Origin of the sequence: Acutalibacter muris, from assembly GCF_002201475.1 — a bacterium.
GTDB lineage: Bacteria > Bacillota > Clostridia > Oscillospirales > Acutalibacteraceae > Acutalibacter > Acutalibacter muris.
This window is the reverse complement of record NZ_CP021422.1, coordinates 2,721,499-2,777,259: the sequence shown is the minus strand read 5'-3', so window position 1 is coordinate 2,777,259 and position 55,761 is coordinate 2,721,499. Positions and strand designations below refer to the sequence as shown.

The 55,761-nt window shown below is 59.3% G+C and carries 59 protein-coding genes (2 of these 59 cut by a window edge); 47 read left to right on the top strand and 12 right to left on the bottom strand.

The window, feature by feature from the left end; genetic code table 11:
- Together ADH66_RS14050 and ADH66_RS14045 are read left to right on the top strand one after the other, a co-directional pair.
- Positions 1 to 343, top strand: partial view of a DHHW family protein gene (locus tag ADH66_RS14050; protein ID WP_066539454.1) — the end only. 818 nt of this gene lie to the left of the window's left edge; 343 of the gene's 1,161 nt are visible here — the last part of the coding sequence; the start codon falls outside the window, past its left edge; its stop codon occupies positions 341 to 343.
- A gap of 148 nt (positions 344 to 491) precedes the next feature.
- A complete protein-coding gene (locus tag ADH66_RS14045) occupies positions 492 to 821 on the top strand; it encodes a DUF1540 domain-containing protein (protein ID WP_066539456.1) in 330 nt (109 codons plus the stop codon).
- A gap of 59 nt (positions 822 to 880) precedes the next feature.
- On the opposite strand, the gene ADH66_RS14040 is transcribed toward ADH66_RS14045, so the two are convergent.
- Positions 881 to 1,912, bottom strand: a complete 1,032-nt coding sequence (locus ADH66_RS14040; RefSeq protein ID WP_066541925.1) for a PTS transporter subunit IIC — start codon at positions 1,910 to 1,912, stop codon at positions 881 to 883.
- Positions 1,913 to 2,295: 383 nt separating this feature from the next.
- Here ADH66_RS14040 and ADH66_RS14035 point away from each other — a divergent pair, with 383 nt between their 5' ends.
- A complete protein-coding gene (locus ADH66_RS14035) occupies positions 2,296 to 2,463 on the top strand; it encodes a DUF6440 family protein (RefSeq protein WP_201448079.1) in 168 nt (55 codons plus the stop codon).
- Between the two features lie 77 nt (positions 2,464 to 2,540).
- Here ADH66_RS14035 and gdhA read toward each other — a convergent pair whose 3' ends face one another.
- A complete protein-coding gene (gene gdhA, locus ADH66_RS14030) occupies positions 2,541 to 3,872 on the bottom strand; it encodes an NADP-specific glutamate dehydrogenase (RefSeq protein ID WP_066539459.1) in 1,332 nt (443 codons plus the stop codon).
- 242 nt (positions 3,873 to 4,114) lie between these two features.
- Here gdhA and purB point away from each other — a divergent pair, with 242 nt between their 5' ends.
- The 6 genes from purB (at position 4,115) to spoVAE (ending at position 10,477) form a co-directional block, all read left to right on the top strand.
- Positions 4,115 to 5,551, top strand: a complete 1,437-nt coding sequence (gene purB / locus ADH66_RS14025) for an adenylosuccinate lyase (RefSeq protein WP_066539460.1) — start codon at positions 4,115 to 4,117, stop codon at positions 5,549 to 5,551.
- Entirely contained in the window at positions 5,551 to 6,054 is a 504-nt protein-coding gene (locus ADH66_RS14020) for a GNAT family N-acetyltransferase (RefSeq protein WP_066539461.1), read from the top strand. Before purB ends, ADH66_RS14020 begins: the two co-directional genes overlap by 1 nt.
- 37 nt (positions 6,055 to 6,091) lie before the next feature.
- Complete coding sequence (locus ADH66_RS14015; protein WP_066539462.1) at positions 6,092 to 7,372, top strand: adenylosuccinate synthase; 1,281 nt, start codon at positions 6,092 to 6,094, stop codon at positions 7,370 to 7,372.
- Positions 7,373 to 7,437: 65 nt separating this feature from the next.
- Positions 7,438 to 9,267 carry a glutamine--fructose-6-phosphate transaminase (isomerizing) gene (gene glmS, locus ADH66_RS14010; protein ID WP_066539464.1) on the top strand — a complete coding sequence of 610 codons (1,830 nt, stop codon included), beginning with the start codon at positions 7,438 to 7,440 and terminating at the stop codon, positions 9,265 to 9,267.
- Positions 9,268 to 9,290: 23 nt separating this feature from the next.
- Positions 9,291 to 10,094, top strand: coding sequence for an HAD-IIA family hydrolase (locus ADH66_RS14005; protein ID WP_066539466.1), 804 nt, complete (start codon positions 9,291 to 9,293; stop codon positions 10,092 to 10,094).
- Between the two features lie 26 nt (positions 10,095 to 10,120).
- Positions 10,121 to 10,477, top strand: a complete 357-nt coding sequence (gene spoVAE / locus ADH66_RS14000) for a stage V sporulation protein AE (protein ID WP_066539468.1) — start codon at positions 10,121 to 10,123, stop codon at positions 10,475 to 10,477.
- A 55-nt stretch (positions 10,478 to 10,532) separates the two neighbouring features.
- On the opposite strand, the gene ADH66_RS13995 is transcribed toward spoVAE, so the two are convergent.
- From ADH66_RS13995 to rpsT, 3 genes are all read right to left on the bottom strand, one after another.
- Positions 10,533 to 11,450, bottom strand: coding sequence for an aldo/keto reductase (locus tag ADH66_RS13995; RefSeq protein WP_066539469.1), 918 nt, complete (start codon positions 11,448 to 11,450; stop codon positions 10,533 to 10,535).
- Between the two features lie 14 nt (positions 11,451 to 11,464).
- Positions 11,465 to 11,614, bottom strand: a complete 150-nt coding sequence (locus ADH66_RS20445; protein WP_169714851.1) for a hypothetical protein — start codon at positions 11,612 to 11,614, stop codon at positions 11,465 to 11,467.
- A 144-nt stretch (positions 11,615 to 11,758) separates the two neighbouring features.
- Positions 11,759 to 12,019: a 30S ribosomal protein S20 gene (gene rpsT / locus ADH66_RS13990; protein ID WP_066539470.1), complete on the bottom strand. Its 261-nt coding sequence runs from the start codon at positions 12,017 to 12,019 to the stop codon at positions 11,759 to 11,761.
- A gap of 300 nt (positions 12,020 to 12,319) precedes the next feature.
- Here rpsT and ADH66_RS13985 point away from each other — a divergent pair, with 300 nt between their 5' ends.
- The 4 genes from ADH66_RS13985 (at position 12,320) to yicI (ending at position 17,631) form a co-directional block, all read left to right on the top strand.
- Positions 12,320 to 12,604: a co-chaperone GroES gene (locus tag ADH66_RS13985; RefSeq protein WP_066541927.1), complete on the top strand. Its 285-nt coding sequence runs from the start codon at positions 12,320 to 12,322 to the stop codon at positions 12,602 to 12,604.
- 140 nt (positions 12,605 to 12,744) lie between these two features.
- Complete coding sequence (groL, locus tag ADH66_RS13980; protein WP_066539472.1) at positions 12,745 to 14,370, top strand: chaperonin GroEL; 1,626 nt, start codon at positions 12,745 to 12,747, stop codon at positions 14,368 to 14,370.
- Positions 14,371 to 14,514: 144 nt separating this feature from the next.
- Complete coding sequence (locus ADH66_RS13975) at positions 14,515 to 15,351, top strand: MBL fold metallo-hydrolase (protein ID WP_066539474.1); 837 nt, start codon at positions 14,515 to 14,517, stop codon at positions 15,349 to 15,351.
- Positions 15,352 to 15,378: 27 nt separating this feature from the next.
- Positions 15,379 to 17,631, top strand: a complete 2,253-nt coding sequence (gene yicI, locus ADH66_RS13970; RefSeq protein ID WP_066539476.1) for an alpha-xylosidase — start codon at positions 15,379 to 15,381, stop codon at positions 17,629 to 17,631.
- Between the two features lie 55 nt (positions 17,632 to 17,686).
- Here yicI and ADH66_RS13965 read toward each other — a convergent pair whose 3' ends face one another.
- The 5 genes from ADH66_RS13965 to ADH66_RS13945 all read right to left on the bottom strand — a co-directional run bounded on the left by ADH66_RS13965 (position 17,687) and on the right by ADH66_RS13945 (position 24,513).
- Positions 17,687 to 19,021, bottom strand: a complete 1,335-nt coding sequence (locus ADH66_RS13965; RefSeq protein WP_066539481.1) for an aminotransferase class I/II-fold pyridoxal phosphate-dependent enzyme — start codon at positions 19,019 to 19,021, stop codon at positions 17,687 to 17,689.
- Complete coding sequence (gene scfB / locus ADH66_RS13960; RefSeq protein WP_066539482.1) at positions 19,018 to 20,397, bottom strand: thioether cross-link-forming SCIFF peptide maturase; 1,380 nt, start codon at positions 20,395 to 20,397, stop codon at positions 19,018 to 19,020. The genes ADH66_RS13965 and scfB overlap by 4 nt, the downstream gene beginning before the upstream one ends.
- Before the next feature lie 76 nt (positions 20,398 to 20,473).
- The gene (gene scfA, locus ADH66_RS13955) at positions 20,474 to 20,623 is read right to left on the bottom strand and encodes a six-cysteine ranthipeptide SCIFF (protein WP_066539483.1); all 150 of its coding nucleotides are present in this window, start codon (positions 20,621 to 20,623) and stop codon (positions 20,474 to 20,476) included.
- Positions 20,624 to 20,683: 60 nt separating this feature from the next.
- Positions 20,684 to 21,619 (bottom strand): stalk domain-containing protein, encoded by a 936-nt coding sequence (locus ADH66_RS13950; RefSeq protein ID WP_066539485.1) that lies wholly within the window; start codon positions 21,617 to 21,619, stop codon positions 20,684 to 20,686.
- Positions 21,620 to 21,720: 101 nt separating this feature from the next.
- Positions 21,721 to 24,513 carry a glycoside hydrolase family 3 protein gene (locus tag ADH66_RS13945; protein WP_066539486.1) on the bottom strand — a complete coding sequence of 931 codons (2,793 nt, stop codon included), beginning with the start codon at positions 24,511 to 24,513 and terminating at the stop codon, positions 21,721 to 21,723.
- Between the two features lie 212 nt (positions 24,514 to 24,725).
- On the opposite strand from ADH66_RS13945, the gene ADH66_RS13940 reads away from it, so the two are divergent.
- From ADH66_RS13940 to ADH66_RS13895, 10 genes are all read left to right on the top strand, one after another.
- Positions 24,726 to 25,619 (top strand): transporter substrate-binding domain-containing protein, encoded by an 894-nt coding sequence (locus tag ADH66_RS13940; protein WP_066539488.1) that lies wholly within the window; start codon positions 24,726 to 24,728, stop codon positions 25,617 to 25,619.
- A 109-nt stretch (positions 25,620 to 25,728) separates the two neighbouring features.
- Positions 25,729 to 26,418 (top strand): amino acid ABC transporter permease, encoded by a 690-nt coding sequence (locus ADH66_RS13935; protein WP_066539494.1) that lies wholly within the window; start codon positions 25,729 to 25,731, stop codon positions 26,416 to 26,418.
- Positions 26,402 to 27,142, top strand: a complete 741-nt coding sequence (locus ADH66_RS13930) for an amino acid ABC transporter ATP-binding protein (RefSeq protein ID WP_066539496.1) — start codon at positions 26,402 to 26,404, stop codon at positions 27,140 to 27,142. The genes ADH66_RS13935 and ADH66_RS13930 overlap by 17 nt, the downstream gene beginning before the upstream one ends.
- Before the next feature lie 11 nt (positions 27,143 to 27,153).
- Positions 27,154 to 28,623: an amidohydrolase gene (locus ADH66_RS13925; protein ID WP_066539501.1), complete on the top strand. Its 1,470-nt coding sequence runs from the start codon at positions 27,154 to 27,156 to the stop codon at positions 28,621 to 28,623.
- The gene (locus tag ADH66_RS13920) at positions 28,620 to 29,522 is read left to right on the top strand and encodes a helix-turn-helix transcriptional regulator (protein ID WP_066539503.1); all 903 of its coding nucleotides are present in this window, start codon (positions 28,620 to 28,622) and stop codon (positions 29,520 to 29,522) included. The genes ADH66_RS13925 and ADH66_RS13920 overlap by 4 nt, the downstream gene beginning before the upstream one ends.
- Before the next feature lie 59 nt (positions 29,523 to 29,581).
- Complete coding sequence (locus ADH66_RS13915; RefSeq protein WP_066539505.1) at positions 29,582 to 30,487, top strand: hypothetical protein; 906 nt, start codon at positions 29,582 to 29,584, stop codon at positions 30,485 to 30,487.
- Positions 30,484 to 30,906: a VOC family protein gene (locus ADH66_RS13910; protein WP_066539506.1), complete on the top strand. Its 423-nt coding sequence runs from the start codon at positions 30,484 to 30,486 to the stop codon at positions 30,904 to 30,906. Before ADH66_RS13915 ends, ADH66_RS13910 begins: the two co-directional genes overlap by 4 nt.
- A 351-nt stretch (positions 30,907 to 31,257) precedes the next feature.
- Positions 31,258 to 32,022, top strand: a complete 765-nt coding sequence (locus ADH66_RS13905) for a dihydroorotate dehydrogenase electron transfer subunit (RefSeq protein WP_066539507.1) — start codon at positions 31,258 to 31,260, stop codon at positions 32,020 to 32,022.
- A gap of 2 nt (positions 32,023 to 32,024) precedes the next feature.
- A complete protein-coding gene (locus ADH66_RS13900) occupies positions 32,025 to 32,936 on the top strand; it encodes a dihydroorotate dehydrogenase (RefSeq protein ID WP_066539508.1) in 912 nt (303 codons plus the stop codon).
- Entirely contained in the window at positions 32,930 to 33,622 is a 693-nt protein-coding gene (locus ADH66_RS13895) for a histidine phosphatase family protein (RefSeq protein WP_066539509.1), read from the top strand. The genes ADH66_RS13900 and ADH66_RS13895 overlap by 7 nt, the downstream gene beginning before the upstream one ends.
- Positions 33,623 to 33,746: 124 nt before the next feature.
- Here ADH66_RS13895 and ADH66_RS13890 read toward each other — a convergent pair whose 3' ends face one another.
- The gene (locus tag ADH66_RS13890) at positions 33,747 to 34,970 is read right to left on the bottom strand and encodes an IS110 family RNA-guided transposase (protein ID WP_066539510.1); all 1,224 of its coding nucleotides are present in this window, start codon (positions 34,968 to 34,970) and stop codon (positions 33,747 to 33,749) included.
- A gap of 389 nt (positions 34,971 to 35,359) precedes the next feature.
- Here ADH66_RS13890 and ruvX point away from each other — a divergent pair, with 389 nt between their 5' ends.
- The gene (gene ruvX / locus ADH66_RS13885) at positions 35,360 to 35,908 is read left to right on the top strand and encodes a Holliday junction resolvase RuvX (protein WP_066539512.1); all 549 of its coding nucleotides are present in this window, start codon (positions 35,360 to 35,362) and stop codon (positions 35,906 to 35,908) included.
- Between the two features lie 62 nt (positions 35,909 to 35,970).
- Positions 35,971 to 36,921 carry an L-lactate dehydrogenase gene (locus tag ADH66_RS13880; protein ID WP_066539514.1) on the top strand — a complete coding sequence of 317 codons (951 nt, stop codon included), beginning with the start codon at positions 35,971 to 35,973 and terminating at the stop codon, positions 36,919 to 36,921.
- Here ADH66_RS13880 and ADH66_RS13875 read toward each other — a convergent pair.
- Positions 36,910 to 37,329, bottom strand: coding sequence for an ASCH domain-containing protein (locus ADH66_RS13875; protein ID WP_084384462.1), 420 nt, complete (start codon positions 37,327 to 37,329; stop codon positions 36,910 to 36,912). The two genes, ADH66_RS13880 and ADH66_RS13875, sit on opposite strands and share 12 nt — an antisense overlap.
- Positions 37,330 to 37,521: 192 nt before the next feature.
- Between ADH66_RS13875 and ylxM the strand changes: the two genes are divergently transcribed.
- From ylxM to ADH66_RS13770, 22 genes are all read left to right on the top strand, one after another.
- Positions 37,522 to 37,890 carry a YlxM family DNA-binding protein gene (gene ylxM, locus ADH66_RS13870; protein ID WP_066539520.1) on the top strand — a complete coding sequence of 123 codons (369 nt, stop codon included), beginning with the start codon at positions 37,522 to 37,524 and terminating at the stop codon, positions 37,888 to 37,890.
- A 122-nt stretch (positions 37,891 to 38,012) separates the two neighbouring features.
- A complete protein-coding gene (ffh, locus tag ADH66_RS13865; RefSeq protein WP_066539522.1) occupies positions 38,013 to 39,356 on the top strand; it encodes a signal recognition particle protein in 1,344 nt (447 codons plus the stop codon).
- 16 nt (positions 39,357 to 39,372) lie between these two features.
- Positions 39,373 to 39,516 (top strand): hypothetical protein, encoded by a 144-nt coding sequence (locus ADH66_RS20690; RefSeq protein WP_201448078.1) that lies wholly within the window; start codon positions 39,373 to 39,375, stop codon positions 39,514 to 39,516.
- A gap of 54 nt (positions 39,517 to 39,570) precedes the next feature.
- Positions 39,571 to 39,813 (top strand): 30S ribosomal protein S16, encoded by a 243-nt coding sequence (gene rpsP, locus ADH66_RS13860; protein WP_066539524.1) that lies wholly within the window; start codon positions 39,571 to 39,573, stop codon positions 39,811 to 39,813.
- Between the two features lie 44 nt (positions 39,814 to 39,857).
- Positions 39,858 to 40,088 (top strand): KH domain-containing protein, encoded by a 231-nt coding sequence (locus ADH66_RS13855; RefSeq protein ID WP_066541931.1) that lies wholly within the window; start codon positions 39,858 to 39,860, stop codon positions 40,086 to 40,088.
- Between the two features lie 144 nt (positions 40,089 to 40,232).
- Entirely contained in the window at positions 40,233 to 40,757 is a 525-nt protein-coding gene (rimM, locus tag ADH66_RS13850) for a ribosome maturation factor RimM (RefSeq protein WP_066539526.1), read from the top strand.
- Positions 40,757 to 41,455: a tRNA (guanosine(37)-N1)-methyltransferase TrmD gene (gene trmD / locus ADH66_RS13845; protein WP_066539528.1), complete on the top strand. Its 699-nt coding sequence runs from the start codon at positions 40,757 to 40,759 to the stop codon at positions 41,453 to 41,455. Before rimM ends, trmD begins: the two co-directional genes overlap by 1 nt.
- 270 nt (positions 41,456 to 41,725) lie before the next feature.
- Positions 41,726 to 41,989 (top strand): HPr family phosphocarrier protein, encoded by a 264-nt coding sequence (locus tag ADH66_RS13840; RefSeq protein ID WP_066539533.1) that lies wholly within the window; start codon positions 41,726 to 41,728, stop codon positions 41,987 to 41,989.
- A 62-nt stretch (positions 41,990 to 42,051) separates the two neighbouring features.
- Positions 42,052 to 43,920, top strand: a complete 1,869-nt coding sequence (gene uvrC, locus ADH66_RS13835) for an excinuclease ABC subunit UvrC (protein ID WP_066539535.1) — start codon at positions 42,052 to 42,054, stop codon at positions 43,918 to 43,920.
- Positions 43,921 to 44,028: 108 nt separating this feature from the next.
- Positions 44,029 to 44,634: a 16S rRNA (guanine(966)-N(2))-methyltransferase RsmD gene (rsmD, locus tag ADH66_RS13830; protein WP_066539539.1), complete on the top strand. Its 606-nt coding sequence runs from the start codon at positions 44,029 to 44,031 to the stop codon at positions 44,632 to 44,634.
- 4 nt (positions 44,635 to 44,638) lie between these two features.
- The gene (gene coaD, locus ADH66_RS13825; RefSeq protein ID WP_066541936.1) at positions 44,639 to 45,127 is read left to right on the top strand and encodes a pantetheine-phosphate adenylyltransferase; all 489 of its coding nucleotides are present in this window, start codon (positions 44,639 to 44,641) and stop codon (positions 45,125 to 45,127) included.
- A gap of 26 nt (positions 45,128 to 45,153) precedes the next feature.
- Positions 45,154 to 45,633: an ATPase gene (locus tag ADH66_RS13820; protein ID WP_066539540.1), complete on the top strand. Its 480-nt coding sequence runs from the start codon at positions 45,154 to 45,156 to the stop codon at positions 45,631 to 45,633.
- A 290-nt stretch (positions 45,634 to 45,923) separates the two neighbouring features.
- Complete coding sequence (gene mraZ, locus ADH66_RS13815) at positions 45,924 to 46,343, top strand: division/cell wall cluster transcriptional repressor MraZ (protein WP_066539541.1); 420 nt, start codon at positions 45,924 to 45,926, stop codon at positions 46,341 to 46,343.
- Between the two features lie 39 nt (positions 46,344 to 46,382).
- Positions 46,383 to 47,312, top strand: coding sequence for a 16S rRNA (cytosine(1402)-N(4))-methyltransferase RsmH (rsmH, locus tag ADH66_RS13810; RefSeq protein WP_066539543.1), 930 nt, complete (start codon positions 46,383 to 46,385; stop codon positions 47,310 to 47,312).
- A 107-nt stretch (positions 47,313 to 47,419) separates the two neighbouring features.
- Positions 47,420 to 47,968: a hypothetical protein gene (locus tag ADH66_RS13805; RefSeq protein WP_066539545.1), complete on the top strand. Its 549-nt coding sequence runs from the start codon at positions 47,420 to 47,422 to the stop codon at positions 47,966 to 47,968.
- Between the two features lie 126 nt (positions 47,969 to 48,094).
- Positions 48,095 to 50,383, top strand: coding sequence for a penicillin-binding transpeptidase domain-containing protein (locus ADH66_RS13800; protein ID WP_066539546.1), 2,289 nt, complete (start codon positions 48,095 to 48,097; stop codon positions 50,381 to 50,383).
- 66 nt (positions 50,384 to 50,449) lie between these two features.
- Positions 50,450 to 51,451, top strand: coding sequence for a phospho-N-acetylmuramoyl-pentapeptide-transferase (gene mraY / locus ADH66_RS13795; protein WP_066539547.1), 1,002 nt, complete (start codon positions 50,450 to 50,452; stop codon positions 51,449 to 51,451).
- 40 nt (positions 51,452 to 51,491) lie between these two features.
- Positions 51,492 to 52,778, top strand: a complete 1,287-nt coding sequence (gene ftsW / locus ADH66_RS13790) for a putative lipid II flippase FtsW (protein WP_236757044.1) — start codon at positions 51,492 to 51,494, stop codon at positions 52,776 to 52,778.
- Between the two features lie 18 nt (positions 52,779 to 52,796).
- Positions 52,797 to 53,924 carry an undecaprenyldiphospho-muramoylpentapeptide beta-N-acetylglucosaminyltransferase gene (gene murG / locus ADH66_RS13785; protein ID WP_066539548.1) on the top strand — a complete coding sequence of 376 codons (1,128 nt, stop codon included), beginning with the start codon at positions 52,797 to 52,799 and terminating at the stop codon, positions 53,922 to 53,924.
- Between the two features lie 2 nt (positions 53,925 to 53,926).
- Complete coding sequence (locus tag ADH66_RS13780; protein WP_066539549.1) at positions 53,927 to 54,196, top strand: GNAT family N-acetyltransferase; 270 nt, start codon at positions 53,927 to 53,929, stop codon at positions 54,194 to 54,196.
- A gap of 42 nt (positions 54,197 to 54,238) precedes the next feature.
- Complete coding sequence (gene murA, locus ADH66_RS13775; RefSeq protein ID WP_066539550.1) at positions 54,239 to 55,492, top strand: UDP-N-acetylglucosamine 1-carboxyvinyltransferase; 1,254 nt, start codon at positions 54,239 to 54,241, stop codon at positions 55,490 to 55,492.
- A gap of 74 nt (positions 55,493 to 55,566) precedes the next feature.
- On the top strand, positions 55,567 to 55,761 hold the 5' portion of the coding sequence (locus ADH66_RS13770; RefSeq protein WP_066539551.1) for a cell division protein FtsQ/DivIB. The gene runs 1,104 nt beyond the window's last position; the window shows 195 of its 1,299 coding nt (coding positions 1-195); it begins with the start codon at positions 55,567 to 55,569; its stop codon lies off the right edge, out of view.

Here is a 55,761-nt window from a genome sequence, read left to right as displayed (position 1 = left end):
CTATGACTTTACAGAGCTGGACGGAGTGAACAGCTCGGACGCCTCCATGGGGTACAGTATGTTCCTGTGGGGGGACCAGCCCTGTGTGCGGATAGTGAACGAGAACTCCTATATGAACCGGAAGCTGGCGGTGGTGAAGGAGTCCTACGGCAACGCCATCGGGGCCTTTATGGGGGCCAGCTTCGACGAGGTTTATATGATAGACTTCCGCAGCTTTGAGGGGAGCCTGCCGGAGCTGGTGCGGGAGCACGGCATAACGGACGTGCTCTTTATGAACAGCGCCATTGCGGCGAATACTTACCAGAGGGTGGAGGACTTATACACCCTGTTCCCCGAAGGGTAGGGTAAAAGTTTCGTCAACCTTTTCAAAGGTTGTGGGGGTCCAGGGGGCAAAGCCCCTGGCTGCCAGCGGCTGTAAATGTAATAAAATAAGAAAACACGGCAATACTAACCCCTGTCCGACAATCAAAAAGTATAGGGGGGCATATGCCATGAGAAACAGACTTGAATGTTCAGTGACCGCCTGCCGCCATAACGACCACAACCTCTGCGACCTGCCGGGCATCAAGGTGGAGGGCCCGGGGGCCCGGGAGAGCCGCCAGACCTGCTGCGAGTCCTTTGAGCCCAGGAACGGGGGCGAGAACAGCCTCTGCTCCTCCTGCGGGTGTGCCAGCGCCGAGACCGCCATCGACTGCAAGGCCAAGAACTGCACCTATAACAACGACTGCCGGTGCGAGGCCGAGTGCGTGTGCGTGGGCTGCTCCTGCAGCGACGTGGCCGGGAAGTCCGGCACAGAGTGCTGCACCTTCCGCCAGAGATAAGCACAAAAACAGCGTCGGACCCTTTCGGGGCCCGGCGCTGTTCTTTTGAATATCCGGCTTTAAATATCCAGCTTCATGTCGCCGTCCTTCACCCAGCCTATCTTTCTGATAAGCAGGTCAAAGGCCAAGGCCAGTATGGCCGGAAGGACTATGCTGATAAGTATCAGCCCCAGCCAGTCCATGCCGGTTATCCCGGCCTTTATCCCGGTGGAAACATCGTTGACCCAGCCGGAATATACGCCTATCTGTCCCACAAGCCCGCAGGTGCCCATGCCAGAGGCCACGCCGCCGGAGGGGTCGTTCATCTCTAAGCGGAACAGGCAGGTGGCAAGGGGCCCGGTGACCGCCGAGGCCAGGGTGGGGGCGATCCATATGCGGGGGTTTTTGACGATGTTGGGCACCTGGAGCATGGAGGTGCCAAGGCCCTGGGCCACAAGGCCCCCCCAGCGGTTCTCCCTGAAGCTTATCACCGCGAAGCCCACCATCTGGGCGCAGCACCCGGCCACTGCCGCGCCGCCGGCAAGGCCCGTAAGCCCGAAGGCCGCGCAGAGGGCTGCCGAGGAGATGGGCAGGGTAAGGGCTATGCCCACCAGCACCGAGACGATAATGCCCATCCAGAAGGGCTGCAAAACCGTGGCGTCCTTGATAAGCTGGCCGAAGGCCGTGGCCACGGAGCCCACCGCCGGGGCTATCAGGTACGCCAGGGCCGTGCCGCTGCCGAGGGTGACCAGGGGGGTCACCAGGATATCAACGGGGGTTTTCTTGCTGACCAGCTTGCCCAGCTGGGCGGCGACGATGGCCATTATCAGCACCGCCAGAGGGCCCCCGCCCCCGCCCAGGGAGTTTGCCGCGGTGCCCACAGCCGTCAGGGAGAAGAGCACCAGGGGCGGCGCTTTCAACGCGTAGCCGATGGCCACGGCCATTGCCGGGCCGGACATGGACTTTGCGAAATTGCCCACCTCAACTAAGACCGGCAGGTTAAACTGGGTGCCAAGTGTGGAGATTATGGTGCCCACTAAAAGGGACGCGAACAGGCCCTGGGCCATGGCGCTCATGGCGTCCACAAGGTAGAGCTGTACGTACTTTTTCACCCGCTCCCAAACTGTGGCGGGGGCGGGACTTTGGTTTGGTTCCTTTGCCAAAATAGGTTCTCCTTTCGATAAAAGCCTGGCCGAAAGGAGCGCCGCCGGGGGGTCACCACGGAGCGCCCCATCGGCAAAATGTACACGGAAAATCTATATTGACTATGTTGCCCGGGCAGGACAGCCGCTTCGCCTTGGAAGAGCGCCGCCGGAGGTTTTCCGGCCTGATGGTCGTCCCGCTTGGCTGTGACGGTTCCCGCCCTGTCCGGGCCGTGTTAGGTTTCGGTACTATTATACTGATTATAGAGGATTTGTCAAGAGCAAATGACTTGACAGAAAAAATATCTTGTGATATGATTGTATAGAAGAAAAATGAGATGGGAGGAATAAAAATGGATCGCTTTGAAAAAATTTCAAGCCAGGGCAAGCTGACCGTTACGGAGATCTGGAAGGACAAGGAGACCGGCGTCCTCTACCTGTTCCACAAGGACGGGTACGCCGGGGGCCTGACCCCGCTGCTGGATAAGGACGGCAAGCCGGCGGTGGACCAGCAGGGATAAAGGTAACCGATACTTGGCAAATAAAAGGCCGGGCGCTCCCAGAGCCGCCCGGCCATTATCATACCCTCCAAACCCTATCAGACGACACCCTGCGCTATCATAGCGTCGGCTACCTTCACAAAGCCCGCGATGTTCGCGCCCACCACGTAGTTCTTCGGGTGGCCATACTTCTCGGCGGCAGCGTCGGCGTTTGCGAAGATGTTCTCCATAATGTCCTTGAGCTTCGCGTCCACCTCCTCAAAGGTCCAGGAGAGCCGCTGGCTGTTCTGGCTCATCTCCAGGGCGGAGGTGGCAACGCCGCCGGCATTGGCAGCCTTGCCCGGGGCAAAGAGGACCCCGGCCTGCTGAAGGGCCTCGGTGGCCTCGAGAGTTGTGGGCATATTAGCGCCCTCGGCCACGGCTATGCAGCCGTTGGCGATAAGCTGCTTCGCGTCGTCTGCCTCCAGCTCGTTCTGGGTGGCGCAGGGCAGGGCCACGTCGCACTTGACGCTCCATACGCCCTTGCCCTCGTGATACTCGGAGCCCTGCCTATAGTTCTTGTACTCGGTGAGACGCTGGCGCTTTACCTCCTTTATCTCCTTTATGGCCGCAAGGTCGATGCCCTCGGGGTCATAGACCCAGCCGGTGGAATCGGACATGGTGACCGGCTTCGCCCCCAGCTGATAGGCCTTCTCGGCGGCATAAATTGCCACGTTGCCCGCGCCGGAGATGGCCACGGTCTTGCCCTCAAGACTGTGGCCGTTCTTCTTCAGCAGGGCGTTTGTGAAGTACAAGAGGCCGTAGCCGGTGGCCTCGGTGCGGGTCAGGGACCCGCCGTAGTTCAGGCCCTTGCCGGTGAGCACACCCTCGAAGGAGTTGCGCAGGCGTTTATACTGGCCGAACATATAGCCTATCTCCCGGGCCCCGGTGCCGATGTCCCCGGCGGGCACGTCGGTGTCCGCGCCGATGTGGCGGAAGAGCTCGGTCATGAAGCTCTGGCAGAAGGCCATCACCTCCCGGTCGGACTTGCCCTTGGGGTCGAAGTCGGAGCCGCCCTTGCCGCCGCCGATGGGTAGACCGGTGAGAGAATTCTTGAAGATCTGCTCGAAGCCCAGGAACTTGATGACTCCCAGGTTCACGCTGGGGTGCAGCCGCAGCCCGCCCTTATAGGGCCCGATGGCGGAGTTGAACTGGACCCGGAAGCCCCGGTTCACCTGTACCTTGCCCTTGTCGTCCACCCAGGGCACCCGGAAAATTATCTGCCGTTCGGGCTCTGTGATGCGCTCTAAGATACCGTTCTCCTGATACTTGGGCTCGGCGTTTATCACCGGCTCCAGAGAGGTGAGGACCTCGGTGGCGGCCTGGAGGAACTCAGGCTCCGACGCGTTCTTCCTCTTTAAAAGCTCCAGCTGTTCGCTTACGTAAGACATTTGGCAATCCCTCCAAAATGCAAGTTAATTTTTCTATCCTGCAAAATCTGTTTCTATATTACCATAGTTCTCTGGATTTTACAAGGGGTATTTTGAGAAAAAATCCGTAGACTTACAAAAAGGGGCCGTGGAAAATGCAAAAAAACCGTGAACAGGGCGAAAGCGGCTTGACAGCGGCGGCCGGTTGTAATAAAATAACAGCGTATGGGTAAAAAACCAGTTTTGGAAGGAGCGACCTGCCAATGAGCCATAGAGACGTGTACGAGTCCCCCCTGTCCGCAAGGTACGCGGGGAAGGAGATGAAATACCTTTTTTCCCCGGACATGAAGTTCCGCACCTGGCGCAGGCTGTGGATAGCCCTGGCCGAGGCCGAGCATGAGCTGGGCCTGCCGGTGACGAAGGAGCAGGTGGAGGAGCTGAAGAGCCATGCGGAGGACATAAACTACGAGGTGGCCGAGGCGCGGGAAAAAGAGGTCCGCCACGACGTGATGAGCCACGTGTACGCCTATGGGAAGCAGTGCCCGGGGGCGGCGGGGATAATACATCTTGGGGCCACCTCCTGCTATGTGGGGGACAATACGGACATAATTATTATGACCGAGGCCCTAAAGCTTATCCGGGACAAGCTGGTGGCGGTGCTTCGGGTGTTGGCTAAATTTGCCGGGGAGTACGCCGGCCTGCCGACTCTGGCGTTCACCCACTTCCAGCCCGCCCAGCCCACCACCGTGGGAAAGCGGGCGGCGCTGTGGATACAGGACCTGCTTCTGGACCTGGAGGACGTGGAGCACCAGCTTTCAAAGGCGAAGCTGCTGGGGTCAAAGGGCACCACCGGCACCCAGGCCAGTTTCCTGGAGCTTTTTGAGGGAAACCACCAAAAAGTGAAGGAGCTGGACAAAAAAATTGCAAAAAAGCTGGGGTACGGCGAGTGCTTCGCCGTGTCGGGGCAGACGTATTCGCGCAAGCTTGACAGTCAAATGCTGAACATTTTGTCGGGTATAGCACAGAGCGCGGCGAAGTTCAGTAACGACATACGGCTCCTACAGCACCTTAAAGAAGTAGAGGAGCCCTTTGAGAAGGGGCAGATAGGCTCCAGCGCCATGGCCTACAAGCGCAACCCCATGCGCACCGAGCGTATCGCGTCCCTCTCAAGATATGTGGTGGTGGACGCCTTAAACCCGGCCCTGACCGAGGCGGGCCAGTGGTTCGAGCGGACTCTGGATGACTCGGCCAACAAGCGGCTCTCTGTGCCCGAGGCGTTCCTTGCCGTGGACGGAATACTGACCTTGTACGCCAACGTGGCAGACGGCTTAGTGGTCTACCCCAAGGTGATAGAGCAGCACCTATTGAAGGAGCTGCCCTTCATGGCCACGGAGAACATCATGATGGACGCGGTGAAGCGCGGCGGCGACAGGCAGCAGCTCCACGAGGCGATACGGGTGCACTCCATGGCGGCGGGCAAGGTGATAAAGGAGCAGGGTGGCGAGAACGACCTTTTGGAGCGCATCGCCGGGGACCCCATGTTCGGGGTGACCCTAGAGGAGCTGAAAGAAATACTGAAGCCCGAAAAGTACGTGGGCCGGGCCCCGGAGCAGACTCGGGAGTTCTTAGACGAGGTGCTGGGGCCGGTCTTGGAGCGGTATAGGGACACAAAAACAAGTGAAGCGGAGGTAACTGTCTGATGAGTTTAACATTGCACGTGCCGGAGCTTTCGGAGCTGGGATTCCGTCAAAGGCTTCTATCGGACCCGGAGACCATGAGCTATAACGCGGGCTGTGACCTGGGCTTTCCCGGGTATCATAACGACACCGGCTGCATAGACTTTCCCCGGGGGGATTGGGACGGCTGGTACGCCCGCTGGGTGGGAGCTGAGCCCACGAGATTTTACGCTTACCTGCAGGACACGGCGACCGGCGAGTTTGTGGGCGAGGTGAGCCTGTATGAGACCACGGGCCCCGGGGTGTACGAGATGGGCATCGTGCTGCACAGCTCCCGGCGGGGCAGGGGCTGCTCCCGGGAGGGCATACGCCTGCTGCTGGACCATGCCTTTGGGGAGCTGGGGGCCAAAGAGGTAACCAACTGCTTTGAACCCACCCGGGAAGCCGCGCTGAAGATACACCTGGCCGCCGGGTTTCGGATAGTTCGTGAAGATAACGGCCTGTTATATTTAAGTATAATAAAGTAATAATGAAAAGTAATAGTTTTAAAGAGGTATAGATAATATGGTTAAAGCAATCGTAGGAGCCTGCTGGGGCGACGAGGGTAAGGGCAAGATAACCGACGTGCTGGCTGAGGATTCCGACATAGTCATCCGCTTTCAGGGGGGCTCCAACGCGGGGCATACTATTATAAACGAGTACGGCAGGTTCGCCCTGCACCAGCTGCCCTCGGGGGTGTTCCGGCAGAATATCACCAATATCATCGGCAACGGCGTGGCCTTTTCGGTGGAGAATTTCGTCAAGGAGATGCAGTATATAAGGGACGGCGGCGTGCCGGAGCCCAGAATACTTATCTCAGAGCGCTGCCAGGTGCTGATGCCCTATCACAAGGAGCTGGACGGCCTTGAGGAGGCCCGGCTTGCCGACAAGGCCTACGGCTCCACGAAGTCCGGCATAGCCCCCTTCTACTCGGATAAGTACGCGAAGATAGGCTTTCAGATAAGCGACCTCTTTGACGATAAGGACGCTATATACGAGCGCATAGACCATGTGCTGGGGCTTAAAAACGTGCTCTATCGTGAACTCTACCATAAGGAGCCCCTCAATAGGGACGATATCTATAATAAGCTCATGGAGTATAAGGAGATAGTGGCCCCATACGTGGCGGACACCACCACCCTTCTGTATAACGCCGTAAAAGAGGGCAAGACCATACTACTGGAGGGCCAGCTGGGCTCCCTGCGGGACCCGGACATGGGCATATACCCCATGACCACCTCCTCGTCACCCCTGGCGGGCTTCGGAGCGGTGGGCGCGGGCGGAATACCCCCCTACGCCATTGAAAAGATATACTGCGTGGTAAAGGCATATTCCAGCGCCGTGGGCGCGGGGGAATTCGTCTCCGAGATCTTCGGGGACGAGGCCGAGGAGCTCAGAAAGCGCGGCGGCGACAAGGGTGAGTACGGCGCCACCACAGGCCGCCCCCGGCAGGTGGGCTGGCTGGACTTAGTGGCCGCCCGGTACGGCTGCAGGGTCCAGGGGGCCACGGACGTGGCCCTGACGGTGCTGGACGCTTTAGGGTATCTTGACGAGATACCCGTCTGCGTGGCCTATGAGCTGGACGGAGAGCGCATAGACAGCTTCCCGCCCACGGCGAAGCTCAAGCGCTGCAAGCCCATATTGGAGAAGCTGCCCGGGTGGAGGTGCGACATAAAGGGAATAAAGAGGTACGAGGACCTGCCGGAGAACGCAAAAAGATACGTGGAGTTTGCGGAAAAGCACCTGGGGGTGCCGGTCACTATGGTGTCCAACGGACCTGCCAGAGAGGATATTATGTACAGGTAAGGCTAGAGAAAAAGGGAAAACAGTCTGGTTCCGGGCTGTTTTCCTGATTTTAGGGAGGAATTATTATGTGTGGAATCGTAGGTTATATTGGCGGCGAACAGGCCGCGCCTGTGCTCTTGGAAGGGCTCTCAAAGCTGGAGTACCGGGGGTACGACTCGGCGGGGGTGGCGGTCTATAACGAGAGCGGTATGCACGTGGTGAAGTCCAAGGGGCGGCTGGCGGTGCTGGAGGGCATACTGGACAAGGGGGAGAAGCTGCCCGGCACCGTGGGCATCGGGCATACCCGCTGGGCCACCCACGGCGCGCCCTCTGACGTGAACTCCCATCCACAGGTCAGCGACGGCGGGCTCTTTGCCGTGGTCCATAACGGCATAATCGAGAACTATATGCAGTTGAAGGAGCACCTTATGCGCCGGGGGGTGGAGTTCGTCTCCGACACGGACACCGAGGTGGTGGCCCAGATGCTGGAGCACTACTATCGGGGCGACGTGCTGGCGGCCATACGCCAGGTGACCCAAAGGGTAGAGGGCAGCTATGCCCTGGGCATAATCTGCGCGGACTGCCCGGAGAAGGTCTTCGCCGTCAGGAAGGACAGCCCGCTGATAGTGGGGCTCTCGGAGGGCCAGAACTTTATCGCTTCGGACGTGACGGCGATACTGGCCCATACCAGGGAGATAGTGCGCCTTCGCGACAGGGAGATAGCCGTGCTCACCCGAGAGGGGGCGGAGTTTTACGACGAGGAGCTGGAGCCCCTTGAGAAGCCCGCCGAGACCATTGAATGGGACGTGGCCGCGGCGGAGAAGGGCGGCTATGAGCACTTCATGATGAAGGAGATCTGCGAACAGCCCGAGGCCCTCCTAAAGACCATCTCCCCCAGGATAAAGAACGGACGGATAGTCCTGGACGATCTGAAGCTTACAAGGGCCGATATAGAGAAGATCAGCCGGGTATATATCGTGGCCTGCGGCACCTCGTACCATGTGGGGGCCGTGGCCAAGTACGCCTTTGAAAAGCTCCTGCGTATGCCCATAGAAACGGACGTGGCCTCTGAGTTCCGCTACCGGGACCCAATACTGGACGATAAGACACTGGTGATTATAATAAGCCAGTCCGGCGAGACCGCCGACACCCTGGCGGCCCTGAGAGAAGCCAGGCGGCAGGGGGCCCGCACCCTGGCCATTGTGAACGTGGTGGGCAGCACCATAGCAAATGAAGCGGACGACGTGCTCTACACCTGGGCGGGGCCGGAGATAGCCGTGGCCTCTACCAAGGCCTACAGCACCCAGCTGGCGGTGATATATCTTATCGCCCTGTATATGGCCCGGGAGCTGGGGACCCTGACGGAGCAGGAGCTTGAGGAGTACACCAAAGCTCTGGAGAAGCTGCCGGAGCTGGCTGAAGCGGCGCTGAGCGGCAGGGAGACCATACAGTATTTCGCCTCACAATACTTTAACGCCAAGGATATGTACTTTATCGGCCGCAACGTGGACTATGCCGCGTCTCTCGAGGCCTCTTTGAAGCTCAAGGAAATCTCCTATATCCACTCCGAGGCCTACACCGGCGGCGAGCTCAAGCACGGTCCCATCTCCCTTATTGAAGAAGGCACCCTGGTGATAGCCCTCTGCACCTGCGGGCGGCTGTTCGGGAAGATGGCGGCCAATATCCGGGAGGTAAAGGCCCGGGGGGCGGTGGTGCTGGGCCTTTGCACCGAGGAGTTCGCCGGGGAGATGAAGGGGGTGGCGGACTGGCAGTTCTGCGTGCCGAAGGTCCCGGACTTTATGCTGCCCTCTATGAGTATCCTGCCCCTACAGCTCTTTGCCTACTACGTGGCCTCCATGAAGGGCTGCGACATTGATAAGCCCAGGAACCTGGCAAAGTCTGTCACGGTAGAATAAGGAAACTGAAAGGGAAGGTCAAAATGAGAGGGCTGGTTGAGCGGCTTCAAAAGGTTAAACTGTTTGTTTTGGACATGGACGGCACCATATACCTTGGGGACCGGCTGTTCCCATATACTAAATCTTTCCTCGGGGCCGTGGAGGAGTCCGGGCGGGAATACTGCTTTTTTACCAATAACAGCTCCAAAAACCGGGGGGCATACCTTGAAAAGCTATGTAAGATGGGCATAATAATTTCCCCGGAGAAAATGCTGGTCTCGAACCAGGTGATAATAAAATGGCTAAAAGAGAAGCGCCCGGGCAGACGCGCCTATGTGGTGGGCACAGCGTCCCTTATCGAGGACTTCCGGCTGGCGGGCATAAAGCTCTCTGACGCGGCCCCGGACTATGTGGTGCTGGGCTTTGACACAAGCCTGACCTACGAGAAGATAAGCAAAGCCTGCCATTTTATCCGAAACGGCGCGGAGGTCTTCGGGGTGAACCCGGACCTTAACTGCCCGGTAGAGGGGGGCTTTATCCCGGACTGCGGGTCCATCGCCGCGCTGGTGAAGGCCTCGACGGGGGTGGGGTGCGAGTTCTTTGGCAAGCCCTCGAGACATACCCTTGACTATATATTGGGGCAGAGCGGGCACAGTGCACAGGAAATTGCGGTGGTGGGGGATAGGCTCTACACCGACGTCGCCGTGGCGGCGGGCACGCAGGTGACCTCTGTCCTGGTCATGAGCGGCGAGACCACCGAAGAGATGCTGGCAGGCTCTGACATAAAGCCGGACATAATCGCGGAAAACGTGGGAGAAATCGGGGAATATCTGCGCAAAAACGGGTGAAAATATTTGCAAAGGAGGGTGCTCCAATGGAATATTTCAACGCGTTTTGGGTGGGCGGGGCCATATGCCTTGTGGGCCAGCTGCTTATAGACCTGACAAAGCTGACCCCCGCCCGGATAATGGTCACATATGTTACGGCAGGCGTATTCTTGGGAGCGCTGGGGCTGTATGGCCCGGTGGTGGACTATGCCGGGGCCGGGGCCACGGTGCCCCTGTGCGGCTTCGGCTGGGCCCTGTCCGAGGGGGTGCGCAAGGCCGTGATAGAGCAGGGGTTCCTGGGGGTGTTCACCGGGGGCCTGACGGCCGGGGCCGCGGGGACCACGGCGGCGGTGTTTTTCGGGTATCTGGCCGCTCTGGTGGCGAAGCCCAGGGATAAGTCGTAAAGGAAAAGCCTCCGGGGGTGCCGGAGGCTTTTTAGTGTGCAAGAGCATAAGGCTTCTACGGCAGTTGGTTCCCCGCCGCCAGGTACAGCGCATACCAGTCCTCTCTGGACAGCTCCACGTCACAGGCAGTGCAGATATCCTTCAGCCGCTCCGGGTTTGTGCTGCCGGAGATAACCTGCATACCCGCCGGGTGACGCAGTATCCAGGCCGCAGCTAAAGCCTGTTCGCTGACATTATATTTCCCAGAGAGCTCCGAGAGCTGGGCGTTCAATTCCGGGAACTTCTCCTTCCCCAGGAAAACCCCCTCGAAAAAGCCGTACTGGAAGGGGGACCAGGCCTGTACGGTAAGCCCGTGCAGACGGCAGTAGTCCAGCACCTCGCCGTCCCGGTCGGGAGAGCCGGGGAATTTGGTGTTGGCGCAGAGGGCGTGGTCTATCATGCCTGTGTGCAGAAGGCCAAACTGCAGCTGATTCGCCACAAGCTTCTGTCTGAGCCCGGACTGCAAAAGGTCTATCTGCCGGGCGTTAAAGTTGCTGACCCCAAAGCGCTTTACCTTCCCGGCGGCCTCTAAGCGGTCGAAGGCTTCGCCCACCTCCTCGGGCTCCATAAGCGCGTCGGGGCGGTGCAGGAGGAGCACGTCAAGATAATCGGTGTTAAGCCGGCCGAGAATTTCGTCCACGCTCTTTAAGATATGCTCCTTTGAAAAGTCGTACATACCCTTTCTTATGCCGCACTTGCCCTGAAGCACCATCTGCCCCCGCAGGCCCGGCTCCTCTTTAAGCACACGCCCGAAGGCGGCTTCGCACTCGCCGCCGCCGTAGATGTCGGCATGGTCGAAGAAGTTCACACCGCAGTCCAGGGCCGTGTGTATGAACCGGGAGAGCTCCCCGTGGGAGAGGGCGGAAATGCGCATACAGCCAACGGCAACAGCGGAGACGTTAAGCCCCGCCTTGCCTAAATCAACATATTTCATAAATCCCCCCGGGGTTATTGGATGGAGCAGTCCAGATAGTGCTCCAGCTCCTCTTCATCCTTCTTATGGTCCAGGTACATCAGCAGGGCAGTGACCGAGGCCGCCACAGCGGCGATGGCCGTGATAAGGCCGATAAAAAGCGCGAGTTTGGTTCCCTTTTTCATTGAGCGGACACCTCCAAAAACGAGATATAAATAATTGCTATAACTACTATAATACCCAAACTTCGTGAAAAAGTCAAGGCGTTTTTGGGAAAAGGGCAAAGAAAAAAGGCCCGGTGCCCCGATGGGCCCCAAGCCTAGCTCCTTTTACGCCCCGGCGCGCAGCTTCTTATCCAGAGCGGCCTTTTTGTGGGCGGCGTTGTTCTTATGGAGAAGGCCCTTCGCGGCGGCCTGGTCAATCTTCTTGACGGCGGCGCGGACAGCGGCCTCCTTATCGCCGGCATTGCTGTCGATGGCGGCGTTGGCCTTCTTGATCTGCGTCTTCAGGGCGGAATTAAGGGCCTTGTTCTGCAGGGTCTTCGTGGCGATGACCTTCACGCGCTTCTTTGCGGATTTGATGTTTGGCAAGCGTAACACCTCCTTACCCATCCTTCATACTAACTGCTATGATAACACAATCTGTGGGAAAATGCAAGTGTTTTTTCAATATGGGGCGGGGCGGAGAAAATTATGAAAGAATTGTAAACTGTAAAAAAATGTGAAAAAGCCTCTTGACTTTTCCTGACCATGTGATTAGAATATAGTTAGCACTTGAAAAGGCTGAGTGCTAAAAGTTGGAACTGGCTGTTTCTATTTGGCCCCTTTGGGGCCGGATTAGCGCTTCCCCGGGGCGCGAAATAACCGGGGAGAAAGGATACGGTGTTTTTTATGAAGATCAAACCCCTTTTGGACAGAGTGCTTATCAAGACCGAGGACGCAGAGGAGACCACGAAGAGCGGCATAGTGCTGGCGGCCAAGAGCGTAGAGAAGCCCCAGATAGCCCGGGTCATCGCGGTGGGCCCCGGCGGCGAGGTGGACGGCAAGGAGATAAAGATGTACCTTAAAGAGGGCGACAGGGTCATCTCCGCCAAGTACAGCGGCACCGAGGTGAAGGTGGACGGCGAGGAGTACACCATCGTCAAGCAGAGCGACATCCTGGCGGTAGTGGAATAACCTGACGGCGAGCGAAAGGTAAAGTTTTCGTCCACCTTTTACAAAAGGTGGTGGGGGTCTCGGGGGCAAAGCCCCAAAGCCGCCGGAGGCCTTAAATGTGCTCAATAATATTATATAATAACAGAAGGGACAGATAGACTATGGCAAAGAAAATCGTATACGGAGAGGAAGCCCGCAAGGCGCTCTTAGAGGGCGTAAACCAGCTGGCGGACACCGTTAAAATTACCCTGGGCCCCAAGGGCCGCAACGTGGTGCTGGACAAAAAGTTCGGCGCTCCCCTTATCACCAACGACGGCGTGACCATCGCCAAGGAGATAGAGCTGGAGGATGCCTATGAGAACATGGGCGCCCAGCTGGTGAAGGAGGTCGCCACCAAGACCAACGATGTTGCCGGCGACGGCACCACCACCGCCACTCTGCTGGCCCAGGCTTTGGTGCGCGAGGGCATGAAGAACGTCACCGCCGGGGCCAACCCCATGGTGCTCCGCAAGGGCGTGCAGAAGGCCACCGACGCGGCCGTTGAGGCCATCGTGAAGAACAGCCAGAAGGTCAGCGGCACCAAGGACATCGCCAGGGTCGCCGCCGTGTCCTCCTCAAGCGACGAGATAGGCCAGCTTATCGCCGACGCTATGGAGAAGGTCACCGCCGACGGTGTTATCACCGTCGAGGAGTCCAAAACCGCCGATACCTACAGCGAGGTGGTCGAAGGCATGATGTTCGACCGTGGCTATGTTACCCCCTACATGGCCACCGACACCGACAAGATGGTGGCCGAGCTGGACGACCCCTATATCCTTATCACCGACAAGAAAATCTCCAACATCCAGGAGATACTGCCCCTTCTGGAGCAGATAGTCCAGGGCGGCAAGAAGCTGCTGATCATCGCCGAGGACATCGAGGGCGAGGCTCTGACCACCCTTATCCTGAACCGTCTGCGGGGCACCTTCGTGTGCGTGGCCGTCAAGGCCCCGGGCTTCGGCGACCGCAGGAAGGAAATGCTGGTGGACATCGCTACCCTGACCGGCGGTCAGGTCATCTCTGAGGAGGTGGGCCTGGAGCTGAAGGACGCCACCCTTGACCAGCTGGGCCGCGCCCGCCAGGTGAAGGTGGACAAGGAGAACACCATTATAGTTGACGGCGCAGGGGACAGCGGGGCCATCAAGGCCCGTGTGGGCCAGATCCGCGCCCAGATAGAGACCACCCAGAGCGAGTTCGACAAGGAGAAGCTCCAGGAGCGCCTGGCGAAGCTGGCCGGCGGCGTGGCCGTCATCAAGGTGGGCGCTGCCACCGAGATTGAAATGAAGGAGAAGAAGCTGCGCATTGAGGACGCTCTGGCCGCCACAAAGGCCGCCGTTGAGGAGGGCATCGTGGCCGGGGGCGGCACCGCCCTTATCGACGCTATCCCCGCCGTTAAGGCCTATGTTGACACCGCCGAGGGCGACGAGAAGACCGGCGCCGCCATCGTTCTCAAGGCCCTTGAGGAGCCCGTGCGTCAGATAGCCGCCAACGCCGGTATTGAGGGCTCTGTCATCGTGGAGCAGCTCAAGCGTGAGCAGAAGGTGGGCCAGGGCTACAACGCCCTGACCGGCGAGTTCCAGGACATGATAGAGGCCGGTATCGTGGACCCCACCAAGGTCACCCGCTCCGCTCTGCAGAACGCCTCCTCTGTTGCCGCGACCATACTCACCACCGAGTCCCTGGTGGCCGACATCAAGGAGCCCACTCCCCCCGCCGCGCCCGCGCCGGATATGGGCGGGATGTACTGATAAGTTAAGCGTTTAGGATATATCAGGGCCTGTACCCGTTCCCATGGGTACAGGCCCTCTTTTATTTCACTTACCCGCTTGCTATTCCCCAAATTCTATAGTACAATTATGCAAAGACTCTGAACATAGAAAGGAGCAAACACCATGAAACTGAAATATCTGGGCACCGCGGCGGCGGAGGCCGTGCCCGCGCCCTTCTGCCGGTGCGGGGTCTGCGAGCGGGCCAGGGAAAAGGGCGGCAGGAACGTGCGCACCCGCAGTCAGGCCCTTTTGGACGGGCGGCTGCTTATAGACTTCCCGGCGGACACATATCTGCACGCGCTGAGAGAGGGGCTGAGGCTCTATGATATAAGCTCCTGCATTATCACCCACTGCCACAGCGACCACCTCTACCCCGGCGACCTCTGGTGCCTGATAAGCTACGCCGCCCACGGCAAGGAGCGGCCCTTTAACCTATACGGCACAGGGGCGGTTCTTGAGATGGTAAAGGCCCAGTGCGAGGACCTGGAGCAGATAATTAAAGAGGGCGGGCTGTGTCTTCACGAGATACGCCCCTTCGAGCCCTTCGAGGCAGAGGGCTATAGGATCACGGCCCTTAAAGCCGACCATGGCGCGCCGGAGTCGGTGGTGTACGCCCTTGAGGACCCAGAGGGGAAGGCTATGCTCTACGCCCACGACACCGGCCTGCTGCCGGGGGAGAGCCTGGAGTACATCAAAAAGAGCGGGATAAAGTTCAGCCTTGTTTCCTACGACTGCACCAACGGCCTTTTGGAGCACGGCGAGCGCAACCATATGGGCCTTAACGCGGACATAAAGCTCCGGGATATGCTCCGGGAGCTGGGGGCCATAGGAGAGGGCTGCGTGCACGTGGTGAACCACTTTTCCCATAACGGGGGCGGGGCCGGGTATGACGAGATGGAGCCCGCCGCCCGGGAGAGGGACTTTTTGACCTCTTATGACGGACTTGAAGTGGAATTCTAAATTTTATAATAATAAAGGAGCAGAGCGATGAAGTTTACCAGAGGTTACTGGCTGAATAAGCCGGGCGTACAGAATTTTGACTGTGTGCAGATACGGGAGATAAGAGCAGAGGACGGCCATATTTATCTCTACAGCGTACCCTATCCCCAGGACGAGCGGGGCATGGGCGGGCCGGTGCTGGAGATGATAATAAGCTCCCCGGGGCCGGACATCATAAGGACCGAAGCCTGGCACTTTATGGGCAGCGCGAAAAAGGTCCCGGAGTTCGAGCTGGACATAAGGGAGACCCCCCTGCAGACAGAGGAGTTCGAGGGGGGCATAACGGTTAAGAGCGGGGACACAAGCCTTGTGATAACCAGGAGCCCCGCCAGCTTCACATACTATTATAAAGGTAAGAAGCTGACAAACGTGGGCGACAAGTTCGGCCACAGCATGATAAGCTATATGCAGACCCCCGAGGGCCCCTTTATGCGCGCCCAGCTGGACCTGGACATCGGGGAGAAGATATACGGCCTGGGCGAGCGGTTCACGCCCTTTGTGAAGAACGGCCAGGTGGTGGACCTCTGGCAGGAGGACGGCGGCACCTGCTCGGAGATATCCTATAAGAATATCCCCTTCTACCTGACCAACCGGGGCTACGGCGTGTTTGTGAACTCCTCGGGGCCGGTGAGCTATGAGCTGTGTTCAGAGGTGGTGACAAGGGCACAGTTCTCCCTGCCCGGAGAGAAGCTGGACTTCATGATAATCGGCGGCGGGGACCCCAAGACTGTGCTGCATAATTATACGGCCCTGACCGGCCGCCCAGCTCTGCCCCCGGCCTGGACCTTTGGGCTGTGGCTGTCAACCTCCTTCACCACCAACTACGACGAGGACACCGTCAACGAATTTGTAAGCGGCATGGAGAGCCGGGATATCCCCCTGCGGGTATTCCACTTCGACTGCTACTGGATGGCGGAGAACGAGTGGTGCAACTTCACCTTTGACCCCAAGATGTTCAGCGACGCCCCGGGTATGCTGAAGCGTTTAAAGGAGCGCGGCCTTAAAATATGCGTGTGGATAAACTCCTATATCGGCCAGAAATCGCCGCTTTTTAAGGAGGCCATGGAGCACGGCTACCTTCTCAAGCGGCCAAACGGCGACGTGTGGCAGTGGGACCTCTGGCAGGCGGGGATGGGCATAGTGGACTTCACCAACCCCGGGGCCTGGAGGTGGTACCAGGACAAGCTGCGGAATTTGCTTGACATGGGGGTGGACTGCTTCAAGACCGACTTCGGCGAGCGCATACCCACCGACTGTGTGTACTATGACGGTAGCGACCCGGAGCTTATGCATAATTATTATACGTACCTGTATAATAAATGCGTCTTTGAGCTCTTAGAGGAGTATAAGGGCAAAAACGAAGCCTGCCTCTTTGCCCGCAGCGCCACCGCCGGGGGCCAGAAGTTCCCGGTGCACTGGGGCGGGGACTGCTCCTCGAACTACCTGTCCATGAGCGAATCCCTGCGGGCGGGGCTGTCTTTGACCTGCTCGGGCTTTGGCTTCTGGAGCCACGACATCAGCGGATTCGAGGGCACGGCCCCGGCGGACGTGTATAAGCGCTGGGCGGCCTTCGGGCTGTTGTCCACCCACTCAAGGCTCCACGGCTCGGGCTCCTATCGGGTGCCCTGGCTCTTTGACGAGGAGTCCGTGGACGTGGTGAGGAAATTCACCAAGCTGAAGTGTGCCCTGATGCCCTATCTCTACACCAAGGCCGCAGAGGCCCACGGAACCGGCGTGCCCATGATGAGGGCCCTGGTGCTGGAGTTCCCGGGGGATATAGCCTGCGGGGAGCTGGACCGGCAGTATATGCTGGGAGAGAGCCTTATGGTGGCCCCGGTGTTCACTAAATCCGGGGACGTGGATTACTACCTGCCCGAGGGCGTGTGGACGAACCTGCTTACCGGCGAGCGTAAGGAGGGGGGCCGCTGGGTCCGGGAGGTCCACGACTTCAAGAGCCTGCCGCTGATGGTGCGGGAGAACAGCATTGTGCCCATTGGGAGTAACTGTGATGATGTGGAGTATGATTACTCCAAGGGCCTGCGGCTGTACCTGGGGAAGATAACCGGCGAAGCGCGGTGCGATGTCTGTGATATGTACGGCGAGAGGTTCCTGACAGTCACCGTCAGAAACGAGGGCGGCAAGATAACGGTGCACTTTGAGGGCAAGGCCGAGGAGCTGAAGGTCCTGTACGAAGGAAAGGAGTTTACGGTTTCCTCTGACCTGAGTGATGTGGTAATTTGACCGGTCCAGCCGACTTCGCTAAAAATAAGCCTGTGTGGGGTAACCCACACAGGCTTCACTCTTTCACAACGCTGACGCCCTCTATACCATAGTACCCATAAATCTCCAAAATCTTCTCAGTAAGCACCTCACCCGGCACCGCAGGAGCCACCGCCGGCGGGCAGCTGACCGAAAGCCCGGCCAGCACCCGCCCGGCGGCGGCTCCAAGGGGCACGGTCTCCGTGGGGGCAAACAGCGCCTGACGGAGGGTCATGGCCCTGTGGGGCGGGATAAGCTCCAGCTTTGGCCCGGGTAAGGCCGGGCAGGGCCCTATGGCACCGAGGGTCTCCTCCAGCAGCTCCAGGGCCCCCGGGGGAGTCTCCGGCCCGGGCAGGAGCACCAAAAAGTCCGGGTCGGCGTACTCGGGATATATGCCCCGGGCCTGTAGGAGGGCGGAAAGCTCCCCGCCGGTGAAGCCCATGGGGCGGGCGTCAAGGGTCAGCTTCAGGGGCTCGTCCCCGCAAAAAACCCAGCCCTTTTGGGACAGGCGGAGCTTCAGCCCATCAAGGGCCGCTATCGTGGCGGCCAGCTTCTCAGTATAGCCGGACCCGAGATATGGGTTGCACAGGTCCAGGGACTGCAATATAAGGTACGAGGGGCTGGTGGAGCCGAACATGGCCATGGCCCCACGGGCCCGCTCCCTAAAGACAGCCGGGGCGGTTTTTGAGACGTGGAGATACCCCCCGCCGGTGAGGGCGGGCAGGGTCTTGTGGGCGCTGTCGCAGCAGAGGTCCGCCCCCAGGTCCATGGGGTGCCGGGGCTCCCTTAGAAAATGGAGATAGGCCCCGTGGGCGTTGTCCACCAGCAGGGGCACGCCGCGGCTATGGGCCGCACCGGCCAGGGCGGCAACGTCCAAGGTGCTGCCCAGGTAGTCGGGGCTGGTGACGAATATCGCCGCCGCGTCCGGGTGCTCCGAAAGCACCCGCTCAAGGGTCCGGGGGCTTATGCCGCAGCGGCACAGGGAGTAGCCGGAATCCTCGGGGTAGAGCCAGGTAATATCCGCGTCCAGAAGGGCGGCGGCGGTCAGAAAGGACTTGTGGGCGTTGCGCCCGGCGATTATCTTCAGAGGGCCGGGTTTTGAGAGCGCCGCAAGGTACACCATGGCCCGGAGACTCTGAGAGGAGCCCTCGGCGGAATATAGGGTGGCACCTGTGCCGAAGAGCTTCGCCGCGTTTTCCTCGCTCTCCCTTATAATGCCCTGGGGAGCGTATAGGTTGTCCGCTCCGTCTATCTCGGTGAGGTCGCAGGGCTCGCAGCCGAGGAACTTTGCCCCCTTGTGGCCGGGCATATGCAGGCGGTGGGGGTCGGAGCTTATGTAGTTTTGGACAAAGCTATAGAGGGGGGTGTTCACAAATCCTCAGACTCCGCGGCCTTCAGCAGGATAGCGCACTCCATGCGCTTTCTAAACAAATCGCACCCCGCCTTATACACCCCGCCAATGCTCCCTGTGGCGTGATAGGCATTGGCCGCGCACCCCCCGGAGCAGTAGAGCTTCGCCCAGCAGTCCCTGCACTCGGGCCTTGAGTACACGTTGCAGGCCCGGAACTCCTCCTGGGCGGCGGCATTGCCGACCCCCTTGAACACGTCCCCCAGCTTATACTTTTCCTCTCCCACAAACTGGTGGCAGGGGTACAGGTCCCCCCAGGGGGTCACGGCCATATACTCCGTCCCCGACCCGCACCCGGAGACGCGTTTATATATGCAGGGCCCGCCCTCTAAGTCTATCATATAGTGGTAGAAGGTGAAGGGCTTACCGGCCCTTTTCTGCTCCAGCAGGAGCTCTGAGAGCTTCTCGTACTGCTCCATCACTATAAGCCTGTCCTCTTCGGTGAGGGCCGAGGGGTCCTCCGGGGCGCAGACCACCGGCTCCATACTGAGCTCTGTGAAGCCCAGCCGGAGCATCTCCTTTATGTCCTCTAAAAAGTCCGGGTTATAGTGGGTGAAGGTGCCCCGCATATAATACTGCTTATTGCCCCGGGCCTTTACCAGCCGCTGGAACTTGGGGACAACCTCCTCCCAGCTGCCCCGGCCCTGATAGTCGACTCTAAAGCGGTCGTGGACCTCTTTCCTGCCGTCCAGGCTGAGGACAACATTTGACATCTCCTTGTTGCAGAAGTCTATCACCTCGCCGTCAATAAGCACGCCGTTGGTGGTAAGGGTGAAGCGGAAGTTCTTTCCGGCGGCTTTTTCCACCGAGCGGGCGTACTTCACCAGGTCCTTCACCACCTGCCAGTTCATCAGGGGCTCGCCGCCGAAGAAGTCCACCTCAAGATTGCGCCTTGTGCCCGAGTGCTCTATAAGGAAATCCAGGGCCCGCTTTCCCACCTCGAAGCTCATGAGCCCACGCTCTCCGTGGAACTTGCCCTGGCTGGCGAAGCAGTAGGAACAGTTCAGATTGCAGGTGTGGGCCACGTGCAGGCAGAGGGCCTTTATCACGCCGCCGCCCCTCTCTTTAAGGTCCCCGGCGATGGGCTCGAAGCTGTCCGGGGAGAAGAGCTTTCCGGCCTTTTCAAGCTCGGCTATCTGGTCAAGGCACCCCCTTATTTCCGCCCTTGTCAGCTCCGGGCGGTCCTTATATTTTTCCTGTATGGCTTCACATATCTCCTCTCGGGTTCTGTCCTTATACCACCGTATCATGTCGTAGGCCGCCTCGTCCACCACGTGCACCGCGCCCGAGCAGGAGTCCAGGACTATGTTATAGCCCAGAAGCTTATATTGATGTACCATTTTGGTCAGTCCTCCATATAATATGCCGGCATAAAAAAGCGCCGCCGGGTTAGGGCGGCGCCGAAACCGAAGGGAATTACTCCCCGGTTTTGTTCTCACACTCCTGGTTCGCTATCCCGCAGCTGGTCTTGCAGGCGGACTGGCAGGAGGTCTGGCACTCGCCGCAGCCGCCGTTCTTGGCGCTCTCGCACAGGTCGCGGGTCTTCAGGGTCTTGATAAGGTCCATGGTTTTTCCCTCCGTTCAAGTTGAGATTTTCTCTATTTTAGCACAAGGCATATGGCTTTGTCAATGGTGACAGCCGGAATTGTGGTGGCCAGAGCCGCCGTGCCAGTGGTCGTCGCAGTCATAGTCGCAGTGGTCGCAGTCATAGCTGAGAACGGCCCCGGTGCAGGCGTCTATTTCCAGCTCGTACTCCGCCCAGTTATAGACCAGCTCCACCTCGTATATCCAGCAGCCGTGATCATAGTCCAGCTTCAGCTTGGTGATATGCTGGGCCGTGGCCCCGGGCACCCTCTTAAGGGCGATATCCCTGGCCTTGGCCTGGGAGATGGTGGCAGTGGAGCTGCCGGAGGGCGGCGTGGGCGTGGGGTCCGGCGTGGGAGCGGGGTCCGGAGCGGGGGAAGGGGTGGGCTCGTTGCCGCTGAAGCTGTCCGCGTCCGTGACCTCGTCATCATCATCGCCGCCGCCCAAGGTGACGGTGCTGGTGGCGCTGTCCCAGCCCACGGCCTTGCCCATTATCTCGCCAATGGCGCGTATGGGCAGGTAGATGGAGCCCTTGCACAGCAGGGGGTACACCCTCTTGCCGTTGGCGTCCAGGAAGACCCGGGTCTCGCCGTCCACCACCACGGAAAAGCTGTTCTGGAGGGTGGCCTTTACGCTGGCGGAGCCGGGGTTCGCGTCGGGCGTGCCCACGGTGGGCGGGGTGGTGCGCTCTCCGGCCAGGGTGGCGGTCTTGGTGGAGCTGTTCCAGTCCACGTTCCTGCCCATGAGCTCTCCTATGGCCCGCAGGGGGAGATAGGTGGAGCCGTTATACAGCACAGGGTGGGCCTGCTGGCCGGTGACGTGGTAGAACACTGTCTTATGGCCGTCGATGACGATGGTCACGTCCGGGCGCAGCCGCGCGGTGACGGCGGTGGCGGCCTGGGCCCCGGGGGCCGGGAGGAGCGCCGCGCACACGAAAAGGGCGAGAGCCATCGCTAGGGCGGATAATTTCTTTGTCATTGGTAGTTTCACTCCTTAAGAGAAGATATGGCTGTAAACTATATTATATCACGCCTGTGTGGAATGTCAAGAGTTCTGCTCGACCAGGGGCTGGGGCCCGCTCACTGCCCGAACTCCTTTTGCAGCTCCGCCATAGTCTTCACAATCTCCAGCCTGACCCCCTTCAGCTCCAGCCCGGTCTGTGCGGCGAAGAACCGCAGGTAGAAGTTCCCGGAGAAACCCATCACGTTGAACTCCACGGTCTCCCAGTCCCGCTGGGCGCCTGTAAGGGTGGCTGTGCCCAGAAGGTTGCGGTCCTGGAAGACGGACAGGGGCAGCTGTGACACGTCGTTCTGGTCCGTAGAGCGCAGTGTGAGGATCAGCTTATAGAGCCCCTGCTCCTTTATAGACACGCCGAAGCGGGTGTTGTCCCCCTTGCTCATGCCGATGAGGGACGCGTCGAAGTCCAGGGCATTGTCCTCGCCGGTCTGTACATAGAACATCTCGGCGGAGTCGCCGTCGTCCAGAGAGGGGGCCTCGGAGAGGGCCTTATCGAGCTCGCTCTCTATGCCGCGCATACGGAGCATAGCGGGGGACTGCAAGAGGAAATTGCAGATGTTCGCCGCCGAGCGGATAAACTCCGCACGGTCCACCGTGCCCTTACTGAGACCCTCTGCGGAGTTGTCGTGCAGGGCGTTGCTCTCTGAGTCGGGCACCACCATATACAGGTCGTTCTGGGCCCGGACCATGGCGGCGGTGTTGGTGCGCTCGCCCTCCTGGCCCTGGTCGTTGGACTTTGCCCACCAGTCGGTCATCACCATGCCCTTATAGCCCCACTGGCCGTGGAGTATGGTGGTGAGAAGGTCGTAGCTGCTGGCGGACCAGAAGCCGTTTATGGGGTTATAGCTGGTCATAATTGACCGGGCTCCGCCCTCCTTAACGGCTATCTCAAAGGCCTTCAGATAGATCTCTCTGAGGGCCCGCTCGGAGATGACGGCCTCTACGTCGTGGCGGTGGAACTCCTGGCTGTTGCAGGCGAAATGCTTGATGGTGCCGGTAACGCCGTACTTGTGCAGGGCTAAAAGCTGGGCGGCGGCCATCTCCCCGGTGAGCAGGGGGTCCTCGGAGAAGTATTCAAAGTTTCTGCCGTTTAAGGGGTGGCGGTGTATATTTATGCCGGGGCCCAGAAGGGTGTCCACTTTATTCTTTCTGAGCTCCAACCCCTCGTACTCGTAGAGCTCCCCCACCAGCTCCGGGTCGAAGGTGCAGGCCATAAGGGTGCCGTTGGGCATGGCAAAGGCGTGGGTGCCGCAGTCCATGCGTATGCCGCTGGGCCCGTCGGCGCAGCAGCCGGTGGGTATGCCGAAGTCCAGCAGCCGCTTTGTCACGCCGCCGAAGGCTCCGGCCGTGCCGGGGGTGACCTTGGGGGAGCACATACCCTCGCCCCGGACTATGCAGCAGAGGTCCGCGTCGGTGAGCTGGGCTAAAAACTCGTCCATGGTAACTTTACCCTCGGCCACGTCGCTGAGCTTATAGCCCTTGTCCCCGGCACAGGGGTCCGCCTTTATGAGCCTCTCGTTCCGCCGGTCCATGGGGTTCACTGTGCGCAGGGGGGTGGGCTCATACTCTTTAGTATACACGCCGCCCTCAGAAGTGCCGGGGCGCAGCCGGTCAAAGGCCGTCACAGGGGCGCAGGCCTCCTCAAGCTGCTCCACCACGGTCTCCTCTAAAGTGACCGAACCCACCTTCTTTGCCGAGCGCACGTCCGTGCCTATATAAAAGGTATACTCGCCCGCTTCCAGCACCCAGGCGGACTTGCGGCCTGTGGCGCCGGAGTCGTCGTAGCTGGCAAGCCGGGCAAAGGGCACGGTAAAGCTCAGGGTCTCCGTCTCCCCGGGGGCCAGCTCCCTGGTCTTGCCAAAGGCACAGAGGGCCCGGGCGGGCTTGCCCAGCTTACCCTGGGGAGCTTCACAGTAGACCTGCACCACCTGGCGGCCCGGGCGGGAGCCGGTGTTCGTCACCTCGGCCTCCATGCCGGCCTGTGCGGCAGTCACGCTGATGCTGGTGTGCTTCACGTCGAAGGTGGTGTACGTCAGCCCGAAGCCGAAGGGGTACAGCACCTTCTCTGGGGCAAAGGTCTCGAAGTACCTGTAGCCCACGTAGATATCCTCTGGATAGAGGTTGCGGCTCTCGCTGCCGAAGTTCTCTGCGGCGGGGTAGTCGCCGATGTCTTTGGCGATGGTGTCGGAGAGCCTGCCGCCGGGGGCCGCTTTGCCGGTGAGCACGTCGGCCACGGCAAGACCGCCCTCCTGGCCCCCCTGCCAGACGTACAGGACCGCCCCGGGCTTGTATTCCTCCACCCACTTCATATCAAGTATGCCGCCGGTGTTCAGCACCACGGCCACCTTCTCAAAATTGCCGCAGACGGCCTTTAGCATATCCCGCTCTGCCCCTGCCAGCAGATAGCTGCCCTCAAGGTTGGAGCTGTCCTTATCCTCGCCCGCCGTGCGGCCCAGTATCACCACTGCCGCGTCGCTGCGCCCCGCGGCGGCAAGGACCGTCTCCTCGGAGAGGGGCATCTCCTCCTGATACCAGGGCTCGTTGGCCCAGCCCTGGCCCTCGTCGAAGGGGTGGTCAACTATCCAGGACTCATACTCGGCCTTGAGCTTTGCGTCCACTTTCACAGCGCCGGAGGCTTCAAGGCCCTCGGTTATGCTTGGCACATGGCCCGTGTTCACAAGCCCGCCGGAGCCCGTGCCGGACTTGTAGTAGTTGAACTGGCTGCGGCCGAACACCGCCACTTTAGCGCCCTGTGCAAAGGGCAGCACCGGGCCGTCGTTGCGAAGGAGCACACAGCCCTCGGCCACCGTTCTGCGGGCAAGGGCGGCGTATGCGCCCGGGTCAAAGATTTTCATATGGATTACCGCCTTTCATATTGGGAGTTGTATAGCTGTATTATACCAGAAATTCCCGCTTTAAGCAAGGCCGTGGACAAAAATACACAAAATATGCCGCCCTGAATGTTAATATATGTAAAGGTAAGAAAATTCAGAAACCGCCCTTGACAATGTATATTTATGCGGTTATAATGTATAGCGAAATCAAAACAGAAAGAAGTGCGTTGATTATGAAGATGAAGAAGATGCTTGCCCTTATCCTGGCCCTCTGCCTTATAGTCACGGCGGCAGCGGCCTGCGGCGAGAGCGGCAAGGACGGCGGCAAGGAAAAGCTGAAGGTGGCCACCAGCCCCGACTTTGCCCCCATGGCCTTTGTGGATACCAGCAAGCAGGGACAGGAGCAGTATGTGGGCTTTGACATGATGCTGGCCCATTACATTGCCGACGAGATGGGCCGCGAGCTGGAGATAATGCCCATGAGCTTTGACGCGTGCACAACGGCCGTCAGCACCGGCACGGTGGACATGGCCATCTCCGGCTTCTCCTGGAAGCAGGACCGGGAGGACAACTTCAACCTCTCTGACTTCTACTATCCCGGGGACAACGAGAGCGACCAGGTGGTGATAGTCCGCAAGGAGGACGAGGGCAAGTATACCAAGCCCGAGGACTTTGAGGGCATGAAGGTGGGGGCCCAGACCAGCTCCCTGCAGGAGTCCCTGTGTCAGGAGCAGCTTACCGGCTGTGAGATAGTCACCATCGGGGACCTGGGCACCGGCCTTTTGCAGCTGAAAAAGGGCGACTTTGACGCGATGGCCGTGGCGAAGGGCCAGGCCGACGTGTTCATGTCCAACGACCCGGAAGTGGCCCTTTCCGGCTTCCAGTTCGAGGTGGACGACAAGTACACCGCCAACGTCATCGTCATGAAAAAGGGCGCGGACGACCTGACAAAACAGGTCAACGACATACTGAAAAAGGCCTACGACTCCGGGGTGTACGGAGAGTGGTACGAGGAGGCCAAGGAGATGGCCATGAGCGCCACCGCCGAGGAGGTCACCATGCCCGACGAGCCCTCCGGCTCTGAGGAGGACGGCGAAGCGGGCGAGTCCTCTACACAGGAGGAATAAAGATTACAAGACTTTCATGATTGACTGTCCTTTCTAAATGCCGTACCCGCCCAAAAAACCGGGCGGGTACGAGCATATCATAAGAAAAAATATCGGAGGGAGCAAGGGAATGGATCTATCACAGATAGTGCCGAATATCGTGAAGATATGGCAGCAGTATTGGCAGGTGTTTTTGCTGGAGGGGGTCATGAACACCCTGAAGCTGACGGCCATAGCGGTGCTGTTCGGCGTGATTTTAGGCACCCTGGTGGCGATGGCGAAGATGTGCCGCTTTAAGGTGGTGCGCTTTATTATCGGGGTGTATATCGAGGTGATACGGGGCACGCCGATACTTTTGCAGCTTTACATATTCTACTTTGTGCTGCCACAGCTTCTGCCCTTTCTGGCGCTGTCGCCCTTTATGTGGGTGGCGCTGGCGCTGTGCATAAACTCCTCGGCCTACGTGTCCGAGGTGATACGCGCGGGCATACAGGCCGTGGACAAGGGCCAGACCGAAGCGGCCAGAAGCCTTGGCCTCTCCGGGCGGCAGACTATGACAAGGATAGTGCTGCCCCAGGCGGTGAGGAATATTTTGCCGGCCCTTGGCAACGAGTTCATCATGATGTTAAAGGAGACCTCTCTTGCGTCCACCTTCTTCCTGGGGGACCTGATGACCTCGTACCTGCTGGTGGGCGGGGCCACGTATTTAAGGTTCGAGGCCCTTATCATCGTGGGCGTGATATATCTCTGCCTGACCTTCCCCCTGAGCAAGGTCGTGGCGGCATTCGAGAGGAGGATGGCGCGTGGAACAGCGGACTGAGCTTATAAAGACGGTGGACCTTCACAAGAGCTTTGGCAAATTGCAGGTCCTAAAGGGCGTGTCGGAGACCATACACTCCGGCGAGGTGGTGTCGGTGATAGGCCCCTCGGGGGGCGGCAAGAGCACCTTCCTGCGGTGCCTGAACCTGCTTGAGACCCCGGAGCAGGGGCAGATATTCTTCGAGGGAGTGGAGATAACCGGGAAGAAGGTGGACATCGACCGGCACAGGCAGAAGATGGGCATGGTGTTCCAGCACTTCAACGTGTTTCCACATCTGAGCGTGAAAAGGAACATCACCCTTGCGCCCACCCTTGTAAAGGGCATGAGCGCGGAGGACGCGGACAAAAAGGCCATGGAGCTTTTGGAGCGGGTGGGCCTTGCGGACAAGGCCGAGGTTATGCCCGGGAAATTGTCCGGCGGGCAGAAGCAGCGGCTCGCCATAGTCCGGGCCCTGGCCATGGAGCCGGACGTGATGCTCTTTGACGAGCCCACCAGCGCGCTGGACCCGGAGATGGTGGGCGAGGTGCTGGAGGTTATAAAGGGGCTGGTGGAGACCGGCATGACAAGCGTCATCGTGACCCATGAGATGGGGTTTGCCAGAGAGGTGTCGGACCGGGTGCTGTTTATGGCCGAGGGCATAATAATGGAGTCCGGGGAGCCGGAGGAGCTGTTCAACCACCCGAAAAACCCCCGGCTTCAGGATTTCTTAGCTAAAGTTTTATAGGGGGTATTATTGTGAATAAGTCTGATGTATACAAGCTGCTGGACGAAAAGCAGCAGATATTTATAGACACGGCGGACAAAATCTGGGGGGACCCGGAGCTGTCCCTGTCGGAGCACAACGCCACAAAGCTCTATGAGGAGCTGCTCTTTGAGCTGGGCTTTGAGGTGGAGCACGCCGTGGCGGGGATAGAGACGGCCTTCGCGGGCAAGTTCGGCAGCGGCAGGCCCGTGATAGGCATACTCGGCGAGTACGACGCGCTGGCCGGGCTGAGCCAGAAGGCCGGGGAGCTGGAGCCCTGCGAGGAGGTTGCAGGCGGCTGTGGCGGCCTAGCCAAGGGCTATGGCCACGGCTGCGGGCACCACCTGCTGGGCGCGGGCAGCTTGGCCGCCGCCTGGGCCGTGAAGGAGTATCTGGCGGCCACCGGCGAGAGCGGCACTGTCATTTATTACGGCTGCCCGGGCGAGGAGGGCGGCGCGGGCAAAGCCTTTATGGCCCGGGAGGGGCTGTTCTACGCCCTGGACGCGGCGCTTACCTGGCATCCGGGCACGGCCAACGAGATATTTACCGGCACCAACAACACCAGTATGCAGGTGGAATACACCTTCAACGGCATAGCCGCCCACGCGGCGGGGAACCCCCATATGGGCCGCAGCGCCCTGGACGCGGTGGAGCTTATGAACCTGGGGGTGCAGTTTTTAAGAGAGCATATCCCAAATACGGACTGCCTGCACTATGCCATCACCAACACCGGCGGGATTTCACCGAATGTTGTGCAGAGCAAGGCAACTGTCCTCTATATGGTGCGGTCCAACAATGTGCCTAACAATAAGAAGCTCCTACAGCGGGTGGACAATATCGCAAAGGGCGCGGCTCTGATGACGGACACCACCTTCACAAGGCGCTTTATCGACGGCACGGCGGATCTTCTGCCCAACCAGGTGCTGGAGCGGGCGCTGTACGCCAATATGGAGACGATACCCCTGCCGGAGTACACCAAAGAGGAGCGGGACTTTGCCGCCAAGCTGGACGCCACCTGCCCGAAAGAAGAAGGGGAACTGCCGGGCATGGGGGCGAAGTACGACCCGGAGATACGCAAAAAGGTCTCTGAGCTCTCCGACGGCGGGAACGCCACCCTTAACGACTTCCTGTGCCCGTACTTCCATAGCGGCGAGCAGTCCCCGGGGTCCACGGACGTGGGGGACGTTAGCTGGCAGACCCCCACGGCCCAGATAATGACCGCCACCTGGCCGGCCCATTCCCCGGGGCATAGCTGGCAGAACGTAAGCGGCGGCAAGACCGGAGTGGCCCATAAGGGGATGCTCTATGCGGCGAAGGTGCTGGCGGCCACGGCCGTCGACCTTATCACCACGCCGGAGCTGCTGGAGAAAGCTCGTGAAGAATTTAAAGTTACGGCGGCAAAGGGGTATGACTGTCCGATAGAGCCGGACGCTGTCCCTGTGCCGGTCGAGGAAATGCTTTGAAGATAGACAGACTGATCGGAATACTATCCATACTGCTTCAGCGGGAAAAGGTGACAGCGCCCTTTCTCGCTGAAACCTTTGAGGTCTCCCGCAGGACCATCAGCCGGGACATCGAGGCCCTCTGCCGGGCGGGTATACCCATCAGCACCGCCCAGGGCGCGGGGGGCGGGCTGTCCATCATGAGCGGCTATAAGGTGGACCGCTCCCTTTTGACCTTGTCGGATATGCAGGCCCTTCTGGCGGGGCTTCGCAGCCTTGACAGCGTCAGCGGCACCAACCGCTACGCCCAGCTTATGGAGAAGCTTGCCGGGCCGGGGCTCATGGCCCGGGAGGGCTCTATGCTCATCGACCTGGCCTCCTGGTACAAGGGGCCCCTGTCTGAAAAGCTGGAGCTCTTGCAGAGGGCCCTCGGCGAAGCCAGGCTTGTGGGCTTTTGCTACTATGCCCCGGGCAGGGAGAGCAAGCGGGCGATAGAGCCTTACTATATCGTCTTCCGCTGGGGGAGCTGGTACGTGTGGGGGTACTGCCTTGAGCGGGAGGACTACCGGCTATTTAAGCTTAACCGCATGACCGGGCTCACCCTGAAGGAGGGCTTCGTGCCCCGAGAGGCCCCATACCCGGACCTCTCGGACGAGCGGGTATTTCCCGGGAATTACCGGGTGGAGGTGCTGGTGCCCCCGGAATACAAGTGGCGCTTAGTGGAGGAGTATGGCGAGGGCTGCTTTACGGTGGAGCCCGACGGCCGGTGCAGGGCGAAGATAGACTTTACCAATCTTGACAGCGCCGTGGACTGGCTGCTGTGCTTTCGTGGGGCCGCGGAGCTGTTGGGGCCGGAGAAGGTCCGGGAGGAGCTCTTGAAGATGGGCAGAAAAATTCTTAATATGTATGGGGAAACATGACATACCGCTGTCGTGTTCGCAGGGGTATAATGGGGAAAACATCCGACAGGAGGTAAGGTATGGACATACAGAAAGCAAAGCAATTTATCATCAGCAACGCCCGGCCCCTGGAGCTGGCTTGGTATAGGGCAGTGTTCGAGGGCGGCCCGAAGGGGGCTGTGGTGGAGGAGCTGAAAAAGTTTCAGAACCCCGACGGCGGCTTCGGCAACGCTTTAGAGCCGGACAACTGGAACCCCAATTCCACTCCCATCACCACCAACGACGCGATTATTCACCTCTACCAGTGCGGGGCGCTGGGAGAGGCCGGGAATATTATAGAGGGCATCGCCCGGTGGCTGAAAAGCGGGGACGGCTTCGACCGGGGCCAGCAGCGCTGGCGCTTCGCGGTGGAGAGCTCCAAGGAGCACCCCCACGCCATCTGGTGGGAGCCCGGCGACGGCAAAGAGAGCTGGAACCCCACGGTGTCACTGGCGGTGTTCCTCTGCTGTGTGGACGGCGGGGAGCGCTGGAAGGAGCTGGTGCGGGAGGCCTTCTCCTGGCTCGAGAGCGCCCGGGAGGTGGGCAGCGACGAGGTGAAGTGCTTTATGCTGGCCCACAGGATGATGGAGCTCTACGGCGTTACCGACGTGATAGACCTTGATAAAGCCCGGGAGGCCGTGAAGCGGGCCGTAGGCCTTGCCGTCTGCCATGAGGTGGAGAAGTACGGCGTGGAGTACGTGGCGGGGCCCTCGGCCTTCTTCCACGAGGAGAGTCCCTATGTGCCCGAGGGCATTGAGGACCTTGTGAAGGCCGACCTTGCCGCTATAGATAAGCTCCAGATGGAGGACGGCGGCTTTGACATCACCTGGCAGTGGTACACCCCCTATGAGCAGGAGTATAAGCAGGCCAGGGACTGGTGGCGGCCCCGGGTGACTATGGAGAAGCTGGGGTTTTACCTGGCGTTTAATGGGGGAGAATCGAAATGAAGCTTGTGCCTACGATAAATTTCGGCGGGGACTGCCGTGAGGCCATTCATACCTATGAAAAGGCCTTTGGCGGCAGGATAAACTGCCTGATAACATACGGCGAGGCGGACGACCCGGAGTATAACCCGCAGCTGAAAGAGGGCCAGAGGGAGTATATTTACCACTCTGAGCTGCTGCTGGGCGGGGAGAGGATCATCATGGCGGACCATATCGACATAGAGTTCCAGACCTGCTACTCCAACTTCCTGACTGTGATGATGGACACAAAGGAGGAGGTACAGAGGGCGTATGAGGTGATGAAAGAGGGAAGCCGCACCATATACCCCATGGAGGCCACGCCCTACAGCTCCTGCCGGGTGGTTTTCGTGGACAGGTTCGGCATACGGTGGGGTATTATGACTGAGCAGACAGAGAGATAGTCCAAAGGGCGCAATGCGGCTTGACAAAAGGGCCGGAAGGGCCTATATATAGAGACAGAAAAAGAGCGGAGCCCGCCGACAGACGCCTGGCCCGGGTTATTTACTTTTATTTAAGCAAAGCAACCGTTCCGGCCGTGGAACGGTTGCTTAATTTTTGTGGTTGTTACTACCACATACGCTGATAGTGGTCAGCACGAGTTTATTAAACATAATACAAGATATTTCCAGAAAATGCAAGAGTTTTCTTCCCGTATACGCAGAAGCTATCCCTCTGCGGGCCGCGCTGTTTGGACTTGCCAGACAGCGCGGTTTTTGTTATAATGTAGCAAACTGAAAAAAAGGAGCGTCCCAATGAAATCCTACGATTCCCGCCCCGCAAGGCTTCTCTCAGCCCGGGAGCTGACCCCCGGCATATTTGACTTCACTCTAAACTGCCCGGAGCTGGCCGCAAAAGCGGTCCCCGGTCAGTTCGCCCAGATACTTGTTCCCGGCCACACTCTGCGCCGCCCCATCTCCATCTGCGGCATAGACAAAAAAGAGGGCACGCTGCGCTTTGTGTTCCAGGTCCGGGGCTCCGGCACCGAGGCTCTTTCCCGATTCAAGCCCGGCGATATGATAGACATACTGGCCCCCCTGGGCAAGGGCTTCCCCCTTGACAGGACAAAACGCACCCTATTAATGGGCGGCGGTATAGGCGTGCCACCCCTGCTGGCCGCCGCGAAGGAGCTGGGAGAGATGGCCGTGGCCGTGCTGGGCTTTCGCAATAGGGAGCTGGCAATACTTGAGGAGGACTTTAAAGCCGCCGGTGCGAAGGTGCTTATCGCCACAGACGATGGCTCCTACGGCTATCACGGCCTTGTTACAGACTTAGCGGCAGGCGAGGACTTTGACGTGCTTATGGCCTGCGGCCCGGGGCCCATGCTGAAAGCCGCCAAAGCCCTGGCGAAGAGCCGGGGCGCGCAGGGCTATTTGTCCCTTGAGCAGCGCATGGCCTGCGGGGTGGGGGCGTGCCTTGGCTGCGCCGTGGCCCTTACAGACGGGAGCGGCCGGGAGTATTTCGGCCACGTGTGCAAGGACGGCCCGGTATTTCCCATGGACATGGTGAAGGAGGTATAAATATGGCAGCCTTAAACGTGAACATAGCCGGGGTGGACTTCAAAAACCCCATAATAGCCGCCTCGGGCACCTTCGGCTTCGGGCGGGAGTACGCAGAGCTCTATCCCCTTTCGGAGCTGGGGGGCATAAGCTGCAAGGGCACCACCCTTTATGAGCGCCCCGGCAACCCGCCGCCCCGGGTCACCGAGACCCCCGGGGGTATGCTTAACGCCGTGGGGTTGCAAAACCCCGGGGTGGAGCATTTCATCAGGGAGGACCTGCCCTGGCTCGAAAAGCAGGGCACGAGGATAATCGCCAACGTGGCTGGAAGCAGTGTCGAGGACTACTGCCGGACGGCGGAGCTCCTCAACGACACCGCCGTGGACATGGTGGAGCTGAACATCTCCTGTCCCAACGTGAAGGAGGGCGGCGTGCAGTTCGGGGTCACCAAAGAGGGCGTTGAGGGCATAACCCGGGCCGTCCGGGACCGCTGCAAAAAGCCCCTGATGGTGAAGCTCTCCCCCAACGTGACGGATATCGCCGAGATGGCTTTGGCCGCAGAGAGCGGCGGGGCGGACGCTCTCTCCCTTATCAACACCCTGACGGGTATGCGCATCGACATCAACTCCCGCCGCCCAATCCTCCGCAACAATACCGGGGGGCTCTCGGGCCCGGCGGTGCTGCCGGTGGCAATACGCATGGTCTGGCAGGTGTCACAGAGGGTGAAGTTGCCCGTTGTGGGCCTTGGGGGCATTTCCACGTGGCAGGACGCGGTGGAGATGCTCCTGGCCGGGGCTAGCGCCATTCAGGTGGGCACGGCCATATTTACGGACCCCTACGCGCCCATCAAAATCCGGGACGGCTTACTGGAGTTCATGGACAGGAACGGCGTGAAATCCGTGTCTGAAATAACAGGAGGTGTCAAGCCATGGTGACAAAAATTTATCTTATCCGCCACTGCCAGTCCATGGGCAACATTGAGCACAAGTTCCAGGGGCAGTACGACGCGGACGTGAGCCCCGCGGGGGAGAAGCAGCTGGAGCTTCTGGGGCTGCGGTTTCGCAACGAGCCCATCGACGTGATATACACCAGCCCCCTTAAAAGGGCGCGGCTGACCGCCCAGGCCATCGCCAGGTACCATAATGGTATAGAGGTGGTAGACGAGCCGGGCTTTATCGAGATGGACGTGGGGGAGCTTGAGGACCGCTCCCTGAAGGAGCTGGCGCTGAACTACCCGGAGACCGCCGAAAAATGGGACAAGTCCCCGGACCTCTGCGAGTTCCCCGGGGGCGAGACCATGGGGCAGGTGTACGACCGGGTGAACGCCGCCCTTGACAGGATAATCGCGGAGAACCCGGGCAGGACCGTGGTGGTAACCACCCACGGCGGGGTCCTTCGGAACCTGTACGCCCGGATACAGTACGGCGAGCCCATAGGCATACGAAAGAGCGAGGTATTCGGGAATACCGGGGTGAGCACGGTGATAGCCCAGGGCGGCAGGCTGTACTTTGAGAGCATCAACGACCTGTCGCACCTGCCCGAGGATATGCGCAGGCCGCCCACGAACTTTTCATTTGAAAAACTGAAAAAGTCCAGTGGTAAGAAGTCAATAGAGAAATAGATGAAAAGTCACAAGAAAAGCGGTGAAAAAGAAATGGCATAGCAGCAAAAAGGCAACACCAACCAAAGCCCTGCCCCATGATATTTTTTTGAACAGGGCTTCGTTACCGAAAAGCGAGTAGGACTCAACCCTCCGGCTGTATGTAGTTCCGCCCCTCCTTCAGCAGTCGAAAGACGAGCCGAACCAGTTTTCTGGCAGTTAAAGCGAGTGCGCGTTTGTGCTGGTATTTATTGACCTGTTTGTACTTGAGGTCATAGTAACGCCTGAACTCGGAGTCGCATCTTCTCACAGAGTTGGCGGCTTCCAGCAGATAGTAGCGAATGAAACGGTTGCCGGACTTAATGAGGCGGGTGTTCTGGGCTTCAAACTCACCGGACTGGTGCTGTTTCCAGACAAGACCGGCATATTTGGCGACAGAAGCCTGGGATTGAAAACGGTTGATGTCACCGATCTCAGCGATAATCCCGGCGGAGTAGACCTTGCCGATGCCGGGAACGGAGGTCAGGGTGTTTGGAAGGACAGCAAATATCTGTTCAATTTGTTTGTCAAGAACCTTGATTTGCTTTTCCAACGCCCGCATGGTGGCAATACAAACTGACATAGCTTGATTCACAGAATTATTTACAGTGATAGGCAGACGATAGGAGTTTCTGGCAGCAGTCTGAATGGCTTTAGCTTTTGCGGCAGGGTCGGCGAAGTTGCGGCCCTTCTCATCAATGAAAGCTGTGAGTTCATCCAAATCGGCATAAGCCAGCTCGTCCACAGTTTCAAAGCGTTCCATAAGAGCGATGGTGGTGGCGCTGGAGTTAGCTATGTCCTTGCCCTGCGCGAGACCGGAGCATTTCAAAAACAAATAGTTCGCAAAACGCTGTTTTTCACGGGTCAAGTCTTGTACAGCATAGAATCTGGCTCTGGTCAAGGTTTGCAGGGCTTTGTAGCGGTAGTCGTCCATATAGACCTCCTGGGTGATACGACCAAAACGGAGCTTATCGGCAATCACAAAAGCGTCCACATCATCGTTCTTGGGCAGTTCGGAGTAGGATTCCTTGAACTTGCTGACCTGCTTGGGATTGAGCACATGGATCTTGCGCTGGAACCGGCCCAGGGCGCCATCTTCCCGGAGAGCGTACACGAGATTATCTCCGTAGATGCCGGTGGCCTCCATGCCGATCACGACCTGTTCCAGGCCCATCGCGGTAAGTGCCGAAACGATTTTATCAATCAATATTTTAGCACCGCCTTGAGTGTTTTGTACTGTGAAATTACTGTGCTTTTCCCCATCAGGCCGCATGAGATAGGCTGTGTTCCCGCGGCTTCCCACATCAATGCCAACGAATAATTGATTCACGATTTCACCTCCTCGGGGTGGAAATTTTAGGACCAGCAGGCTCTAAGATACCCATGATAACCGGAAGCCTCAGCAACCTCGCGTATGAGAATCATTCCGAGGAGCGGCCGATGCGATTCCCTCCACTGCCTGTCCCAGCGGCTCGCCGCTGGGACAGAGGGGGCCGCACCACGGCAAACAGCCAGTGAGTTTGCGGCTTACTTCCGGCTCGGGGGGACGGACTTTCTTTGTAGCAACCTTGCGGTTCTACCGGAGAATATAGAACTTATCCTGCTGTCCTACAGCTATTGTACCACGGGTATCTTACGGCCTGCTGGTCGTTTTGAGTGAACTAAGCAGATGCACTCTATAAACTATCTGCAAATCTTATTATACGAGGAGAATTTAATATGATTATTTTAGGTGTGGATTTAGGACATAAGCGCACGGGACTCTCTGTCTGTGACATTACCGAGACCATGGCAAGGCCCCTGACGGTGCTTATCGAAAAGGACATGGACAAGCTCTGCTTCCAGGTGGCCCGGGTGGCCATCACCCTGCGGGCCGGGGTAATCGTTGTGGGGCTGCCAAAGAACATGGACGGCTCCGAGGGCGAGAGCGCGAAATTCGCCCGGGAGATGGGGGCGAAGATAGGGGAGCAGAGCGGCGTGCCCGTGGAGTTTGTGGACGAGCGGGGCACCACCATAACCGCGAACCATCTCCTTAACGAGACCAACACCCGGGGCAGAAAGCGCAAGGCCGTGGTGGACGGCGTGGCGGCGACCATAATTCTTGAGGACTATCTTGCCCGCCGCCGCAACCTTGCAGAGGCCGAGGCAAGGGCGGCAGAGGAGGCCGCCGCAGAGGCTGCGGAAAACGCTGAAGAAAATACGGAAGAAGCTATAGAAGAAGGCGCGGAAGAAAATATTGAACAGGCCGGCGGCGTGCAGCCCACATAAACCCGCCCCGCTTTGGAACAATACCCTTATATAACCTTAAATAAACAGAGAGGTGGGACAATATGTGCAGCAATAAGCGTAAAATCGTCCTTGTGGGCACGGGGATGGTGGGCATGAGCTTTGCCTACTCGGCCCTGAACCGTGGGCTCTGCGACATACTGGTGCTGGTGGACCTGGACAAAAAGCGGGCCCTGGGCGAGGCTATGGACCTAAACCACGGCCTGGCCTTCGCGGGCAGCAGCATGAAGATATACGCCGGGGACTATTCCGACTGCGCGGACGCGGATATGGTGGTCATCTCCGCCGGGGTCAGCCAGAAGCCGGGGGAATCAAGGCTGGAGCTGCTGCAGCGCAATACGGAGGTGTTCGGGTCAATTATCGGGCCGGTGGTGCGCTCGGGTTTCGGGGGCGTGTTCCTGGTGGCCACCAACCCGGTGGACATCATGACCCGGGTGACCTATGAGCTGTCGGGCTTCAACCCCAACCGGGTCTTCGGCACCGGCACCACCCTGGACACGGCCCGGCTCAGGTATCTTCTCGGGGAATACTTCTGTGTGGACCCCAGGAATATGCACGCCTATGTTATGGGCGAGCACGGCGACAGCGAATTCGTCCCCTGGAGCCAGGCCATGATAGCCACAAAGCCGGTGACGGACGTGTGCGGGGACTCCGGCGGGCGGTACAGGATGGAGGAGGTGGAGCGCCTGAGCACCCAGGTCCGGGACGCGGCCCAGCGGATAATCGAGGCCAAGCGGGCCACCTACTACGGCATAGGCATGGCTATGGTGCGCATAGCCCGTGCGGTGCTCTCGGACGAGAACTCGGTGCTGACGGTGTCGGCCAGGCTCTGGGGGGAGTACGGCCGCAAGGGGGTATACGCCGGGGCACCCTGCATAGTGAACCGCAACGGCGTGGACCGGGTGCTGGAGCTGGGCCTCTCGGAGCAGGAGCAGGAGAAGTTTGACGCGTCCTGCGATATTCTTGAGGAGAATTACGGTGGGCTAGAGCTGTGAATCAGGCAGGGTAAAGGTCCAGATTCCCAGCCTGCCCTTGGCCGGGACGGGCTCTGAAAGTACCTGCACGTCCCCTAGAAGCCAGGCGAAGCGCCCGGGGGCGTATTCCCCGCACAGACGCTCTGTGGGGTCTGTCATGGAGGACAAAAATTCCTCGTCCATGGGGACACAGCCGGTCAGAAGGCAGCGGCAGAGTATAAGGCCGCAGGCGGGCTCCCGGCCGGGGAGAAGCTCTGAAAGCTCCCGGATATGGGGGTCGCTCCGGCTGGGCCTTGCGGCGGAGGCGTGGATATAGAGGGGGCCCCGGTATCGGGTGCGCCAGGAGCGGGTCTCTATGCGTTTGGGGCCGAAGGCGATGAGGCTGGCCCAGGGTTCCTTGAGGGAGAGGACTTTCACGGTGCTTTCCATAAGCGGGACTCCTTTTTTGGGGGCGGCATTTTCTTGTGGTGCTATCCCAACTATTATACATCAGGCTGGGAATTTTGCAATACTCCCCGGGAAACCGGGGATTTTCTGTTGACAAACGGCCCGCTTTGGTGTATAATCAGCAAGTGTAAAGAAGATGCCTTTACAGAGGGAGAAAGTGAGGAGGAGTCCGGGATGCCCAAGGATTTGAGGGTCTCTATCCTGCTGGATTTTTATGGGGAGATACTGACCGGGACCCAGCGGGAGACGGTGGACGCCTATTATAACCAGGATATGTCCCTGTCGGAGATAGCGGGGGACAGGGGGATAAGCCGCCAGGGGGTCCGGGACGCCATAAAGCGGGCGGAGCAGCTGCTGATAGACATGGAGGACAGACTGGGGCTGGTAAAGCGGTTTCAGGACGTGCAGAGGGCTTTGGCGGACATATGCGACTGCGCCCTGGAGATACAGGAGCTCAACGCCAAAAACGGCGGCGTAGAGGAGATCGACAGGGACGCCCAGAGCATACTGGAGTACGCCCAGGAGATAGCGGAGAAGGACTAGCAGACGGCGCGCAGGGAAAAAGTTTCGTCCACCTTTTTAAAGGTGGCAGGGTGTGGGGCAGAGCCCCGCGGTCTTGCCGTAAGGCCAAAAATGTACTAAAGAAGAAAAAGAGGTGAGCAGTCATGCCCTTTGAAGGTTTAGCGGAAAAATTAAGCAACTCCTTTAAAAAGCTGAGAAGCAAAGGCAAGCTCTCAGAGAGCGACGTGAAGGAGGCCATGCGCGAGGTGCGTCTGGCGCTTCTGGAGGCCGACGTAAACTATAAGGTGGCAAAGGAGCTCACCGGGAGGATAACCGAGCGGGCCGTGGGCGAGGAGGTCATGGAGAGCCTGACCCCGGCGCAGATGGTGATAAAGATAGTCAACGAGGAGCTGACCGCCTTAATGGGCGGCACAGGGGAGCGCTTAAAGAGTCCGGCCCACCCACCGGCCATAATCCTGCTGTGCGGCTTGCAGGGCGCGGGCAAGACCACCCACGCGGCGAAGCTTGCCTATATGCTGAAAAGCCAGGGCCACAGGCCGCTGCTGGCGGCCTGCGACGTGTATAGACCGGCGGCCATAAAGCAGCTGCAGGTCATGGGCGAGAAGGCCGGGGCCCCGGTGTTCGAGCGGGGGACCCAGGACCCGGTGGAGACGGCGAAGGAGGCCGTGAAGCACGCAAAGGACTACGGCCACGACTACCTGCTGATAGACACCGCCGGGCGCTTGCAGATAGACGAGGAGCTTATGGACGAGCTCAGAAGGATGAAGGAGGCGGTAAACCCCACGGACATCCTGCTGACGGTGGACGCCATGATAGGCCAGGAGTCTGTGAACGTGGCGAAGACCTTCGACGAGCTGTTGGACATCACCGGCGTGATACTGACAAAGCTTGACGGCGACACCAGGGGCGGCGCGGCGCTGTCCATAAAGGCTGTCACCGGCAAGCCCATAAAGTTCGCGGGCTCTGGGGAGAAGCTGGACGGTCTGGAGGCGTTCCACCCGGACCGCATGGCCAGCCGTATCCTGGGCATGGGCGACGTGCTTAGCCTTATTGAGGAGGCCGAGCAGCGGCTGGACGAGAAGGCCGCGGAGCGCACCGCCCAGCGGATGATGCAGAACAAGCTGGATCTGAACGATATGCTGGAGCAGTTCCGGCAGGTGAAGAAGATGGGGCCCATAAAGGGCATTTTGCAGAAGCTGCCCGGCGTGGGCAATAAGCTGGACGATGTGGACATCGACGATAGGATAATGGACCGCACGGCGGCCATAATACTGTCCATGACCCCCTATGAGCGGGCGCACCCAGAGGAGCTGAACGCTTCGCGGAAGCGGCGGATAGCGGCGGGTTGCGGCCAGAAGGTGGAGGACGTGAACAGGCTCCTCAATCAGTTCAGGCAGACCCAGAAGCTGATGAAGCAGTTCGGCGGCAAGAAGGGGAGGAAGCTGATGCGGGGCATGGGCGGCGGTATGCCTGGTATGCCGTTCTAGGGGACAGCTTTAATCGGTGCATGAGGAGCATAGAGCACAACGGCTGGGGACGCTCTATAATATCCGGTCCCGGAGCGATATCGTGACCGGGGAGAAGCTGGGGCCGGAGGTTGGCGTTATTGGGAGCCTTGGGGCCTATGAAAATTTACCGAGGGAATAAACGCACTAATGTGCTTTATTATACAATTAACATAAATTTTTGGAGGTAGTAAAAATGGCAGTAAAAATCAGGCTGCGCCGCATGGGCGCGAAGAAGAACCCCTTTTACCGTATCGTGGTGGCGGACTCCCGCTTTCCCAGGGACGGGCGCTTCATTGAGGAGATAGGCTACTATAACCCCATGGAGGAGCCCAGCGTGGTGAAGCTGGACCCGGAGAAGGCCAAGAAGTGGATGGAGAACGGGGCCCAGCCCACGGACACGGTGAGGGACCTTTTCAAGAAGCACGGCGTTATCTGAGAAGATCGGGACGATTTTAGAAGATAAGGAAGGTGAAAAAGGAAATGCAGGAGCTTTTGAAAGCTATTGCCTCGGGGCTGGTGGAGCGGCCCGAGGAGGTCAGCGTGACCAGCGAGGAGAACGATAACGGGGTCATGGTGTATCATCTGCACGCGGCAGAGGAGGACATGGGCCGCGTTATCGGTAAGCAGGGGCGCATAGCGAAGGCCATCCGCGTGGTGATGCGGGCGGCGGCGACCCGGAACGATACGAAGGTCATGGTGGAGATAGACTGAGAGTAAGGGGCGCAGGAGCGCCCTTTTTTCTTAGTGCTTCGCAAAGCGAAGGGAAAAAGTTTTTGAAAAGTCAAGAGAAACTTTTTTCAAAAAGTTTCTCTTGGGAGAGGGGCGAAGCCCCGATAAGCAGCGCAAGGAGCGAACATGAAACAATACCTAGAAGCAGGCAAAATAGTCCGCACCCACGGAGTAAAAGGCGAGCTGGTAATGGAAACCTGGGCGGACAGCCCGGAGTTCGTGGCAGGAGTGAAGGAGCTCTACTTCGACGAAAGCGGCCAGCGCCCCATAGGCCTGATAAGCAGCAGGCCCCACAAGGGCCGCCTGTTATTGACTTTAGAGGGAGTAGGCACAGTGGAGCAGGGGGACAGGCTGCGGGGCCGGGTGCTGTACCTGAACCGGGACGACGTAAAGCTCCCCGAGGGCCGGTTCTTTCTTGAGGACCTTATAGGTCTGTGCGCCATAGACGGCGACACCGGCCGGGAGTACGGCGTTATCGCGCAGATTATCCCCGCACCGGCCAACAACGTCTATAGGATAAGGGACGGCGAGGGGCGGGACTACCTTTTCCCGGCAGTGGAGCACATGATAAAGCGCACGGACATAGAGGGCGGCGTGATAGAGCTTCTGCCCATACCGGGCATATTCGACGGGGAGGGTGAGGAGGCCTAGTGCGTATCGACATAATCACCCTGTTCCCGGAGATGTTCCCCCTGGTCCTTGAGAACAGCATCGTGGGCCGGGCCCGGCGGCGGGGCCATTTACAGGTCTGCTGCCACCAGCTAAGGGACTTCTCCCCGGACAGAAGGGGCCGGGTGGACGACACGGTGTTCGGCGGGGGTAAGGGTATGTTGCTCTGCGCAGAGCCCTTTGCCCGGGGGCTGGACGCATTAAAAGAGCACCTGGGGTATATGCCGCATACCATATATATGTCCCCCCGGGGCCGGGTGCTGGACCAGAAAAGGGCCCGAGAGCTCTCGGCGGAGCCGGGGCTGATACTGCTCTGCGGGCACTATGAGGGGGTGGACCAGCGGCTGCTGGACGAGTATGGAGTGGAAGAAATTTCCATTGGGGATTTTGTGCTGACCGGCGGCGAGCTCCCGGCCATGATACTGACGGACGCGGTAAGCCGTATGCTGCCGGGAGTGCTGTCTGAGGACGTGTGTTTTGAGGAGGAAAGCCACTATAACGGCCTTTTGGAGTATCCACAGTACACAAGACCCGAGGTCTGGCGGGGGCGTGAGGTTCCCCCGGTGCTCCTCTCCGGCCACCACGGCAACATTGAAAAATGGCGGCATGAGCAGTCAATCTCTGTCACAAAAGTCAACAGGCCGGAGCTTTATGTGCTGTATATGAAAAATAAGCACTGAAAAAAAGTTTCAAAAAGTTTGTTCAAACTGTACACTCAGAGGTTGAATATAAATTTTTCCTTGGTCAACTGCCCAAAAATGCGGAAAACTTGTTGACTGCGGGACAAAATGTGGGTATAATTAGCGTAGTTTTTAGGGGCTTCGGGGCTGGCTTTACAGAGACAGACGCGAAGTCCAAAGCGCAGAAGGAAGCCGCGTAAAAGGCACGAGCGCAGTAAAACAAGTATCTTTGGGGTCCAATTTCAAAATTCTGTAGGAGAGTGAATGTACATGTGCGCAAAGGAAGTTCTGGTTCAGAATCAGGTCGGTCTGCACGCCCGCCCCGCTACTTTCTTTATCCAGAAGGCTAATGAGTTCAAGTCTTCTATCTGGGTAGAGAAAGAGGAGCGCAGGGTAAACGCCAAGTCCCTTTTGGGCGTATTGAGCCTGGGTATCGTGGGCGGCGTGACCATCCGCATCATCGCCGACGGCGCCGACGAGCAGGAGGCCGTCGACGCGCTGGTGGCCCTGGTGAATTCCGGGTTCGCTGAGTAAGGCTGTCAGTTTTTAGGGCACCGCAGTTTTGCGGTGCTTTTTTCTTGCGGGGAGGGACATCCGTGGACGAGAGAGAGGAAAAGCGCAGGGAGCTCAGGGCGAAGGCCCTGCAGCTGCCCCTGACCCCCGGGGTGTATATCATGCACGATAAGTCCGGGGAGATAATATATATTGGAAAGGCAAAGGCCCTTAAAAACCGGGTGAGCCAGTATTTCGGCTCTGAGAAGAACCACGACGCAAAGGTGCGCCAGATGGTGTCGAACGTGGACTACTTCGAGTATATTCTGACCGACAGCGAATTCGAGGCCCTTGTTCTTGAGAGCAGCCTTATAAAGCAGCACCAGCCGAAGTATAATATACTATTGAAGGACGACAAGGGCTACTGCTATATAAGGGTCAGCGGCGGGGAGTGGCCCAGGCTCTCGGCGGTCTTGCAGAAGGAGGACGACGGGGCGAAGTATATCGGACCATATCTCAGCTACTGGTCCATAAGGGAGACAGTGGACGCCGCCCGGAAGATCTTCAAGCTGCCCGACTGCAACAAGAAGTTTCCAAGGGATATGGGCAAGTCCCGGCCCTGTCTCAACTTCTACATCGACCAGTGCTGCGCCCCGTGCCGGGGAAGGATCAGAGGAGAGGACTATATCGAGGCCTTTCAGCAGGCACTGGACTTTGTAAAGGGCGGCAGCGGCACCTCTATAAGGGAATTGACAAAGCGCATGGAGCAGGCCGCCGAGGATTTGGACTTCGAGCTGGCGGCCCGGCTTCGGGACAGGATAAACGCCCTACAGAAGCTCCGGGACCGGCAGAAGGTGGTGGAGAGCCGGGTGCCGGAGCAGGACGTGATAGCTCTTGCCCAGGGGGAGAGCCGGACTGCCTTCGAGGTGTTCCGTTTCACCGGCGGCAAGCTCACCGACCGGGAGAGCTTCATAACCCAGGGCACCGGCAGCGACCCCGAGGTCCGCTCTGAGTTTCTGCGGCAGTATTACGGGATAAGGGACCGCATACCCCCGGTGGTGACCCTGGACGGCCCCTGTGACGGCCAGGAGCTTATAGCCCGGTGGCTGACGGACCTATATTCCGCAAAGATGAAGCGTGGGAAAACCGTGCGCATAAACGTGCCCCAGAAGGGCAGCCAGAAGCAGCTGGTGGAGATGTGCCACAGCAACGCCGCCGAATACCTGGCCCAGCAGTCGGGCCTAAGCGGAAGGGACGCCTCGGCTCTGGACGAGCTTCGGCGCCTGCTTGGCCTTGAGAAGGCCCCGGCTTATATCGAATGCTACGATATCTCGAACCTCCAGGGGGGCGAGAACGTGGCGGGAATGGTGGTCTTTGAGAACGGCCGGCCGCTGAAGGCCGCGTACCGCCGCTTTAAGATAAAGACCGTGGAGGGCCAGGACGACTACGGCTCCATGCGGGAGGTCATAGCCCGGCGGTTTTCCGAGTACCGGGAGAAGCAGCGGGAGGGGGATAACACCGGCTTCGGGCGTATGCCGGACCTGATACTTTTGGACGGCGGAAGGGGCCACGTGAACGCCGTACAGCCTGTGCTGGACGGAATGGGGCTGTCCGTGCCCCTGTACGGCCTTGTGAAGGACGACAAGCACCGCACCCGGGCCATAGCCGTGTCCGGGGGGGAGATCTCCATCACCTCCACGCGCAAGGCCTTTACGCTGCTCTCCACAATACAGGACGAGGTGCACAGGTTTGCCATCGGCTACCATAGGCAGCAGAGAAAAAAGTCCGCCATCTCCAGCACCCTTTTGTCCATTGAGGGGGTGGGGCCCCAGAGGGCAAAGGCCCTTTTAAAGCACTTCAAGACCGTGGCGGCAGTGGGGGAGGCGGAGCTTTCGGAGCTGGAGCGGGCTCCGGGGATGACGAAACCGGCGGCGAAGAGGGTTTTTGACTATTTTCATGGGGAAAATAGTTGACAACCGTTAAGAAAAATGGCATAATAACAAAGTATAGGTAAAAGTTTCGTCCACCTTTTCAAAGGTTGCAGGTCGTGGTACAGAGTCCCGCGACCTTAGGGAGAATGTATGAGAATCATAGCAGGAGAGCGCCGGGGCAAGGCGCTGCTGTCCCCGGCGGGGACAGAGGTGCGGCCCACGACGAACATGGTGAAAGAGTCGGTCTTTAATATATTGCAGTTTAATATAGAGGGCCGCAGGTTCCTGGACCTGTTCGCCGGGAGCGGGCAGATGGGGCTGGAGGCCCTGAGCCGCGGGGCGAGGGAGGCCGTCTTTGTGGACAGCAGCCGGGAGGCCGTAAGGGTGATAGAAAAGAACCTCGCCGCCGCGGGCTTTAAGGACCGCGCCCGGGTGGTTGGCGCGGACTTCGCCGGGTATCTCCGGGCCGGGCGGGAGACCTTTGATATCGCCTTCCTGGACCCGCCCTATAGGGAGGGGCTCATGGAGCGGGCGCTGGAGCTTGTGTCGGTGCGGATGGCCCCTGGGGGCGTGATACTCTGCGAGCATGGCAGCAGGGAGGTTCTGCCCGAAAGGGCGGGGGATTTTGAAAAGCGCAAGGTCTATCGCTATGGCAAAACGTCCGTGACAGCGTATAGGGCCGGGGAGCAGGAGGACGCAGACGAGGCCCCGGGGGCCCGGAGAAAATCACAGAGCGAGGAGCCAGCCAATGACTGAACACATGACCACGGCCATCTGCCCGGGCAGCTTTGACCCGGTGACCCTGGGCCATCTGGACATAATAAGCCGGGCAAGCAAGATATTCGACAGGATAATCGTGGCGGTGCCCGTGAACCCGGACAAGCGGTACAGCTTCACCGTAGAGGAGCGGCTGGAGATGCTCCGGCGGGTCTGTGAAACGGCGGGGCTTTTAAACGTGGAGTGCGACCGGGTGGAGGGCCTTTTGGCCGACTACGCCAGGGACCGGGGGGCCGCGGTGGTGGTAAAGGGTCTGAGGGCTTTAACGGACTTCGAGTACGAGTTCCAGCAGGCCCTGACAAACAAGAAGCTGAACCCCTCTTTAGAGACCATGTTCCTCTCTACCAGCGCGGAGCATATGTTTTTAAGCTCCTCCATGGTAAAGCAGGTGGCGGGCTTTGGGGGGGACATCTCCCACTTTGTGCCCGGGTGCATTCTTGAGACTATAAGGGAGCGGCTCTGCGCGGAATAAAGCCATAGGGAAAGGAAACGGATAAAATGAGCAACAATCAAGCTACCATTGAAGACCTGATAGACGAGATGTACGACGTGCTGGACAAGGGGTGGAAGATGCCCCTTTCCTCCGGCAAGGTGCTGGTGGACAGCGAGGAGATACGGGCTATCCTTGACGATATCCGGGACGTTTTCCCCGAGGAGATAAACCAGGCGAAGACCATCGTGGCGGACCACGGCCAGATAATCAACGAGGCAAAGCGAGAGGGCGACAGCATCCTACAGGCCGCCGAGGAGCGGGCCAAGGCCCTGGTCAGCCAGGAGGAGGTGGTCCTCAAGGCCCAGCAGCGGGCCAACGAGATACTCACCCAGGCCCAGGCCCAGGCCCGGGAGACCAAGAAGGCCTGCAACGAGTATGTAGAGGACATCATGCGCCGCACGGACGAGTCCATCTCCGAGAGCCTCACGGAGCTTCGCAAGACCAGGCAGAACATCAAGAACTCCCAGAGGTCTTCACAGATGTGAGCAGAACTTCACGGAGGCGAACATGACTTCACGAACGTGAAGTCATAGAATCCTCACAAATGTAAGCCGGGTATTTTGTACACTGTAGCCAAATAAAGAGTAATGATAATTTTCCCCTTGCCAAATGGTGCAAGGGGAATTTTTGTTCCCACAATATAGGGTCGAAGATACGTTCTAAGTTTTGGTTTCTCGGGGGGAAACAAGATTTTGCGGTTGCATTTGAGGGGGGATTAGGGTATAATGAAAAGCAGCTAAGTGGGGTAAAGTGGGGCAAAGTGGGGTGAAAGACCATGCTAACAGGTGAATATCAGCACAGCATGGACCCCAAGGGCCGGGTAACGGTGCCGTCCCGCTTTCGGGAGGAGCTGGGGGAGAGGTTCTACGTCATGATAGGCACGGACGGGTGCCTGAACCTTCTGTCCGAGGAGCAGGTGGGCATAGCCACAGAGAAGATAAAGGCGCTGCCCCCAAAGCAGGCGAAGCTGCTTTTACGCAAGACCTTCGGCCAGGCGGCCGAGGTGGAGCCCGACAAACAGGGGAGAATACTCATCCCCGAAAAGCTCCGGGAGCACGCGGGGCTTATAAAGGACGTGACCCTGGTGGGCGCCTCCACCAGAGCGGAGCTATGGGACACAGAACGCTGGCAGGCCTATAACGACGCGCAGAGCCCGGAGGACGTAGAGGAGCTTATGAACCTTCTGACGTTCTAGCATATTATTTTATTATAGCGCAGAGGGGGGCAAATGGCAATGGATTTCATACATAAGCCTGTCCTCTTTCGGGAGACCATAGAGGCCCTTGATATAAGGCCCGGGGGCCGGTACATCGACGGCACCCTTGGGGGCGGGGGCCACTCGGCGGCCATACTCGAAGCCCTTGGGGGCACGGGCCGGCTGCTGGGGATAGACCAGGACCCGGACGCTATAAAGGCCGCCACAGAGCGGCTGGGGCATTGGCCCAATTTCACGGCGGCAAGGGGGAATTTCCGCCGCATGGGGGAGCTTGCCCGGGAGAACGGCCTGGAGAGGGCCCACGGCGTGCTCCTGGACGTGGGGGTGTCGTCGTATCAGCTGGACGCGCCGGAGCGTGGGTTCTCCTATCACCACGACGCGCCCTTGGATATGCGCATGAGCCGTGAGGGGACAAGCGCCTATGATTTGGTGAACGGCCTTTCAGAGGGGGAACTGAGGGACGTTATATGGCGCTTCGGCGAGGACAAGAGCGCCGGAAGGATAGCGGCGGGGATAATCAGGGCCCGGGAGCACGGGGCCATAGAGACCACCGGACAGCTGGCGGAGATAGTGAAGCGGTCCGTGCCAGCGGCGGTGAGACGGGCCGAGGGCCACCCGGCAAGGCGCACCTTCCAGGCCCTGAGGATAGCCGTCAACGGCGAATTGGACGCGCTGTCGGAGGGGCTTGACGGAGCCCTGGAGCTTTTGGAGCCCGGGGGGCGGCTGGCGGTGATAACCTTCCATTCCTTAGAGGACAGGATAGTAAAGCGCAGGATGGCCGAATATTGCAGGGGCTGCACCTGCCCGCCGGACTTCCCGGTGTGCGTATGCGGCAAAAAGCCCAGGGGGAAGCTGGTGCATAAAGGGGGGCTCGCCCCCTCGACCGAGGAGCTGGAGGAGAATCCGAGGGCCAGGAGCGCAAGACTCAGGGTCCTGGAGAAGCTGTAATTACTTTTGGAACGGTAAAATTTTTGGGTGAGTGAAAAAAGGCCGGTACTTTGGCTTGCGGAGCTCTGGCGGAGCAGGATAAAGTATTTGGCGGGGGGAGACAGCGAATGGCAAACCGAGCGGAGGCCTATGACTTTTCATATTTTGAAGATATAAGCTCCAATGGGGCGGTAATAGACGATTACGCCCTTGAACAGCCGCAGATAGAGGAGCAGCCGGAAAGAAAGGTAGTGGAGCTGCCCCGGCGGCAGGAGCGGCAGCGGGAGAAGCAGGAGACCCGGAAAAAGCTGCGGCGCAACACCACGGCCATCGTGAAGTGTATGCTGGCGATACTGCTTGTGGGCGGGGTGAGCGCGGCGGCCCTGGTGAGCGAGGTGCAGCTGGCGGAGATAAACGAGGAGATATCCGCCACAAAAAACGACCTTGAGGAGGCCCAGAGCCTGGAGGTGCAGCTTACCATGCAGGCGGCCCAGAAGATGACCGACGCCCAGGTGGAGCAGTACGCCGTGGAGGAGCTGGGCATGGGAAAGCTGAGCTCGTCCCAGGTGGTGTACCTGCACGTGACCCAGCAGGACAAGGGCACGGTGGTGCAGGAGACCGGCGGGGGTTCGTGGTTTGAGAGAATGTGGGCGCAGATTAAAGAGCTGTTCGCCTGACATTGGCCTGCGGCCAAGTCCCGCGCATAAGCGCCGGCCTATGCGAATAAAAATAAAGAAGAACGCAAAACGAGGGCCAATCCCGATCTTGGCTCTCGCTTTTCTAAAAAAACTTGGAGGCGGCGTATGGCAAAGGGCACCACAGAAAAAATAAAGAAGAAGGCGCTGGGGCTGATGTACGCCCTGCTTATCGTGGGCTTTGGCGCGGCGGCTATAAGTCTTGTGCACTGGCAGCTCATAGAGGGCGAGGAGCTGAAATCCGCCGCCCTGGAGCAGAGCCTTAGAAGTACCGGGCTCCCGGCCATGCGGGGCACCATATACGACGCTACGGGCACAAAGGTCCTGGCCCAGAGCGCCTCGGTCTGGACGGTGGTCTTAGAGCCCCACTACCTTGCGGACAACGACAACCTGAGAAGGATAGTGGCCAACGGCCTTTCGGAGATACTGGAGCTGGACGCCATGGAGCTCTATGAGCGCACGGGGGTGGCGGGCTCCTACTACGACGTGGTGGAGCGCAAGGTGGAGACCGACGTGCGGGACCGCATAGTGAAGTTTATGGAGGATAACAAGATAAGCGACGGCATACGCCTTATCCCCGACTATAAGCGGTACTACCCCTACGGCACGGTGGCCTCAAATATTCTGGGCTTCACCGGCGACGACAACAGCGGCCTGGTGGGCCTTGAGCTCTACTATGAGGAGGAGCTCTCCGGCAGCGCCGGGCGGCTTGTGGCGGCAAAGAACGCCTTCGGCACGGATATGCCCTTTGAGTATGAGCAGATAGTGGAGGCCCAGGACGGCTATGACCTGGTGCTGACCATTGACGAGACGGTGCAGAGCGTCCTTGAAAAGTACCTGGCAGAGGGCATAGAGAAGTTCAAGATACAGAACGGCGCCGTGGCGGTGATGATGGACGTGGACACCGGGGGCATACTGGGCCTTGCCACCCACCCCAACTTCGACCCCAACGACCCCTTTACCATACTGGACCAGAACCTTTTAAAGGAGATAGAGACCCTGCCCGAGGGTGAGGAGCGGCAGGAGGCCCGGCGGGAGGCTCTGAACACCCAGTGGCGCAACAAGGGGGTGTCCGACCTCTATTACCCGGGCTCGGTCTATAAGATGTGCACGGGGTCAATGGGCATAGAGGAGGGGATAATCACCGAGGACACCACCTATACCTGTAAGGGCTATGAGAAGTTCGAGGGGCTCAAGGACCCCATACACTGCTGGAACCACTCGGGCCACGGCACCACCACCTTCCGCGAGGGGCTCTGCAACTCCTGCAACCCATGGTTCATGCACATCGGCGCGGAGCTTGGCCCGGACGTGTTCTGCCGCTACAGGCAGGCCTTCGGCTTTGAGGATAAGACCGGGATAGACCTGCCCGGCGAGGCCGGGAGCATACTGCACAGCCGGGAGGAAATGGGCAAGGTGGAGCTGGTGGTGGAGTCCTTCGGCCAGAACTTCTCCATCACCCCCATACAGATGATAACCGCCTCGGCGGCGGTTGCCAACGGGGGTTACCTTGTGCGGCCACATATAGTGGACAGGATCGTGGACGGGGACGGCAACATCGTAAAGAGCGCGGACAAGAGCTACCGCCGCCAGGTGATATCCGAGAGCACCAGCGCCACCCTTTCCGACATCCTGCGCCAGAACGTGGCCTCGGGCACGGCCCGGGGCGGCTATGTCTCGGGCTATAGGGTCTGCGGCAAGACCGGCACCTCCGAGAAGGTGGATAAGCACAACCAGGACCTGTTAAAGGACCCCACCGCCCGGATGACCTATATCGCCTCCTACTGCGGCTTCGCCCCGGCGGAGGACCCGAAGTACGCTTTGCTGGTGTTCTTCGACGAGCCGGACGATTTAAATAACGGCGGCTATACCGCGGGCAACGCCATCGCCGGGCCCATCTTCTCCGCCATAATGCAGGAGCTGCTGCCATATCTGGGGGTAGAGGTCATGTATTCGGAGGACGAGTACAACGAGCAGCGGGACACCGTGGCCCCCTCGGTGGCGGGCAAGACCCTCAGCGAGGCCCTGGAGGAGCTCGAGGAGGCCGGGCTTGAGTACGATATCATCGGCGGCGAGGACCCGGACCAGCGGATAACCGAGCAGATCCCCGAGAGGGGGACCTCTGTGCCACAGAACGGCAAGGTGGTGCTGTATACCTCGGGGTATGACGTGAACAGCACCCTGACAGAGGTGCCGGACTTCTTCGAGATGGACCTTGCCAACGCCGTGTTCCAGGCGGCCATAAGCGACCTTCAGGTCACCATAAACGGCAGCCGGGACGACGATGCGGTGGTGATGCTCCAGGGCATAGAGCCCGGGGTGAAGGTGAAGAAGGGCACGGTGGTGACCCTGACCTTCGGCAGCAAGGTGAACACGGACATATACACGGCGGAATAGACAGAGGGTATAGCGCCGCGGCGGCACAGCCGCGCGGTTACTATAATAGCTGAGGAGGAAGCGAAAATGAACGCTACATGGTTGGCTCTGACGGCGGCGGCCGCCTTCGGGATTACGGCGGCGCTGGGCTTTTGGCTGATACCGCTTTTGCATAAGCTGAAATTCGGCCAGACTATCAGGGAGGTAGGCCCCAAGTGGCATAAGAACAAGCAGGGCACCCCCACGATGGGCGGCGTAATGTTCATACTGGGCATTGTTATAGCGGCCCTTCTCTGCCTGCCGCTGTGCTATGCACAGCTGGGCTGGGAGACGCCCCTTATGCTCTCCAAGGTCTTCGGGGGGCTCTTAATGGCCGTGGGCTTTGGGGCCATCGGCTTTATGGACGACTTTATAAGCATCAGGAAAAAGCGGAACCTGGGCCTGACGGAAAAGCAGAAGCTGGCGCTGCAGTTCCTGGTGGCCGGGGCGTACCTTCTCTCCCTGCGCCTTGCCGGGGACGACACCGCCACCACGATACCCTTTTTTGGCAGCGTGGACCTGGGGCTCATATACTACCCGCTGGCGGCAATACTTATAGTGGGCCTTACAAACGCCGTGAACTTCACCGACGGCATAGACGGCCTGTGCGCCAGCGTCTCCATGTTTGTCTTCGCGGCCCTGGGGATATCGGCGGCCCTCATGAATATGGCGGGGCTCACCCTCCTGTCCGCAGCCGCCGCGGCGGCGTGCCTTGGGTTCCTTCTCTGGAACCTCCACCCGGCAAAGGTCTTTATGGGGGACACCGGCTCCCTGTTTTTGGGGGGGATGGCGGCGGCTCTCAGCTTCGGGCTGGATATGCCGATACTGCTGCTGCCCTTGGGGCTCATATACTGGGGGGAGATACTCTCCGTGGTGTTACAAGTCGCGTACTTCAAGCACACCGGCGGGAAAAGGCTTTTCAAGATGTCCCCCATACACCACCACTTTGAGATGTGCGGCTGGAGCGAATATAAGATATGCGGGGCGTTCTGCGCCGTAACGGTTCTCGGCGGGGCTTTGGCTGTACTCTCTGTATTGTACGGGGTATAAAGGCACAGAATAAAGTAAAAAAACGGAAGGAGCGCTGTCTATGCCAGCAGGAACAGCCCGGGCGGGAGCGGCCCCGGGGAGAACAACTCGAGTTGGAACAACTCGTGGCCTGAGCCGCGTGCCCGGAGGGGAGCCGGAAAGGGAGCGGGGCCGCTCTGAAAACCGGGCGCCCCGGCGCAGAAGGCGCAGGATAAACTATAAGCTTTTCGCCCTGGGCGAGGGGATGGATATGCCCCTTTTCGTCTTTGTGATGGTGCTTCTGGCCATCGGCCTTGTGATGCTCTTTTCCGCCAGCTACGCCGAAAGCTACTACCGTGAGGACAACAGCTATTACTATATCCTGCGCCAGGGGAGCTTTGCCCTTTTCGGCGTTATCGCCATGTTCTTTATCTCCACCATCGACTACCACTACTACCATAAGGGCAAGATGACCCTCATAGTGGCCGGGGGCACGGTGGCGCTATTGGCGCTGACCCTTATAATGGGCACCTCGGAGGGCGAGGCCACCCGCTGGCTGGAGCTGGGGCCCGTGCGCTTGCAGCCCTCTGAGGTGGCGAAGTTCGCCATAATACTCCTCTTTGCGGACATGGTATCCCGCTGGGAGGATAAAATGGACACCTTCGTATACGGCGCCCTGCCCTTCGGGCTGGTGCTCGTAGTGTTCGCCGGGCTGGTCATGGCCGAGCACCACCTCTCCGGCACCCTTATCATCGGTCTTTTGGGCTTTATGATGATGTTTGTGGGGGGCACAAGGCTCCGCTGGCTGATACTGGCGGCCCTGGGGGCGGCGTTGGTGGTGTATCTCTACATGAACCGGGGCGGGGACGACGGCTCTGAGGCCTATCAGATGGACCGCATAGCCGTGTGGCTGAACCCCTTTGAGGAGAACGACGCCACCTGGCAGACAAGGCAGTCTTTGTACGCCATCGGCTCCGGCGGCCTGTTCGGGGTGGGGCTTGGGCAGTCAAGGCAGAAGTATATGTACCTTCCCAAGCCCCAGAACGACTTTATCTTCGCCATCGTCTGCGAGGAGCTGGGGCTTATCGGGGCGCTGGTGATAATGATACTCTTTGCCCTTCTGGTGTGGCGGGGGGTGCATATCGCCCTGCACGCAAAGGATAAGTTCGGCATGATGCTGGGCCTGGGGCTGACGCTGCAGATAGGCCTGCAGGCGGCCCTTAACATCTGCGTGGTGACGAACACCGTGCCCAACACCGGCATAAGCCTGCCGTTTTTCAGCTATGGGGGCACGTCGCTCCTGATGCTGCTGGGCGAGATGGGCATACTTTTGAATATATCCAGAAGCGCCAACGTAGAGAAAACCTGATGGGGGAGAGATAAGCGAATGAGGGTACTTTTCACCGGCGGGGGCACCGCCGGGCACATAAATCCGGCCTTGGCCGTGGCGGGCTATCTCAGGGAGCAGGAGCCCGATACAAAGATACTGTACGTGGGCAATAGGGGCGGCATGGAGGAGCGCCTGGTGCCCCGGGCCGGGTACGAGATGGCCTTTATCACCATATCGGGCTTCCAGCGCAGGCTGAGCTTTAAGAACCTTATGAAAAACCTCCGCACGGTGGAGCGCATCTTTACCGCCACCGCCGAGACCAAGAGGATAATAAAGGACTTTGCCCCGGACGTGTGCGTGGGCACCGGGGGCTATGTCAGCGGCCCGGTGATACGCGAGGCGGCAAAGCTGGGCGTGCCCTCGGTGATACACGAGTCCAACGCCTATCCGGGGGTGACCACAAAGCTCCTGTCAAAGCAGGTGCACACCGTCCTGCTGGCCGTGCCGGACGCGAAGAAATATTTCGACGAGAGCGTGCGCACGGTGATCACCGGCAACCCGGTCCGGGGCGAGGTGCTCCGCATGGACCGTGAGCAGGCCCGAAAGGAGCTGGGCCTGGACTCCCGGCCCCTGGTGCTGTCCTTTGGGGGCAGCCTTGGGGCGGCAATGCTGAACCGGGCGGCGGCGTATATGCTGGCTGAAAGCGCCAAGAGCGGGAAATACCAGCATATCCACGGCTACGGCCAAAACGACCCCATGTTTTTAGAGGAGCTCTCCGAGTACGGCTTGGATCTGCCGAAGAACCCCCAGATAAGGGTGCTGGACTATATCCACAATATGCCCACCTGTCTTGCGGCGGCGGACCTGGTCATAAGCCGGGCGGGGGCCATGACCCTTTCTGAGATAGAGGCCAAGGGCAAGGCATCGATACTTATCCCCTCTCCTAACGTGGCGGAGAACCACCAGTTCCATAACGCCATGGCCCTGGTGAAGCGGGGCGCGGGGGAGATAATTGAGGAAAAAGATTTGACCGGCGAAGCCCTGTGGAAAAAGGTGGAGAAGATACTCTCCGACCCGGAGCGCCTGAAGAGTCTGGGGGAAAACGCACAGAAAATGGACATTTTGGACGCTAATAACCGCATTTACAAGGTAATAAAAGAGGCCTATGGGTCGAAAGGAAAATAGAAATGGACTATGAGATCGTGCTCCTGCGGAGGCGTCCGGACCTTGCCCCCAACGTCTGCGCCGTGTATACGGACGAGCCCTATAGGGGCCGGGGGATAGCGGGAGCGCTCTTAAAGACGGTCTGTGAGGACATGGGCGCTATGGGCATTGACACACTGTACCTTGTGACGGACCATACCGGGCTCTATGAGCGGTACGGCTGGGAGTTTTACTGTATGGTCCAAGGGGACGACGGACCGGCGCGGATGTACGTCAATCACAAAAACGGATAAGGGTCATAATATATCATAGCTAACATAATCGAGGTGTTACCTATGATGATAATTGACGGACCCGCAAGGCTTTCGGGGGAGCTTTCAGTCCAGGGGGCCAAGAACAGCACCCTGCCCCTTCTGGCCGGGGCCCTGCTCTGTAAGGGCCAGACGGTGCTGCACAACTGCCCGGACCTTTCGGACGTGGACACGGCCATAGAGATACTGAGGCACCTGGGCTGCGTGTGCAGGCGCGAGGGCCACGACCTTATTGTGGACAGCAGCATCACCTGCCACGAGATACCCGAGGAGCTTATGCGCCGTATGCGCTCGTCCATCGTGTTCCTGGGGGCCATACTCAGCCGCTGCAAGGAGGCCCGGCTTTGCCCGCCGGGGGGCTGCGAGCTGGGGCCCAGGCCCATCGACCTGCATATCTCCTCTTTAAGGCGGCTGGGGGTCCAGGTAAAGGAGTGCGGCGGGTGGCTGGAGTGCAGCTGTCCCGGGGGGATAAACGGCGCCTATGTGTCCCTCTCCTTCCCGAGCGTGGGGGCCACGGAGAACCTTATTTTAGCCGCTGTCTGCGGCAAGGGCACCACCATCATCGCCAACGCCGCCAGGGAGCCGGAGATCTGCGACCTCTCGGAATATCTGAACCGCTGCGGCGGGCGGATATACGGGGCGGGGGAGAGCTGCATAATCATCGACGGGGTAGAGGAGCTCTACGGCTGCGAGCACAGGGTGATGCCCGACAGGATAGCCGCCGTCACCTATATGGCAGCCGCGGCGGTGACCGGGGGCAACGTGACCTTGCGGGACGTGGACAATACCCATATTCTACCGATGCTCTCCCCCTTTGAGGAGAGCGGCTGCCAGGTCCGCCAGCTGGGGGGCAGCCTTAATATTTCGGCCCCAAGGCAGCTCTCGGCCGTGCGGCACATCCGCACCATGCCCTATCCAGGCTTTCCCACGGACGCACAGCCGGTGGTGATGAGCATGGCGGCGGTGGGCGAGGGGACCAGCGTATTTGTGGAGAACATATTTGAGAACCGTTACAGGCACACAGAGGGGCTCACAAGGATGGGGGCCCGGATAAAGGTAGAGGGGAAGGTGGCCGTGGTCGAGGGGGTCCCGGAGCTCTCGGGGGCGGCGGTAGAGGCCGCGGACCTTCGGGGCGGGGCCGCGCTGATAGTGGCGGGGCTCTGCGCCCGGGGGAGCACCAGGATAGAGGGGACGGAGTTTGTAAAGAGGGGCTATGAGGACATTGGGGAGAAGCTTGCCTTATTGGGGGCAAGGGTAAAAGTTTTTGAAAGTTGTTAGAAAACTTTTTTTAAAAAGTTTTCTGACCAGGAAGTCTGAAACCTTGGGTTTCAGAAAAAAGGGGGGAGCGGCAGTTGAGCGCCAAAGGAGGGCCCGCGCGGGAGCGCCAGGGCTTTGAAGACATAAGGTCCACCTCAAGCGGAACGCAGTCCCGGCCCGAGTGGTTTTCCGAGGCCAGGCCCACGGCCGCCGAGGCCGCGCGCCAGCGCCAGGCCGAACGGAGGGCACAGCGAGCTGGCCTGGCGCAGCGAGCCGACCCCCACGCCAAA

Coding starts and splice junctions, on each gene's coding strand:
- ADH66_RS20445 (WP_169714851.1), bottom strand. CDS start 11,614: ATGAAAAAGGGAACCAAACTCGCGCTTTTTATCGGCCTTATCACGGCC.
- murG (WP_066539548.1), top strand. CDS start 52,797: ATGAGGGTACTTTTCACCGGCGGGGGCACCGCCGGGCACATAAATCCG.
- glmS (WP_066539464.1), top strand. CDS start 7,438: ATGTGTGGAATCGTAGGTTATATTGGCGGCGAACAGGCCGCGCCTGTG.
- ADH66_RS13995 (WP_066539469.1), bottom strand. CDS start 11,450: ATGAAATATGTTGATTTAGGCAAGGCGGGGCTTAACGTCTCCGCTGTT.
- scfA (WP_066539483.1), bottom strand. CDS start 20,623: ATGGACCTTATCAAGACCCTGAAGACCCGCGACCTGTGCGAGAGCGCC.
- rsmD (WP_066539539.1), top strand. CDS start 44,029: ATGAGAATCATAGCAGGAGAGCGCCGGGGCAAGGCGCTGCTGTCCCCG.
- ylxM (WP_066539520.1), top strand. CDS start 37,522: ATGCCCAAGGATTTGAGGGTCTCTATCCTGCTGGATTTTTATGGGGAG.
- ADH66_RS13905 (WP_066539507.1), top strand. CDS start 31,258: ATGAAATCCTACGATTCCCGCCCCGCAAGGCTTCTCTCAGCCCGGGAG.
- ADH66_RS13915 (WP_066539505.1), top strand. CDS start 29,582: ATGGACATACAGAAAGCAAAGCAATTTATCATCAGCAACGCCCGGCCC.
- ADH66_RS13975 (WP_066539474.1), top strand. CDS start 14,515: ATGAAACTGAAATATCTGGGCACCGCGGCGGCGGAGGCCGTGCCCGCG.
- rimM (WP_066539526.1), top strand. CDS start 40,233: ATGAAACAATACCTAGAAGCAGGCAAAATAGTCCGCACCCACGGAGTA.
- ruvX (WP_066539512.1), top strand. CDS start 35,360: ATGATTATTTTAGGTGTGGATTTAGGACATAAGCGCACGGGACTCTCT.
- ADH66_RS13950 (WP_066539485.1), bottom strand. CDS start 21,619: ATGACAAAGAAATTATCCGCCCTAGCGATGGCTCTCGCCCTTTTCGTG.
- ADH66_RS14005 (WP_066539466.1), top strand. CDS start 9,291: ATGAGAGGGCTGGTTGAGCGGCTTCAAAAGGTTAAACTGTTTGTTTTG.
- rpsP (WP_066539524.1), top strand. CDS start 39,571: ATGGCAGTAAAAATCAGGCTGCGCCGCATGGGCGCGAAGAAGAACCCC.
- gdhA (WP_066539459.1), bottom strand. CDS start 3,872: ATGTCTTACGTAAGCGAACAGCTGGAGCTTTTAAAGAGGAAGAACGCG.
- ADH66_RS13800 (WP_066539546.1), top strand. CDS start 48,095: ATGGCAAAGGGCACCACAGAAAAAATAAAGAAGAAGGCGCTGGGGCTG.
- ADH66_RS13780 (WP_066539549.1), top strand. CDS start 53,927: ATGGACTATGAGATCGTGCTCCTGCGGAGGCGTCCGGACCTTGCCCCC.
- murA (WP_066539550.1), top strand. CDS start 54,239: ATGATGATAATTGACGGACCCGCAAGGCTTTCGGGGGAGCTTTCAGTC.
- ADH66_RS13910 (WP_066539506.1), top strand. CDS start 30,484: ATGAAGCTTGTGCCTACGATAAATTTCGGCGGGGACTGCCGTGAGGCC.
- ADH66_RS14035 (WP_201448079.1), top strand. CDS start 2,296: ATGGATCGCTTTGAAAAAATTTCAAGCCAGGGCAAGCTGACCGTTACG.
- ADH66_RS14015 (WP_066539462.1), top strand. CDS start 6,092: ATGGTTAAAGCAATCGTAGGAGCCTGCTGGGGCGACGAGGGTAAGGGC.
- mraY (WP_066539547.1), top strand. CDS start 50,450: ATGAACGCTACATGGTTGGCTCTGACGGCGGCGGCCGCCTTCGGGATT.
- rsmH (WP_066539543.1), top strand. CDS start 46,383: ATGGATTTCATACATAAGCCTGTCCTCTTTCGGGAGACCATAGAGGCC.
- scfB (WP_066539482.1), bottom strand. CDS start 20,397: ATGGTACATCAATATAAGCTTCTGGGCTATAACATAGTCCTGGACTCC.
- groL (WP_066539472.1), top strand. CDS start 12,745: ATGGCAAAGAAAATCGTATACGGAGAGGAAGCCCGCAAGGCGCTCTTA.
- ftsW (WP_236757044.1), top strand. CDS start 51,492: ATGCCAGCAGGAACAGCCCGGGCGGGAGCGGCCCCGGGGAGAACAACT.
- ADH66_RS13900 (WP_066539508.1), top strand. CDS start 32,025: ATGGCAGCCTTAAACGTGAACATAGCCGGGGTGGACTTCAAAAACCCC.
- purB (WP_066539460.1), top strand. CDS start 4,115: ATGAGCCATAGAGACGTGTACGAGTCCCCCCTGTCCGCAAGGTACGCG.
- ADH66_RS13895 (WP_066539509.1), top strand. CDS start 32,930: ATGGTGACAAAAATTTATCTTATCCGCCACTGCCAGTCCATGGGCAAC.
- ADH66_RS13805 (WP_066539545.1), top strand. CDS start 47,420: ATGGCAAACCGAGCGGAGGCCTATGACTTTTCATATTTTGAAGATATA.
- ADH66_RS13855 (WP_066541931.1), top strand. CDS start 39,858: ATGCAGGAGCTTTTGAAAGCTATTGCCTCGGGGCTGGTGGAGCGGCCC.
- ADH66_RS13985 (WP_066541927.1), top strand. CDS start 12,320: ATGAAGATCAAACCCCTTTTGGACAGAGTGCTTATCAAGACCGAGGAC.
- ADH66_RS13820 (WP_066539540.1), top strand. CDS start 45,154: ATGAGCAACAATCAAGCTACCATTGAAGACCTGATAGACGAGATGTAC.
- mraZ (WP_066539541.1), top strand. CDS start 45,924: ATGCTAACAGGTGAATATCAGCACAGCATGGACCCCAAGGGCCGGGTA.
- yicI (WP_066539476.1), top strand. CDS start 15,379: ATGAAGTTTACCAGAGGTTACTGGCTGAATAAGCCGGGCGTACAGAAT.
- coaD (WP_066541936.1), top strand. CDS start 44,639: ATGACCACGGCCATCTGCCCGGGCAGCTTTGACCCGGTGACCCTGGGC.
- ADH66_RS13940 (WP_066539488.1), top strand. CDS start 24,726: ATGAAGATGAAGAAGATGCTTGCCCTTATCCTGGCCCTCTGCCTTATA.
- ADH66_RS13935 (WP_066539494.1), top strand. CDS start 25,729: ATGGATCTATCACAGATAGTGCCGAATATCGTGAAGATATGGCAGCAG.
- spoVAE (WP_066539468.1), top strand. CDS start 10,121: ATGGAATATTTCAACGCGTTTTGGGTGGGCGGGGCCATATGCCTTGTG.
- ADH66_RS13880 (WP_066539514.1), top strand. CDS start 35,971: ATGTGCAGCAATAAGCGTAAAATCGTCCTTGTGGGCACGGGGATGGTG.
- ADH66_RS13945 (WP_066539486.1), bottom strand. CDS start 24,513: ATGAAAATCTTTGACCCGGGCGCATACGCCGCCCTTGCCCGCAGAACG.
- ADH66_RS14045 (WP_066539456.1), top strand. CDS start 492: ATGAGAAACAGACTTGAATGTTCAGTGACCGCCTGCCGCCATAACGAC.
- ADH66_RS14020 (WP_066539461.1), top strand. CDS start 5,551: ATGAGTTTAACATTGCACGTGCCGGAGCTTTCGGAGCTGGGATTCCGT.
- ADH66_RS13875 (WP_084384462.1), bottom strand. CDS start 37,329: ATGGAAAGCACCGTGAAAGTCCTCTCCCTCAAGGAACCCTGGGCCAGC.
- ffh (WP_066539522.1), top strand. CDS start 38,013: ATGCCCTTTGAAGGTTTAGCGGAAAAATTAAGCAACTCCTTTAAAAAG.
- ADH66_RS13840 (WP_066539533.1), top strand. CDS start 41,726: ATGTGCGCAAAGGAAGTTCTGGTTCAGAATCAGGTCGGTCTGCACGCC.